At 64.7% G+C, this 57,201-nt stretch carries 50 protein-coding genes (2 of these 50 only partly in view); 36 read left to right on the forward strand and 14 right to left on the reverse strand.

Going from position 1 to position 57,201, the window contains the following annotated elements; all coding sequences use genetic code 11:
• From nuoG to CEY05_RS29770, 12 genes are all read left to right on the forward strand, one after another.
• Window positions 1-1,225 carry the 3' portion of an NADH-quinone oxidoreductase subunit NuoG gene (gene nuoG, locus CEY05_RS29715; RefSeq protein WP_088600884.1) on the forward strand. Its footprint begins 1,103 nt before the window's first position, so the window shows 1,225 of its 2,328 coding nt (coding positions 1,104-2,328); its start codon lies beyond the left edge, outside the window; the stop codon is at window positions 1,223-1,225.
• A complete protein-coding gene (nuoH, locus tag CEY05_RS29720; RefSeq protein ID WP_088600885.1) occupies window positions 1,225-2,298 on the forward strand; it encodes an NADH-quinone oxidoreductase subunit NuoH in 1,074 nt (357 codons plus the stop codon). The genes nuoG and nuoH overlap by 1 nt, the downstream gene beginning before the upstream one ends.
• Before the next feature lie 21 nt (window positions 2,299-2,319).
• Complete coding sequence (gene nuoI, locus CEY05_RS29725) at window positions 2,320-2,808, forward strand: NADH-quinone oxidoreductase subunit NuoI (RefSeq protein WP_057649724.1); 489 nt, start codon at window positions 2,320-2,322, stop codon at window positions 2,806-2,808.
• Window positions 2,809-2,824: 16 nt separating this feature from the next.
• On the forward strand, window positions 2,825-3,472 hold the full coding sequence (locus CEY05_RS29730; RefSeq protein WP_088600886.1) for an NADH-quinone oxidoreductase subunit J: 648 nt from the start codon (window positions 2,825-2,827) through the stop codon (window positions 3,470-3,472).
• Window positions 3,469-3,777, forward strand: coding sequence for an NADH-quinone oxidoreductase subunit NuoK (gene nuoK, locus CEY05_RS29735; protein ID WP_088600887.1), 309 nt, complete (start codon window positions 3,469-3,471; stop codon window positions 3,775-3,777). The genes CEY05_RS29730 and nuoK overlap by 4 nt, the downstream gene beginning before the upstream one ends.
• Window positions 3,778-3,794: 17 nt before the next feature.
• Complete coding sequence (gene nuoL, locus CEY05_RS29740) at window positions 3,795-5,867, forward strand: NADH-quinone oxidoreductase subunit L (RefSeq protein ID WP_088600888.1); 2,073 nt, start codon at window positions 3,795-3,797, stop codon at window positions 5,865-5,867.
• Window positions 5,864-7,366 carry an NADH-quinone oxidoreductase subunit M gene (locus CEY05_RS29745; protein ID WP_088600889.1) on the forward strand — a complete coding sequence of 501 codons (1,503 nt, stop codon included), beginning with the start codon at window positions 5,864-5,866 and terminating at the stop codon, window positions 7,364-7,366. The genes nuoL and CEY05_RS29745 overlap by 4 nt, the downstream gene beginning before the upstream one ends.
• 13 nt (window positions 7,367-7,379) lie before the next feature.
• Complete coding sequence (nuoN, locus tag CEY05_RS29750; protein ID WP_088600890.1) at window positions 7,380-8,858, forward strand: NADH-quinone oxidoreductase subunit NuoN; 1,479 nt, start codon at window positions 7,380-7,382, stop codon at window positions 8,856-8,858.
• 28 nt (window positions 8,859-8,886) lie between these two features.
• Entirely contained in the window at window positions 8,887-9,222 is a 336-nt protein-coding gene (locus CEY05_RS29755) for a DUF2818 family protein (protein WP_088600891.1), read from the forward strand.
• A 276-nt stretch (window positions 9,223-9,498) separates the two neighbouring features.
• The gene (locus CEY05_RS29760; protein WP_088600892.1) at window positions 9,499-11,835 is read left to right on the forward strand and encodes a catecholate siderophore receptor Fiu; all 2,337 of its coding nucleotides are present in this window, start codon (window positions 9,499-9,501) and stop codon (window positions 11,833-11,835) included.
• A gap of 150 nt (window positions 11,836-11,985) precedes the next feature.
• Window positions 11,986-12,666: a Fe2+-dependent dioxygenase gene (locus tag CEY05_RS29765; protein ID WP_088600893.1), complete on the forward strand. Its 681-nt coding sequence runs from the start codon at window positions 11,986-11,988 to the stop codon at window positions 12,664-12,666.
• A 238-nt stretch (window positions 12,667-12,904) separates the two neighbouring features.
• Complete coding sequence (locus CEY05_RS29770; RefSeq protein ID WP_143220710.1) at window positions 12,905-13,639, forward strand: hypothetical protein; 735 nt, start codon at window positions 12,905-12,907, stop codon at window positions 13,637-13,639.
• 2 nt (window positions 13,640-13,641) lie between these two features.
• Here CEY05_RS29770 and serB read toward each other — a convergent pair whose 3' ends face one another.
• Window positions 13,642-14,499, reverse strand: a complete 858-nt coding sequence (gene serB, locus CEY05_RS29775; protein ID WP_088600895.1) for a phosphoserine phosphatase SerB — start codon at window positions 14,497-14,499, stop codon at window positions 13,642-13,644.
• A gap of 31 nt (window positions 14,500-14,530) precedes the next feature.
• Window positions 14,531-18,004, reverse strand: a complete 3,474-nt coding sequence (gene mfd, locus CEY05_RS29780) for a transcription-repair coupling factor (RefSeq protein WP_369826016.1) — start codon at window positions 18,002-18,004, stop codon at window positions 14,531-14,533.
• Between the two features lie 203 nt (window positions 18,005-18,207).
• Between mfd and CEY05_RS29785 the strand changes: the two genes are divergently transcribed.
• Both CEY05_RS29785 and ispF read left to right on the forward strand, forming a co-directional pair.
• Window positions 18,208-18,954: a 2-C-methyl-D-erythritol 4-phosphate cytidylyltransferase gene (locus tag CEY05_RS29785; protein WP_088600950.1), complete on the forward strand. Its 747-nt coding sequence runs from the start codon at window positions 18,208-18,210 to the stop codon at window positions 18,952-18,954.
• The gene (ispF, locus tag CEY05_RS29790; protein WP_088600897.1) at window positions 18,951-19,436 is read left to right on the forward strand and encodes a 2-C-methyl-D-erythritol 2,4-cyclodiphosphate synthase; all 486 of its coding nucleotides are present in this window, start codon (window positions 18,951-18,953) and stop codon (window positions 19,434-19,436) included. Before CEY05_RS29785 ends, ispF begins: the two co-directional genes overlap by 4 nt.
• A gap of 67 nt (window positions 19,437-19,503) precedes the next feature.
• Here the strand turns inward: ispF and CEY05_RS29795 are convergent, their stop codons facing one another.
• The 4 genes from CEY05_RS29795 to ompR all read right to left on the reverse strand — a co-directional run bounded on the left by CEY05_RS29795 (window position 19,504) and on the right by ompR (window position 22,888).
• Entirely contained in the window at window positions 19,504-20,022 is a 519-nt protein-coding gene (locus CEY05_RS29795) for a carboxymuconolactone decarboxylase family protein (protein ID WP_088600898.1), read from the reverse strand.
• Window positions 20,023-20,117: 95 nt separating this feature from the next.
• Entirely contained in the window at window positions 20,118-20,666 is a 549-nt protein-coding gene (locus tag CEY05_RS29800; protein WP_088600899.1) for a peroxiredoxin, read from the reverse strand.
• A 54-nt stretch (window positions 20,667-20,720) separates the two neighbouring features.
• Window positions 20,721-22,085, reverse strand: a complete 1,365-nt coding sequence (locus CEY05_RS29805; protein WP_088600900.1) for an ATP-binding protein — start codon at window positions 22,083-22,085, stop codon at window positions 20,721-20,723.
• A gap of 68 nt (window positions 22,086-22,153) precedes the next feature.
• Window positions 22,154-22,888, reverse strand: coding sequence for a two-component system response regulator OmpR (gene ompR / locus CEY05_RS29810; protein WP_088600901.1), 735 nt, complete (start codon window positions 22,886-22,888; stop codon window positions 22,154-22,156).
• A 129-nt stretch (window positions 22,889-23,017) separates the two neighbouring features.
• On the opposite strand from ompR, the gene tsaB reads away from it, so the two are divergent.
• Together tsaB and CEY05_RS32040 are read left to right on the forward strand one after the other, a co-directional pair.
• Window positions 23,018-24,325, forward strand: coding sequence for a tRNA (adenosine(37)-N6)-threonylcarbamoyltransferase complex dimerization subunit type 1 TsaB (tsaB, locus tag CEY05_RS29815; RefSeq protein ID WP_088600902.1), 1,308 nt, complete (start codon window positions 23,018-23,020; stop codon window positions 24,323-24,325).
• Complete coding sequence (locus CEY05_RS32040) at window positions 24,318-25,499, forward strand: uracil-DNA glycosylase (RefSeq protein WP_369826017.1); 1,182 nt, start codon at window positions 24,318-24,320, stop codon at window positions 25,497-25,499. The genes tsaB and CEY05_RS32040 overlap by 8 nt, the downstream gene beginning before the upstream one ends.
• Window positions 25,500-25,631: 132 nt before the next feature.
• Here the strand turns inward: CEY05_RS32040 and lplT are convergent, their stop codons facing one another.
• Window positions 25,632-26,948, reverse strand: coding sequence for a lysophospholipid transporter LplT (lplT, locus tag CEY05_RS29825; protein WP_088600903.1), 1,317 nt, complete (start codon window positions 26,946-26,948; stop codon window positions 25,632-25,634).
• 444 nt (window positions 26,949-27,392) lie between these two features.
• Between lplT and smc the strand changes: the two genes are divergently transcribed.
• The 5 genes from smc to CEY05_RS29850 all read left to right on the forward strand — a co-directional run bounded on the left by smc (window position 27,393) and on the right by CEY05_RS29850 (window position 36,615).
• A complete protein-coding gene (smc, locus tag CEY05_RS29830; RefSeq protein ID WP_088600904.1) occupies window positions 27,393-30,923 on the forward strand; it encodes a chromosome segregation protein SMC in 3,531 nt (1,176 codons plus the stop codon).
• Window positions 30,924-30,971: 48 nt separating this feature from the next.
• Window positions 30,972-32,120, forward strand: a complete 1,149-nt coding sequence (locus CEY05_RS29835; protein WP_088600905.1) for a cell division protein ZipA C-terminal FtsZ-binding domain-containing protein — start codon at window positions 30,972-30,974, stop codon at window positions 32,118-32,120.
• An 11-nt stretch (window positions 32,121-32,131) separates the two neighbouring features.
• A complete protein-coding gene (gene ligA / locus CEY05_RS29840) occupies window positions 32,132-34,255 on the forward strand; it encodes an NAD-dependent DNA ligase LigA (protein ID WP_198952954.1) in 2,124 nt (707 codons plus the stop codon).
• A gap of 417 nt (window positions 34,256-34,672) precedes the next feature.
• A complete protein-coding gene (locus tag CEY05_RS29845) occupies window positions 34,673-35,101 on the forward strand; it encodes a tripartite tricarboxylate transporter TctB family protein (RefSeq protein ID WP_088600906.1) in 429 nt (142 codons plus the stop codon).
• Window positions 35,101-36,615: a tripartite tricarboxylate transporter permease gene (locus tag CEY05_RS29850; RefSeq protein WP_088600953.1), complete on the forward strand. Its 1,515-nt coding sequence runs from the start codon at window positions 35,101-35,103 to the stop codon at window positions 36,613-36,615. Before CEY05_RS29845 ends, CEY05_RS29850 begins: the two co-directional genes overlap by 1 nt.
• Before the next feature lie 151 nt (window positions 36,616-36,766).
• Here the strand turns inward: CEY05_RS29850 and CEY05_RS29855 are convergent, their stop codons facing one another.
• Genes CEY05_RS29855 through CEY05_RS29865 form a run of 3 tightly spaced genes read right to left on the reverse strand, consistent with a single transcriptional unit; the run spans window position 36,767 to window position 38,459 of the window.
• Window positions 36,767-37,543, reverse strand: coding sequence for a peptidylprolyl isomerase (locus CEY05_RS29855; protein WP_088600907.1), 777 nt, complete (start codon window positions 37,541-37,543; stop codon window positions 36,767-36,769).
• Between the two features lie 23 nt (window positions 37,544-37,566).
• Window positions 37,567-37,851 (reverse strand): BolA family transcriptional regulator, encoded by a 285-nt coding sequence (locus tag CEY05_RS29860; RefSeq protein ID WP_088600908.1) that lies wholly within the window; start codon window positions 37,849-37,851, stop codon window positions 37,567-37,569.
• The gene (locus CEY05_RS29865; protein WP_088600954.1) at window positions 37,851-38,459 is read right to left on the reverse strand and encodes a septation protein A; all 609 of its coding nucleotides are present in this window, start codon (window positions 38,457-38,459) and stop codon (window positions 37,851-37,853) included. The genes CEY05_RS29860 and CEY05_RS29865 overlap by 1 nt, the downstream gene beginning before the upstream one ends.
• Before the next feature lie 263 nt (window positions 38,460-38,722).
• On the opposite strand from CEY05_RS29865, the gene CEY05_RS29870 reads away from it, so the two are divergent.
• From CEY05_RS29870 to CEY05_RS29925, 12 genes are all read left to right on the forward strand, one after another.
• A complete protein-coding gene (locus tag CEY05_RS29870) occupies window positions 38,723-39,400 on the forward strand; it encodes an energy-coupling factor ABC transporter ATP-binding protein (RefSeq protein ID WP_088600909.1) in 678 nt (225 codons plus the stop codon).
• A gap of 69 nt (window positions 39,401-39,469) precedes the next feature.
• On the forward strand, window positions 39,470-40,066 hold the full coding sequence (locus CEY05_RS29875) for an energy-coupling factor transporter transmembrane protein EcfT (protein ID WP_088600910.1): 597 nt from the start codon (window positions 39,470-39,472) through the stop codon (window positions 40,064-40,066).
• 94 nt (window positions 40,067-40,160) lie between these two features.
• Entirely contained in the window at window positions 40,161-40,715 is a 555-nt protein-coding gene (locus CEY05_RS29880; RefSeq protein ID WP_088600911.1) for a biotin transporter BioY, read from the forward strand.
• 227 nt (window positions 40,716-40,942) lie between these two features.
• Window positions 40,943-42,109 carry an ABC transporter substrate-binding protein gene (locus tag CEY05_RS29885; protein WP_088600912.1) on the forward strand — a complete coding sequence of 389 codons (1,167 nt, stop codon included), beginning with the start codon at window positions 40,943-40,945 and terminating at the stop codon, window positions 42,107-42,109.
• Window positions 42,110-42,269: 160 nt separating this feature from the next.
• A complete protein-coding gene (locus CEY05_RS29890; RefSeq protein WP_088600913.1) occupies window positions 42,270-43,307 on the forward strand; it encodes a branched-chain amino acid ABC transporter permease in 1,038 nt (345 codons plus the stop codon).
• Window positions 43,294-45,195, forward strand: coding sequence for an ATP-binding cassette domain-containing protein (locus CEY05_RS29895; protein WP_233161775.1), 1,902 nt, complete (start codon window positions 43,294-43,296; stop codon window positions 45,193-45,195). The genes CEY05_RS29890 and CEY05_RS29895 overlap by 14 nt, the downstream gene beginning before the upstream one ends.
• On the forward strand, window positions 45,192-45,944 hold the full coding sequence (locus tag CEY05_RS29900; RefSeq protein WP_088600915.1) for an ABC transporter ATP-binding protein: 753 nt from the start codon (window positions 45,192-45,194) through the stop codon (window positions 45,942-45,944). Before CEY05_RS29895 ends, CEY05_RS29900 begins: the two co-directional genes overlap by 4 nt.
• A gap of 151 nt (window positions 45,945-46,095) precedes the next feature.
• Window positions 46,096-46,761, forward strand: a complete 666-nt coding sequence (locus CEY05_RS29905) for a GntR family transcriptional regulator (protein WP_088600916.1) — start codon at window positions 46,096-46,098, stop codon at window positions 46,759-46,761.
• Window positions 46,762-46,829: 68 nt separating this feature from the next.
• Window positions 46,830-47,573 carry a haloacid dehalogenase type II gene (locus CEY05_RS29910; protein WP_088600917.1) on the forward strand — a complete coding sequence of 248 codons (744 nt, stop codon included), beginning with the start codon at window positions 46,830-46,832 and terminating at the stop codon, window positions 47,571-47,573.
• A gap of 310 nt (window positions 47,574-47,883) precedes the next feature.
• Entirely contained in the window at window positions 47,884-48,672 is a 789-nt protein-coding gene (locus CEY05_RS29915) for a class II aldolase/adducin family protein (RefSeq protein ID WP_088600919.1), read from the forward strand.
• Between the two features lie 100 nt (window positions 48,673-48,772).
• Entirely contained in the window at window positions 48,773-49,777 is a 1,005-nt protein-coding gene (locus CEY05_RS29920; protein WP_158219460.1) for a tripartite tricarboxylate transporter substrate binding protein, read from the forward strand.
• A gap of 82 nt (window positions 49,778-49,859) precedes the next feature.
• Window positions 49,860-50,753, forward strand: coding sequence for an amidohydrolase (locus CEY05_RS29925; protein WP_088600921.1), 894 nt, complete (start codon window positions 49,860-49,862; stop codon window positions 50,751-50,753).
• A gap of 63 nt (window positions 50,754-50,816) precedes the next feature.
• On the opposite strand, the gene CEY05_RS29930 is transcribed toward CEY05_RS29925, so the two are convergent.
• Together CEY05_RS29930 and CEY05_RS29935 are read right to left on the reverse strand one after the other, a co-directional pair.
• Window positions 50,817-51,743, reverse strand: coding sequence for a LysR family transcriptional regulator (locus CEY05_RS29930; RefSeq protein WP_369826018.1), 927 nt, complete (start codon window positions 51,741-51,743; stop codon window positions 50,817-50,819).
• Between the two features lie 33 nt (window positions 51,744-51,776).
• Complete coding sequence (locus CEY05_RS29935; RefSeq protein WP_198952949.1) at window positions 51,777-52,445, reverse strand: helix-turn-helix domain-containing protein; 669 nt, start codon at window positions 52,443-52,445, stop codon at window positions 51,777-51,779.
• 220 nt (window positions 52,446-52,665) lie between these two features.
• Here CEY05_RS29935 and CEY05_RS29940 point away from each other — a divergent pair, with 220 nt between their 5' ends.
• From CEY05_RS29940 to CEY05_RS29950, 3 genes are all read left to right on the forward strand, one after another.
• On the forward strand, window positions 52,666-53,100 hold the full coding sequence (locus tag CEY05_RS29940; protein WP_088600923.1) for a cupin domain-containing protein: 435 nt from the start codon (window positions 52,666-52,668) through the stop codon (window positions 53,098-53,100).
• A gap of 84 nt (window positions 53,101-53,184) precedes the next feature.
• On the forward strand, window positions 53,185-53,385 hold the full coding sequence (locus tag CEY05_RS29945) for a DUF3311 domain-containing protein (protein WP_088600924.1): 201 nt from the start codon (window positions 53,185-53,187) through the stop codon (window positions 53,383-53,385).
• Window positions 53,386-53,430: 45 nt separating this feature from the next.
• Complete coding sequence (locus CEY05_RS29950) at window positions 53,431-54,819, forward strand: sodium:solute symporter (protein ID WP_088600956.1); 1,389 nt, start codon at window positions 53,431-53,433, stop codon at window positions 54,817-54,819.
• Window positions 54,820-54,877: 58 nt separating this feature from the next.
• Here the strand turns inward: CEY05_RS29950 and CEY05_RS29955 are convergent, their stop codons facing one another.
• Together CEY05_RS29955 and CEY05_RS29960 are read right to left on the reverse strand one after the other, a co-directional pair.
• Window positions 54,878-56,392 carry a M81 family metallopeptidase gene (locus CEY05_RS29955; protein ID WP_088600925.1) on the reverse strand — a complete coding sequence of 505 codons (1,515 nt, stop codon included), beginning with the start codon at window positions 56,390-56,392 and terminating at the stop codon, window positions 54,878-54,880.
• Between the two features lie 115 nt (window positions 56,393-56,507).
• Window positions 56,508-57,201 carry the final stretch of an ABC transporter ATP-binding protein gene (locus CEY05_RS29960; RefSeq protein WP_088600926.1) on the reverse strand. Its footprint extends 995 nt past the window's final position, so only the last 694 of its 1,689 coding nucleotides appear in the window; the start codon falls outside the window, past its right edge; it ends in the stop codon at window positions 56,508-56,510.

The following is a 57,201-nucleotide window of genomic DNA, read 5'->3' on the forward strand; positions in this document are numbered from 1 at the left end:
CGACCTGGATACGCTGGACCGCGTGCTGGTCGTCGGATCCTTCCTGCGCAAGGATCACCCGCTGTTCGCGCAACGCCTGCGCCAGGCCGCCAAGCGCGGCACCCAGGTGCTGCTGCTCGACAGCGTGGCCGACGATCCGCTGCTGCCGGTGGCCGCGCGCCTGACCGTGGCACCGTCCGAGCTGCCGCGCGCCCTGGCCGAAGTGGCCGTGGCGCTGGCCCAGTTGAAGGGCCAGGCCGTGCCGGCTGAATTCGCGTCCGTGACGCCTGGCGAAAACGCCAAGCTGATCGCCGCCAGCCTGACCTCCGGCGCCAATGCCGGCGTGTTCATGGGCAATATGGCCGTGGCTTCGGGCGAGGCTTCGACCCTGGCCGCCAACGCCCAGGCCGTCGCGGAACTGGCGGGTGCCCGCTTCGGGTTCCTGACCTCGGGCGGCAACACCGTCGGCGGCTACCTGGCCGGCGCCGTGCCGGGCAAGGGTGGCAAGAACGCCGCCGCCATGCTGGCCGACCCGCTCAAGGCCTACGTCGTGCTGCACGCCGAGCCGCTGCTGGATGCCGACAACGGCCCGCAAGCCGTGGCTGCCTTGCGCGATGCGCAGTTTGCGGTGGCGCTGACTTCCTACCGTTCGGCCGCGGCCGACTGGGCCGACGTCATGCTGCCGGTGGCGCCGTTCACGGAAACCTCGGGCACCTACGTCAACGCCCAAGGCCTGGCGCAGAGCTTCAAGGGCACCGTGGCGCCGCACGGCGAAAGCCGTCCGGGCTGGAAGGTGCTGCGCGTGCTGGGCAACGTGCTGCACCTGCCCGGCTTCGACGACGAGACCTCGGAATCGGTGCGCGACGCGGCCTTGTCCGGCGGCATCGAAGGCCGTCTGTCGAACCGCATCAACGCCGCTGTCGGCGTGGGCCAGGCGCTGTCGGGCCTGGAACGCGTCGCCGATGTGCCGATCTACCGTACCGACGCCATCGTGCGCCGCTCCGAGGCGCTGCAGGCCGCGCCCGCTTCGCGCGCGCCGACTGCCCGCATGAACGGCCGCACCCTGGCCGGCCTGGGGCTGACCGCCGGTGTGAAGGTGAAGATCGCCGGCGCTACCGGCAGCATCGAACTGGAAACCGTGCAGGACGATGCGGTTGCCGATCGCGCCGTGCGTGTCGCGGCCGCCTTCGAGAAAACCGCCGGTCTGGGTGGTGCCTTTGGTCAAATTAGCGTGGAGCGTGCCTGATGGAATGGCTCAACACCCTGGAAGCGCAGGGCACGGCCTTGTTGGGCGCGACGCCCTGGCTGATCATCTGGACGATCATCAAGATCGTCGTCATCGCGGTGCCCATCATTCTTTGCGTGGCTTATCTCACCTTGTGGGAACGCAAGATGATCGGTTTCATGCACGTGCGCCTCGGCCCCAACCGTGTCGGTATCAAGGGCCTGGCGCAGCCGTTCGCGGACGTGTTCAAGCTGCTGACCAAGGAAGTGATTCTTCCGACCGAGTCCAACCGCGTCCTGTTCATCCTGGCCCCCGTGGTCACGCTGATGCCGGCGCTGGCGGCCTGGGCGGTGGTGCCTTTCGGTCCGCAGGTAGTGCTGGCCAACGTCAACGCCGGCCTGCTGTACATCATGGCCATCACCTCGGTGGGTGTGTACGGCGTGATCGTGGCCGGCTGGGCGTCGAACTCCAAGTACGCGTTCCTGGGCGCCCTGCGCGCCGCCGCGCAGATGGTGTCGTATGAACTGGCCATCGGTTTCGTGCTGGTGACGGTGCTGCTGGTGTCGGGCAGCCTGAACATGAACGAGATCGTGATGGGGCAGGGCAAGGGCTGGTTCGCCTCGCACGGCATTACCTTCCTGTCATGGAACTGGTTGCCGCTGCTGCCGCTGTTCGTGATCTACGTGGTTTCGGCCGTGGCCGAAACCAACCGCCACCCCTTCGACGTGGTGGAAGGTGAATCGGAAATCGTGGCCGGCCACATGGTCGAGTACTCGGGTATGGCCTTCGCCCTGTTCTTCCTGGGTGAGTACGCCAACATGATCCTGCTGTCGGCCCTGGCATCGATCATGTTCCTGGGTGGCTGGATGTCGCCCATCGACATCGCGCCGCTGACCTGGATCCCCGGCTGGATCTGGCTGGGCTTGAAGACGTTTGTCGTGGTTTCGATGTTCGTGTGGTTCCGCGCATCGTTCCCGCGTTACCGCTATGACCAGATCATGCGTCTGGGCTGGAAAATTTTCATCCCGCTGACCGGTGTGTGGCTGCTGGTGGTGGCGATCTGGATGCAGACGCCCTGGAATATTTGGCGCTGAGCGACAGGAAAAGGCTGGATTATGGAAGCGATCAAGGATTTCTTCGGCAGTCTGTTGCTGACCGAACTGCTCAAGGGCATGCGCCTGACGGGCAAGTATTTCTTCAAGCGTAAGGTGACCCTGCGTTACCCCTACGAAAAAACGCCGGCTTCGCCGCGTTTCCGTGGCCTGCACGCGTTGCGCCGCTATCCCAACGGGGAAGAGCGCTGCATCGCCTGCAAGCTGTGCGAAGCGGTGTGCCCGGCGCTTGCCATCACCATCGAGTCGGAAGTGCGTGACGACGGTTCGCGCCGCACCTCGCGCTACGACATCGACCTGACCAAGTGCATCTTCTGCGGATTCTGCGAAGAAAGCTGTCCGGTGGATTCCATCGTGGAAACGCACATCCACGAATACCACGGCGAAAAGCGCGGCGATCTGTACTTCACCAAAGACATGCTGTTGGCGGTGGGTGACCAGTTCGAAACCGAAATCGCCCGTCGTCGCACCGAAGACGCGCCATACCGTTGATGCCTGGTACGACTCCATGACTTTCACGACTGTACTTTTCTATCTGCTGGCCATCGTCCTGGTGGTGGCCGCCTTCCGTGTGATCACGGCACGCAGCCCGGTTACCGCCGTGCTGCACCTGATCCTCGTCTTCTTCAACGCTGCCTTGTTGTGGATGCTGCTGGGCGCCGAATTCCTGGCGCTGCTGCTGGTCCTGGTCTATGTGGGCGCGGTGATGGTGCTGTTCCTGTTCGTGGTGATGATGCTGGACATCCGCATGGGTGACCTGCGCGCGGGCCTGAAGAAGTACCTGCCCATCGGCCTGGTGGTCGGCTTGGTGCTGGTGCTGGAAATGGCCTTCGTGCTGGGTACCACCTGGAACCAGCCGGGTGGCCCGGCCGCCATGGCCGCGGACTACAACAACGCCCGCGCCCTGGGTACCGCCATGTACACCCAGTACACCTACGCCGTCGAAATCGGTGCGGCGATCCTGCTGGTGGGCATGGTCTCGGCCATCGCGCTGACCCTGCGCCGCCGCCGCGACGTCAAGTACTTCAGTCCCGGCGATGCCGTCAAGGTACGCGCCCAGGACCGCTTCCGCATCGTCAAGATGCCGGCGCAGAGCGAACGCGCGCAAGCCGCCGCCCAGGCCGCTGCCGCCCCCGCCCAAGGAGAACAACAATGACGCTGACGCTGGCCCATTACCTGATACTGGGGGCGATTCTTTTCGCCATCGGCATCTTCGGCATCTTCCTGAACCGCCGCAACCTGATCATTCTGCTGATGTCCGTGGAGCTGATGCTCCTGGCCGTCAATATGAACTTCGTGGCGTTCTCGACCTGGAGCGGCGACCTCGCCGGTCAGGTCTTCGTGTTCTTCATCCTCACGGTCGCAGCCGCGGAAGCGGCCATCGGCCTGGCGATTCTGGTACTGCTGTTCCGTAACCTGAACACGATCAACGTTGACGAACTCGATCGCCTGAAGGGCTGACGGAGTCCGGGAAAAAAATGTCTAGCTCACCCAATCTGTACCTGCTCATCGCGCTGGCGCCGCTGGCAGGCGCCATCCTGGCCGGCCTGTTCGGCACCGGCTTCCTGGGCCGTCCCATCGGGCGGCGCGGCGCGCACATGATCACCATCCTCGGTGTGTTGATCTCCACCGTCGGCTCTTTCATGGTGCTGGGCGATGTGCTCAACGGCCATCGCTTCGACGGCCTGGTCTACACGTGGAGCCTGATCGGCAACACCCCGCTGAACATCGGCTTCCTGATCGACCCGCTGTCGGCCATGATGATGGTGGTGGTGACCTCGGTGTCGCTGATGGTGCACATCTACACCATCGGCTACATGGCCGACGATCCCGGCTACCAGCGCTTCTTCGCCTACATCTCGCTGTTCACCTTCTCCATGCTGATGCTGGTGATGTCGAACAACATGGTGCAGCTGTTCTTCGGCTGGGAAGCCGTGGGCCTGGTGTCCTACCTGCTGATCGGCTTCTGGTACACCCGCAAGACCGCCATCTTCGCCAACATGAAGGCCTTCCTGATCAACCGGGTCGGCGACTTCGGTTTCGTGCTGGGCATCGGCCTGCTGTTCCACTACGCGGGTTCCATGCAGTACGGCGACGTGTTCTCGCAAGCCGACAAGCTGGCCGGCATGACCTTCCCCGGCACCGACTGGATGATGATCACGGTGGCGTGTATCTGCCTGTTCATCGGCGCCATGGGTAAATCGGCGCAGGTACCCCTGCATGCCTGGCTGCCCGACTCGATGGAAGGCCCGACCCCGATCTCGGCGCTGATCCACGCGGCGACGATGGTGACGGCCGGCATCTTCATGGTGGCGCGTTTCTCGCCCCTGTTCGAGCACTCCGATACCGCGCTGTCCTTCATCATCGTGATCGGCGCCATCGGCGCGCTGTTCCTGGGCATCCTGGGCATCATCCAGACCGACATCAAGCGCGTGGTGGCGTACTCCACGCTGTCGCAGCTGGGCTACATGACGGTTGCCCTGGGCGCGTCGGCCTACTCGGTGGCTATCTTCCACCTGATGACCCACGCGTTCTTCAAGGCGCTGCTGTTCCTGGGCGCGGGCTCGGTGATCATCGGCATGCACCACGACCAGGACATCCGCAACATGGGTGGCCTGCGCAAGTACATGCCCATCACCTGGATCACGTTCCTGATCGGTACGCTGGCACTGGTCGGCACGCCGTTCTTCTCGGGCTTCTACTCGAAGGAACACATCATCGAGGCCGCCGGCGCCGCCGACGTGTGGGGCGCGGGCTTTGCCCACTACGCCACCCTGATCGGCGTGTTCGTCACCTCGCTGTATTCCTTCCGGGTGTACTTCCTGGTGTTCCACGGCAAGCCGCGTTTCGATACGCACGAACATGATCACGGCCACGGCCACGACGATCACGCTCACGGCCACGATGCCCATGGCCACGATGCGCACGCCCATGACGACCATGGTCACGACGACCACGGCCATCACAGCGGTCCGCCGCATGAATCGCCCTGGGTCGTTACGCTGCCCTTGATCCTGCTGGCCATTCCGTCGGTCGTCATCGGCGCGCTGGTGGTCGATCCGATGCTGTTCGGCAAGTACTTCAACGGCGTCATCAGCGTGCTGCCGCAACACCCGGCCATGCACGAGCTGTCCGAGGAATGGCACGGCTGGGTCGAGTTCGGCACGCACGCCTTCACCACGCTGCCGTTCTGGCTGGTGGTCGCCGGCGCCGTGGTTGCCTGGTACTGCTACCTGATCAACCCGAAGGTTCCGGCCAAGATCTACAGCAGCCTGTCCGGCATCAACCGCATCCTCGAGAACAAGTACTTCGTCGACTGGTTCAACGAGCAGGTGATCGCACGCGGCGCGCGCTGCCTGGGCCGTGGCCTGTGGCAGGCGGGTGACCGCGGCCTCATCGATGGCGTGATCATCAACGGCAGCGCCAAGCTGGTGGGCTGGGTGGCGAGTGTCAGCCGCCTCCTGCAGTCCGGCTACATCTATCACTACGCCTTCGCCATGATCATCGGCATCCTGGCCCTGGTGACCTTCTTCGTACTGATTCCCCAATGATGGCTAGCGAGATGGCATCCCAAACTTTCCCCTGGCTTACGCTCGCGGTCTTTGTGCCCATCGTCTTCGGCCTGCTGGTGCTGGCCCTGGGCGGTGACAACAAACGCGGCCTGACGCTCGGACTGTCGCTGATCGGCGCGATCGCCGGTTTCCTGGTGACGATTCCGCTGTATACCGGCTTCGAGACGTCGTCCGCGGCCATGCAGTTCGTCGAGAAGGCCTCCTGGATTTCCTCCTTCAACGTCAACTACCACCTTGGTATCGACGGTATTTCGCTGTGGTTCGTGCTGCTGACCGCCTTCATCACCATCATCGTGGTGCTGGCCGGCTGGGAAGTGATCACCAGCCGCGTGGCGCAGTACATGGGGGCGTTCCTGATCCTGTCCGGCCTGATGATCGGCGTGTTCGTGGCGATGGACGGCCTGCTGTTCTACGTCTTCTTCGAAGCCACGCTGATCCCGATGTACATCATCGTCGGCGTGTGGGGCGGTCCCAACCGCGTCTACGCGGCCTTCAAGTTCTTCCTGTACACGCTGCTCGGTTCGCTGCTGACGCTGATTGCCTTCATCTACCTGTGGAATACGTCGGGCGGTTCGTTCGACATCGCCACCTGGCAGAACCTGAAGTTGGGCATGACCCCGCAGATCCTGATCTTCGTGGCCCTGCTGGCGGCCTTCGCCGTCAAGGTGCCGATGTGGCCGGTGCATACCTGGCTGCCGGATGCCCACGTGGAAGCGCCTACCGGCGGTTCCATCGTGCTGGCCGCCATCATGCTGAAGCTGGGCGCCTACGGTTTCCTGCGGTTCTCGCTGCCCATCGCTCCCGATGCCTCGCATAGCCTGGCCGGCATGATGATCACGCTGTCGCTGATCGCCGTGATCTACATCGGCCTGGTGGCGATCGTCCAGGAAGACATGAAGAAGCTGGTGGCGTACTCGTCCGTGGCGCACATGGGCTTTGTCACCCTGGGCTTCTTCGTGTTCAACACCGCCGGTATCGAAGGCGCCATCGTGCAGATGATTTCGCACGGCTTCGTGTCGGGTGCGATGTTCATGTGTATCGGCGTGCTGTACGACCGCGTGCACAGCCGCCGCATCGCCGACTACGGCGGTGTGGTCAACACGATGCCGCGCTTCGTCACCTTCTTCGTGCTGTTCTCCATGGCCAACAGCGGCCTGCCGGCCACCAGCGGCTTCGTTGGTGAATTCATGGTGATCATGGGCGCGGTGGAGCACAACTTCTGGATCGGCCTGCTGGCCGCCACCGCCCTGATCCTGGGCGCGTCGTACTCGCTGTGGATGGTCAAGCGCGTGGCCTTCGGCGAAATCGCCAACGATCATGTGCGTGCCCTGACCGATATCAACCGCCGCGAATTCCTGATTCTGGGCGTGATGGCTATCGCCGTGTTGTACATGGGTATCTATCCCAAGCCCTTTACCGACGTCATGCACGCTTCGGTTCAGGCCCTGATGCAACACGTTGCCGTGTCGAAACTGTAAGACTTAGACCCCTATGCAAACCTCATTCGACTTTGCCTTGGCGGCACCCGAGATCATCCTGTTGGTGATGGGTGCGGTGGTTCTGCTGATCGATGCGGTCAGTGGCCACCCGACGCGCTTCCTCACCTACGTGGTGTCCCTGTTGACGCTGGTGATACTGACCATCGTGTCGGCAGTGCAATGGAGCAACGGCGTTACCGGCCGGACCTTCGACGGCCTGTTCGTCACCGATGGCCTGAGCCATCTGCTGAAGATCGCGTCATATATCGCTGTTGGCGTCACGCTGGTGTACGGCCGCATCTACTCGCAAAGCCGCGACATGCTGCGTGGCGGCGAGCTCTATGTGCTGGCGCTGTTTGCCCTGCTGGGCCAGATGGTGATGATCTCCTCGGGTAACCTGCTGTCGATCTACCTGGGGCTGGAACTGATGTCGCTGGCGCTGTACGCGCTGATCGCCCTGCGTCGCGACGACGCCACGGCCACCGAGGCCGCGATGAAGTACTTCGTGCTGGGCGCGCTGGCGTCGGGTTTCCTGCTGTACGGCATGTCCATGATCTACGGCGCGACTGGCCACCTGGACCTGCAACAAGTGGGCGAGGTCATCGCCGCGGGCAAGGCGCAGAAGCTGGCGCTGGTGTTCGGTGTGGTGTTCATCGTCGCCGGCCTGGCGTTCAAGCTGGGCGCCGCGCCGTTCCATATGTGGGTGCCCGACGTTTACGACGGTTCGCCCACGGCGGTGACGCTGTTGCTGGGTGCCGCGCCCAAGCTGGCCGCGTTTGCCATGACCCTGCGGGTGCTGGTCGAAGCGCTGCATGGCCTGGCCACGGACTGGCAGCCCATGCTGCTGATCCTGGCGGTGCTTTCGCTGGCCATCGGCAACATCACGGCCATCGCCCAGAGCAACTTCAAGCGCATGCTGGCTTATTCGACCATTTCGCACATGGGCTTCGTGCTGCTGGGCTTGAGCGCGGGTGTGGTGGCGGGGCGTGAAGGTTCGGCCAATGCCTACGGCGCGGCGTTGTTCTACATGATCACCTATGTGCTGACCACGCTGGGCAGCTTCGGTATGGTGCTGCTGCTGTCGCGCGATGGTTTCGAGTGCGACAACATCGACGACCTGAAGGGTTTGAACCGCCGCAGCCCGTGGCACGCGTTCATCGTGCTGCTGCTGATGGTGTCGTTGACCGGCTTGCCGCCCACGGTTGGTTTCTATGCCAAGCTGGCGGTGTTGCAGCCCTTGATCCAGGCGGGTCACGTGACGATCGCCGTCATTGCGGTGATGTTCTCGCTGATCGGTGCGTTCTACTACCTGCGCGTGGTCAAGGTCGTGTACTTCGACGAGCCGGTCGGTGAAGCGCAGCCGCTGCGTGCGACGGTTGCCCAACGTGGCCTGATGTCCGTCAATGGCGCCTTGCTGCTGGTCCTGGGCCTGTTGCCGGGTGGGCTGATGGCGGCGTGCATCCACGCCATCCAGACGTCGCTGGGTCTGTGAACGGCGCTGCCGTTGTCGTCGGTCATCGATGAACCAGACTCTTGCTGTATGGCTGCTGATCGCGCTTGCCGCGGTCAGCGCCAATCTTCCCTTTCTCAATGAACGCGTGTTTGCGTTGTTTGCATGGCGCAAGGGCGGAGCACCGGCCGTCAAGCCGTTCTGGCTGCGGATGTTCGAGGTGCTGGTGTTTTATGTCGTGGTGGGCCTGATCGGCTTCGCCTTCGAGTCGGCGCTTGGAAATCCGTTTCCGCAGGGATGGCAGTTCTATGCCATCGGCCTGTGCCTGTTCCTGGTGCTTGGATATCCCGGCTTCGTGATTCGGTATCTGCACAGACGGCACAAGCGCGGCGCCCCTGACGCGTAGTTTCCCGGATTTCATGATCGCTCATCGACTTCGCCTTCCTCACGGAAGGCGAAGTTTTTTGTTTCTGGATTTTGAAGCGCAGCCAACCTCTGGCACCCAAAAACTTAAAATATCCTGACAGTTCAACAGCTTGCACAAATTGTGGCGCTTTGGCGACGAAGCTTCCTCTTTTTGAAAAAACGCGCTTTGTGGAGATTGTGTGAGGAGCTTCGTCTATGTATGATTCAGGACGCAAACAAATAAGAATCATTGTCGTTATCATTTTAAGAAAGCCTCATGACCTACATCACGAACCGCAAGGGGGCGCCGGCAAGGGCGCTGGTTAACAGCAGCGCCATGGGTACGGCCGCTGCATCCGTTCTGGCCACCGTCATGCTGGGACACGCCGCCCCGGCCGTCGCGCAAACCGCCACGCCGCCGAGCACCGCCACCACCATGGCGCCCGTCAAGACCACCGCCGATACCGGCAACGAATACAAGGCCAACAAGCTTGAGTCGCCCAAGTTCACCCAGCCCTTGGTCGACACCACGCAGACCGTGCAAGTGATCACGCAGCAGACCATGCGCGACCAGCAAGCCACGACCTTGACCGATGCCATGCGTAACGTGGCCGGAGCCGGCACCTTCTTCGCCGGTGAGAACGGTTCGACTAGCACGGGCGACACCATCTACCTGCGCGGTTTCGATACCTCGAACAGCATCTATATCGACGGCATCCGCGACACGGCCTCGGTCAAGCGCGACATGTTCAACACCGAATCAGTGGAAGTCATCAAAGGCCCTTCCGGTTCGGACTATGGCCGCAGCGCGCCCAGTGGCTCGATCAACCTGAACACCAAGCAGGCCAAGCTGGAAGACAGCTTCGACCTGAGCACCGGCATTGGCAGCGCCCGCTACAAGCGCGGCACGCTGGACTGGAACCGCCAGCTGGGCGATACCTCGGCCTTCCGCCTGAACGTCATGGGCCTGGATTCCGACCAGGCCGGCCGCAACCAGATCGAAAATAACCGCTGGGGCATCGCCCCGTCGCTGGCCTGGGGCCTGGGTACCGACAACCGCGTGTACCTGAACTTCATGCATGTGCGCCAGACCAACGTACCGGACGGCGGCATTCCGACGATCGGCCTGCCGGGCTACAGCGCGCCCAGCGCTGCCTTGGGCTGGATGAACAACGCGCCCAGGGTCGACACCAATAATTTCTACGGCACGACGTCCGACCACGACTACGTGGACACGGACATGGCGACGATACGCTTCGAGCACGACTTCAACGCCGAAACCACCTTGCGCAATACCACCCGCTGGGCGCGCACCAAGGAAAACTACCTGCTGACGTCGTTCCTGGTTTCGGCGCCTACCGCGCCCTACACCTCGGGTATCCAGCCGGGTTACCGGGCCGGCGATCCGTACAGCTTGTACGTCGCCCGCACCCCGACGCTGAAGAATGTCAGCAACCGGATCCTGACCAACCAGACCAACCTGACGACCAAGTTCAATACCGGCTCGCTCAAGCATGACGTCAGCGCCGGCTTCGAGTTGACCCGCGAGACCCAATACAACTACGGCCTGTCCGCCGCGACGGAAGCACCGGTCAACCTTTACGACCCGGACAGCAGCGTCAGCGCCATGGGCATCCATCCCAACGGTGCCGATGCGCATGCCAAGACCGATACGGTCGCGGCCTACATCTTCGACACGGTCGAAATGAACGACTGGTGGCAGGTCAACGGCGGCATTCGCCTGGATCACTACCGCACCACCTACGACAGCGCCACCGCTTGCGGCGGCACCGGTCGCAACGTGGTGTCTTGCAACGGCGCGCCTACCGGTTCGCCGGTCGGCACCATCGACACCAAGGCGTCGGGCAATCTGGTCGACTGGAAGCTGGGCACCTTGTTCCGCGTCGCGGCCAACGGCAATGTCTACGCCAACTATGGCGTGTCGCAGCAGCCGCCGGGCGGTTCCACCTTCACGTTGGCGGCCGACGGTGCCAACGCCAACAGCCCCGACTTCAAGCCGCAGAAGGCCAAGACGGCGGAACTGGGTACCAAGTGGGAATTGTTCGACCGCAATCTGCTGGCCTCTGCTGCCTTGTTCCGCACCGAGGTGGAAAACGACGTGCAGACCGAATCGGACGGCACCATCTCGCAGACCGCGAAGAAGAAGGTGCAGGGCCTGGAACTGGGGCTGGCGGGCCAGTTCACGGAGAACTGGTCGGCCACCGCCGGCTACACGATCCAGAACGCCACCGTGGATAACGGTCCGTCGGTGACGCAAAATGGCGGCAACAACCTGAGCTACACGCCCAAGCATGCGTTCTCGGCGTGGACTACCTATAAGTTGCCGTATGGTTTCCGCCTCGGCGGCGGCGCGCGCTACGTAGGCAGCATGGACCGCGGCACGGACGGCGCGGTCGGCACGCCGGACCACGTGCAGTCGTATTGGGTGTTCGATGCCATGGCCGGCTACCAGGCCACCAAGAACCTGGACTTCCAGTTCAACGTCTACAACCTGTTCAACAAGGACTATGTGGCGGCGATCAACAAGAGCGGATATCGTTACTTCCCGGGCGCGCCGCGCACCGTGCTGCTGACGGCGAACATCCACTTCTGATCGTTCGGACATAAAGCTGGGCAGGCCGCCGGAGGCAGGACATGGGGATACCCCATGGGCCGCTTCCGGCGGTGCCGTTCTGGCGTGCGCCTGGCCCATACCTGAGCCAGAGACGTTTTCCGGACACGCTATCTTTACGAGGCCATTGCCATGATGCTGCACATACCCCAGATCCTGCAGCCCGACGAAGTGCGGGAGCTGCGCAAGCGCATGGATGCCGCCCCCTGGGTCGACGGCCGGGCCACCGTGGGGACGCAAGGCGCGGGCGTCAAGCGCAACCGGCAGCTGGACGACAACGCGGAGTTGACGCAGTCGCTGGCGGACGTGGTGCTGCGCGCGCTGGCGCGCAATGCCACGTATTTTTCCGCGGCCTTGCCCCTTCGAACCGTGCGTCCGCTTTTCAACAAGTACGCGTCCGCCGAGACCTATGGCTTTCACGTGGACGGCGCCGTGCGGGCGTTTCCCGGCGCGCCGGGCTGGCTGCGCACCGATCTTTCGGCCACGCTGTTCCTGTGCGATCCCGATGACTACGAGGGCGGCGAACTGACCGTGCGGGACACCTACGGCGAGCATGCCGTGAAGTTGCCCGCCGGTGACCTGGTGCTGTATCCCGCCAGCAGCCTGCATTGCGTCACGCCCGTCACCCGGGGCGAGCGTACTGGCTGTTTTTTCTGGATCCAGAGCATGGTGCGCGAACACGGCCGGCGCCAGATGCTGTTCGAACTGGACCAGACCATCCAGGCGCTGCGTGCGCAGCACGGCGAGAGCGAGCACATCCTGGCGCTGACCAACCACTACCACAACCTGCTGCGGGAGTGGACGGAGGTCTGACAGTCAGAAAAGCGTGAATGCGCGCCTGGCCCGTGCTTGCCGCCGGTGTGCAACTCACCGTCGCCCGTCGTCACCTATAGCAGACTTGCGTCGCATAGGAGGGTATATGTTGAGGGGAATCACCACGGGATCGCGCTGCGTCCAAGGCGGTCCGGTTCATGACGAAGGGGCCGTCGGCGGCGGTGTGCAGCCATTCCATTGCGGTCCAGCCCCGGCGCCGCGTGCGCGATTGAGCGGTATGTCGTCGGCAAGCGATAGGGCTGTCCCGACCGGCAGTCCCGGCGATCGGCCCTCGCTGAACTGGCATGACACCAAGGCGTTCAGGGCATCGTGGACCCGTCCCAGGGATATCGATGACCTGCCGCCGGCCACACGGATCGAATTCCGAACGATGCACTCTCCGGATGGCGTGCTGCGTGTACACGACGGCACCCGCCTATTCAGGCTCGCGCCCCCGGATGCGCTGATGGCGGATGGCAAGGCCATCGTCGCGGCGGAGGATGGCCAGACCGAAATACTGAATCACTTGCAATGGGTGGCGCGCGATCGCGTACTTGAGAGCGTGGTCAGCATACATGCGATGGAGCAGTATGTCGGCGTCGCCGTTTCCCCTGACGATGGCGTCAATGAGCTGGCCTCGCTGAAACAAAGCGCATGGCTCAAGCCGCCGCGGATGATGGCAGGGGACATTTCAGCCAACTGCCTGAAGGTCTCGCACACGCGCCCCAGCTGGGGGGAGGCCGTCGAGCATCCTGATTTCGTGCAGGTCGAGACCACCCTGGGGGAATTACGCGCACAGGGCGCGCAGTTCTTCCTGCTCAGCGTGCCCGAACCTCACGGACGGGCCAAGGCCAAGAAGGCGTTCAACCGTCTGCGGGGGAAACCGCCGGCGCGCCATGACAAGAGGCAGTTGATGGTCGTCCTGCCCGAAGGCATGGGCTCCGTGACGATGGAGAAGTCCGGGAGCGGATAATCTCAGCCCTCGAACCAGTTCAGCACGCCGTCCAGCCCGGACACATTCAGCGCGTAACGCGTCTGTTCACGGACGATGGGCTTGGCGTGATAGGCCACGGACCAGCCGGCGGCGCCCAGCATCTTCAAGTCGTTGGCGCCGTCGCCCATGGCAATGATCTGTTCCGGCGCCGCGCCATGCTGGCGCGCGAATTCACGCAAGCGCACGGCCTTGCCCTGGGCGTCGATGATGTCGCCGCGCACCTTGCCCGTCAGCACCCCGTTGTCGATTTCCAGGTCGTTGGCCTGGGCGCTGTCCAGCTTCAGGCGTTCGCGCAGGCGATCGGTGAAGAACGTGAAACCGCCCGACACCAGCATGACCTTGATGCCGGCCGCCTGCGCGCTTTCGATCAGGCGTTCCGCGCCGGGATTCAGCCGCAGGCGTTCCGCATACACCTGCTCCAGCGCGCGAGCCGGCAGGCCGGCCAGCAGGGCGACACGGCGGCGCAGGCTTTCGGAAAAGTCGGTGATCTCGCCGCGCATCGCCGCCTCGGTGATCTCCGCCACCTTGGGCTTGACGCCCGCGATGTCGGCGATCTCATCGATGCATTCGATATTGATCAGCGTCGAGTCCATGTCCATGACCAGCACCTTGCAATCGGCCAGGCGGCTGCCCTTCGGCACGAAGGCCTGGTCCAGGCCATGCTGTTCACACCAGGCGCGCACTTCGGCACGGGTGGCGGCGTCGTCCTGCACGTCGAGCAGACGCGCGGCGGTGGCGCTGATGCGTTGCAGGCCTTGGGCCTGCGCCAGGGCGGCGACTTGTTCGGTCTGTTCGGCCGAGAGGGAAAGCGATTGCAGGACCAGGTGATGGATCGTCATGTTCAGGTATGAAGGGTTCGTTCAGGGGGGCTCAGGCCAGGGCGCGCAGCACGGTGCGTACGGCATCGACGCGTGCCGGAATCTGCTGGCCCTTGATTTCGATGCGCAGCTTGTCCTGGCCGGCCAGTTTGATGTGCCGCTGTTTCTGCACCAGGTCGATGATGCGCAGCGGCTCCACCGACGGCTTGGGGCCGAACTGGATCAGCGCCTGGCTTTCGCTGGCGTCGATCTTGACGATGCCCAACGCCACGGCACCCAGGCGCAAGCGATGGGTGGCCAGCAGCGTGGTGGCAGCTTCCGGCAACTTGCCGAAACGGTCTATCAGTTCTTCCTGGATGCGGATCAGTTCGTCTTCGTCGTCGGCGTGTGACAGGCGCTTGTAGACCGCCAGGCGCGCATGGACGTCGGCGCAATAGTCCGAGGGCAACAGGGCGGGCGCGTGCAGGTTGACTTCGCAGGCGGAGTTGAAGGGCGCGTCCAGGTCCGGTTCTTCTCCTGCCTTCAGCGCGCGCACGGCCTCGTTGAGCATTTCCGTGTACATGGAAAAACCCACTTCCTGGATATTGCCGGACTGCGAATCCCCCAGCACTTCGCCGGTGCCGCGGATTTCCAGGTCGTGCATGGCCAGGTAGAAGCCCGAACCCAGTTCTTCCATCGCCTGGATGGCCTCCAGCCGCTTCTTGGCGTTGCTGGTGATGGCATCCTCGCCCGGCGTCAGCAGATAGGCATAGGCCTGGTGATGCGAACGGCCGACCCGGCCGCGCAACTGGTGCAACTGGGCCAGGCCGAAGCGGTCGGAGCGGTGGATGACGATGGTGTTGGCGCTGGGCACATCGATGCCGGTCTCGATGATGGTGGTGCACAACAGCACGTTGTAGCGCTGCTGATAGAAGCCCTTCATCACCTGTTCCAGTTCGCGTTCGGCCATCTGGCCGTGCGCCACCGCGATGCGTGCCTCGGGCACCAGTTCTTCCAGGCGTGCGCGGCGGTTGTGGATGGTCTCCACTTCGTTATGCAGGAAGTAGGCCTGGCCGCCGCGCTTGAGTTCGCGCAACAAGGCTTCGCGGATGGTGCTGCCGTCCTCGCGCCGCACGAAGGTCTTGATTGCCAGGCGCTTCTGCGGCGCGGTGGCGATGACGGAGAAATCGCGTATGCCTTCCAGCGACATGCCCAGCGTGCGGGGGATGGGCGTGGCCGTCAGGGTCAGCACGTCGACTTCGGCGCGCAGGGATTTCAGCGCTTCCTTCTGGCGCACGCCAAAGCGGTGTTCCTCGTCGATGATGACCAGGCCCAGCTGCTTGAATTGCACGTCCTTGGACAGGATCTTGTGCGTGCCGATGACGATGTCCACGCCGCCGCTGTTGATGCCCTGGATGGCGGTGGCGATTTCCTTGGCCGAGCGGAAGCGCGACAGCTCCACCACGCGCACGGGCCAGTCGGCGAAGCGGTCGCTGAAGGTCTGCGCGTGTTGTTCGGCCAGCAGGGTGGTGGGGCACAGCAAGGCGACCTGCTTGCCGTTGGCCACCGCCAGGAAGGCCGCGCGCAGCGCCACTTCGGTCTTGCCGAAGCCGACGTCGCCGCACACCAGGCGGTCCATGGGCTTGCCCGAGGTCATGTCCAGGATCACGGCCTGGATGGCGGCCGATTGGTCGGCGGTTTCCTCGAAGCCGAAGCCTTCGGCGAAGGCCTCGTAATCGTTCAAAGGCAGCTTGAAGGAATAACCTTCGCGCGCGGCGCGCTTGGCGTACAGGTCCAGCAACTCGGCGGCAGTGTCGCGCACCTGCTTGGCCGCCTTGCGGCGAGCCTTGTCCCATTGGCCGGAGCCCAGCTGGTGCAGGGGCGCCGCGTCGGGATCGGCGCCGCTATAGCGCGCGATCACGTGCAATTGCGACACCGGCACATACAGCGTGCTGCCGCTGGCGTATTCGAGATGCAGGAACTCCATCTCGCCTTCGCCCATGTCCATGTTGACCAGGCCGTGATAGCGGCCGATGCCGTGCTGGGCATGCACCACCGGATCGCCCGCGCGCAGCTCCGACAGGTCGCGCACCATGGCTTCGACGTTGCTGGCGCGTTCCTGGGCACGGTGGCCGCGCCGGGCGGTGGCGCCCTGGCCGGGGTAGAGGTCGTTCTCGGTGATGAAGGCGATGCGTTCGCCGGGCAGGCTGAAGCCGGTGGTCAGCGGCGCGGCCAGCAGGGCCAGTTCGCTGTGGGACGCGCGGAAGTCCTCGATGGACGCGGGCTCGGCGTCCGGCTGCAGGTTGTATTCGGCCAGCATCTGGCTGAGCGTTTCACGGCGGCCGGCCGAGTCCGCGCACAGCAGCACGCGCCATGCGCCGCTGTCGACCACGGCGCGCAGGCGGCTGACGGGGTCGTCGGCGCGGCGCAGGACGGCCACGTCGGGGGCCGCGCCGATGTCCGGATGCTTGGCGTCGGCCGTCAGCGCCAGGCGCTCGAACTGCTTGAGATGGCCGAACAGGCCTTCACCGTCCAGGAACAGGCTGGCGGGCGGCAGCACGGGGCGTTCACGATCGCTCTTGAGGAATTCGTAGCGGCTGCCCGTGTCCTGGCTGAAGCGGCGCATGGCTTCGTCGATGTCGCCCAGCGTGACCGTGATGGTGCCGGCGGACAGGTAGTCGAACAGGGTGGCGACTTCCTCGAAAAACAGCGGCAGGTAGTACTCCACGCCGGCGAACGCGATGCCGGTGCCGATGTCGCGGTAGGGCGTGGCGCGCGAGGGATCGCCTTCGAAGACTTCGCGGAAACGTGCCCGGAAGCGGTTGCGCGCGTCCTCGTCCATGGGGAATTCGCGGCCCGGCAGCAGCTGCACCTGATTCACCGGGTACAGGCTGCGCTGGGTGTCGACGTCGAAAGCGCGGATCGATTCGATCTCGTCGTCGAACAGGTCGATGCGGTACGGCACCACCGATCCCATGGGGAACAGGTCGATCAGGCCGCCGCGCAGACAGAATTCGCCGGGCGCGGTGACCTGGGTGACGTGGGTGTAATTGGCCAGGGTCAGTTGGGCGCGCAAGCCCGCTTCGTCCAGCTTGTCGCGTTGCTTGAACGAAAACGTGTAGGCCGCCATGAAGCTGGGCGGCGGCAGCCGGTACAAGGCGGTGGTGATCGGCACCGTCAGCACGTCGACCGCGCGATGCATCAGGGCATCCAGGGTCTGCAGGCGCTGGGAAATCAGGTCGTGGTGCGGCGAGAAGGCGTCGTACGGCAGGGTTTCCCAATCGGGCAACTGGCGTACGCGCAAGCTCGGCGCGAACAGGCGGATTTCCTCGGCCAGGCGCTGCGCTTCCAGGGGATCCGCGGTGAGGATGACCAGTGGGCGGCCCGCCTGCAAGGCGAGATCGGCCAGTAGCCAGGCATCGCCGGAACCGGGTGGGCGGGGGTGGGCATAGCGGGCGCCAGGCTTGAGTGCGGCCAGCAAAGAAGCGGTCGCCGGAACCAGGGGAGCCGTCGCGGCCGTGGGCATGGAGGTGGATTCAGCTGACATGAGTGGAAGGATTATAAAATCACCGGCCTATGTCCGTATCTCTTCTTGCTCTCGTTCCTGCCGCCGGTATCGGCAGTCGCGCTCAACGGCTTGACGCCGGGGGGACTTTGGCCGGTGGCATGGCCGCCGGCTCGTCCCGCAGCCTGCCTGCGGGCGCGTCCCTTGGCCTGCCCGCGGGCGAGTCCGCTGTCTCGGCCGGTGCAATGGGCGTGCCCACCCCTGCTGGCGCGGCGCCGCTCCCCAAGCAATACCGGCTGTTGCGCGGCCAGCCCATGCTGCGCCTTGCCGTCGCCGCGCTGCTGGCGGACCCGCGTATCCGCGAGGTGCGGGTGGCCGTGGCGCCCGACGATCCCTGGGCCGCGCAGGCGCTGGCGGGGCTGCCCCGCACGGTGCTGCGCTATTGCGGAGCGTCGACGCGCGCCGGGACGGTGGCCAATGCGCTGGCCGACAGCGGCGCGGGGGCGGATGACTGGGTGCTGGTGCATGATGCGGCGCGTCCTGGTTTGCCGGCCGATGCGCTGGCGCGTTTGATCGATGCCTGCCTGGGCGATGAGGTAGGCGGACTGCTGGCCTTGCCGGTGGCCGATACGGTCAAAGGTGCCCGGACCCCTGGTTCGGGTTCGGGCTCGGACTCGGGCTCGGGCTCGGGCTCGGGTCCTGGGTCGGCCTCCCGCCCGGCCGCGGCCCCCACCTCGAACCCGGACCCGGCTTGTCGCGTGGCCCGTACCGTGGACCGCGATGGGCTTTGGTTGGCGCAGACGCCGCAGATGTTCCGCGCGGGAATGCTGGCCGCTGCGCTGCATGCGGCTGCGCGCGATGGTGTGCCGGTCACCGACGAGGCCTCGGCCCTGGAAGCGGCCGGCCACGCTCCTTTGCTGGTTCCAGGCGCCTTGCGCAACTTCAAGGTGACCTGGCCCGATGATTTCGACTTGATGGAAAAATGGCTATGACTATCCCGTTCCGTGTGGGACAAGGCTTCGACGTGCACGCCATGGTGGAGGGCCGGCCGCTGATCATCGGCGGGGTGACGATTCCGCACAGCCACGGTTTGCTGGGGCATTCGGATGCCGACGTGCTGCTGCATGCGGTGACCGACGCGGTGCTCGGTGGCGCCGGGCTGGGCGACATCGGCCGGCATTTTCCGGATACGGACGCGGCATACAAGGGCGCCGATAGCCGGGTGCTGCTGCGGGCGGCCATGGGCAAGGTGGCGGCGGCCGGATGGCAGGTGGTCAACGTCGATGCGACGGTGCATGCGCAAGCACCGAAGATCGGGCCGCACGCGCCGGCCATGGTCGCCAATATCGCCGCGGACCTGGGGGTGGCGGCCGATGCGGTGAACGTCAAGGCCAAGACCAACGAGGGCCTGGGCTATCTGGGGCGCAAGGAAGGCATCTCCGCCACGGTGGTGGCGTTGCTGGCGCGGACGTAGGCAGTACCGCGGAAAAAAGGCCGACGGAATTCATTCCGTCGGCCTTTCTCTTGAACCGCAACCAGCGTTATTTACCTTGCGCGGTCAGCACTTGCGCGGTGGCGTTGACCACGGCGGCAATGCGGCCGACGTCGCGCAGCTGTTCGGTGCTGTAGCCTTCCTGCTTCAGCAGGGCATAGTGCGACTGCACGCAGAAATGGCACTTGCCGACGATGGACGCGGTCAGCGCGAATAGTTCGAAGCGCTTCTTTTCCACGCCGCCACTGGTCGAGTAGGCGTTCATCCGCAGCTGCGCGGGCATGCCCTTCAACTGGGCGTCGCCGGACATCTCCACGTAGGGATACCAGACGTTGTTCATGCCCATCAGCGAGGCAGCGGTCAGCGCGGCATTGGCGTCGGTTTCGGACAAGCCGGTCTTGAAGGCTTCGACCAGGACGGGGCTGCGCGCGGCGAAGGCGGCAGCCAGGGCAGCGCCGACGGCATCTTCAGGCGTCAAGGTGGAACGGCCGATCACCGAATCCAGATTCAGGCGGATGTCCTTGGCCCAGTCAGGCACTTGTTCCTTGATAGCTTGGAGGAATTCCATAGTTTTTACCTATCATCTGAGGCTGTTAAAGCCCGGCGAGCCGGGCTTGGACAGGCCTGAAGACTCCATCGGAGCGTCAGGCCCGCGCATCGTGCTTACAGCGTGCTGCCGCCAACCGTGCGGTTGCAGGCGCACAGTTCGTCGGTTTGCAGGCCGTCCAGCAGACGCAGCACTTCTTCCGGGTTGCGGCCGACGTTCAGGTTGTTCACCGAAACGTGCTGGATGACATTGTCGGGATCGACGATGAAGGTGGCGCGCAGCGCAACGCCGGCCGACTTCTCGCGGATGCCCAGTTGGTCAACCAGGGCGCCGGTGGTATCGCCGAACTGGTAGTGGCCCAGCTTGCTCAGGTCCGGATGCTCACGGCGCCAGGCCAGCTTGACGAATTCGTTGTCGGTCGAACCGCCCAGCAGGACGGCGTCACGGTCTTCGAAATCCTTGGCCAGCTTGTTGAAGCCGACGATTTCGGTCGGGCACACGAAGGTGAAGTCCTTCGGGTAGAAGTAGATCACCTTCCACTTGCCGGGGAACGAGCTCTCGGTGATGTCTTCAAAGGCCGACACGCCGTTTTCTTCGTGCTGGTTGAAGCCGGGCTTGACGCCAGCAACCTTGAAGGGCTCGAGTTTATCGCCAACTGTTTTCATGCAAACTCCAGAGTTTGTTGGTGGTGAAAATTCTTACAAGCGTTAAATTCTACGCTATTGATTTTCACTGTCTAATTGATAATTCCTAACCTTCGTTTTGGGTAATTCTATCCGCGCGGTCAGGCCACCACCTTGTCGGGGCAGCATTTTCAGCGAGCCGCCGACGTGCTTGAGTAACCGTTCGACGATAGCCAATCCCAATCCCGCGCCGCTGACACCCGTGCGCGCCGCCTCGCCTCGAGAAAAGGGACGTAGCAGGCGTTCGACGTCGTCGCTGGCGATGCCCGGGCCGCGGTCGGAAACCTCGATGGCGATCATATTGCCTTCGGGTTGCACGGCCATGACCAGATGCGCCTGGCCGTCACCGGAGCGGCCGTAGCGGCGTGCGTTCTCGATCAGGTTGCTGACGATGCGCTTGAGGTCCAGCGCGGTGATGCGGGCTCGCAGGCCGGGCGTGATGAAGGCCTCCAGCTCGCCGCCCGTCGAGGCGGTGTGGCTGCGTTCCCGCTCCAGCAGTTCGGTCAGCACCAGGGAAATATCGGTGGCCATCTGCGGCAAGGTACCGGCGGGGCGCGCGTACTCCATCAACTGGCCGATACTGTGGTCGATCTGCGCCAGGTCCTCGTCGATGGCCTGGCGCGCGTCTTCCGACACGCCGCTCATCTCGATTTCCAGGCGCATGCGTGCAAGCGGTGTGCGCAGGTCGTGCGAAATGCCGGCCAGCATCAATTCCCGGTCGGCTTCGGTCTGGCGGATGTCCTTCGCCATGCGGTTGAACGAGGCATTCAGGTCGCGGATCTCGGCCGGACCGTTTTCCGGCAGGGGCGAAGGGGTCTCGCCCCGCGACAGGATCTGCGCCGCCCTGGCCAGGCGCGACAGCGGCCGGTTGACGAAGCCCACGCTGACGGCAGCACCTACGAGGGAAAGGAGTAGCGCGGTGGCGCCCCAGCCCAGCCACTCGATGCCGCCGGTCAAGCCTATCTGCTCCCGCTCGAACACCAGCCAGTAAAGGTCGTGATCGATCTGGAAACTGACCCAGAAACCGGGAACCTGGTTCACGCCCCATGAAATCTGCGTTTCCGGGCCGAAGCGCGAGCGGATATGGTCGGCAACGCGCTGCCAGTAATCGTCGTGGGGGAGGGGTTCTGCGAAGTCGGTGACCTCACGGGGATAGACCTGGATACCTTCATTGGTGGCCAGGTCGAGCAGCAGCTTGCTGCGTTCATCGGCCTGGGAATACACCAAGGCCGTACGAGTGATATTGACGGCCGTAATCACCCGCTGCGCCATTTGATTGGCGCGCGGTCCCAGCTCCATACTGAAAAACACCTGCAACCAAGCGCCGAGACTGACCAGCATCAAGGCGGCGAGCAGGAGAAAAGTACGGCCGAACAGCCCTAGACGTATACGCGACGCCATGCTTTATGAAGATCCTGCACGGGCAGGGCAGGGACGTCGCCCCTCATGCCCCCGCCCGTGGGAATGGATCAGCTACCGCCGTCCGGGACGAAGACGTAGCCGAGTCCCCAGACGGTCTGGATGAATACCGGCTTCGACGGATTGGGTTCGATCAGCTTGCGCAAGCGCGAGATCTGAACGTCCAAGCTGCGGTCGAAGGCTTCGTACTCGCGGCCGCGCGCCAATTCCATCAATTTGTCGCGCGACAGCGGGATTTTCGGGTGGCGTGCAAACACCTTCAGCACGGAGAATTCACCCGTCGTGATCGGCACCTGCTCGTTGTTGCGGGTCAGGGTGCGGGTCGAAAGGTTCAGGACGTACGGTCCGAAATTGATGGATTCGTTTTCCTGGCTGGGCGCGCCGGGGTGTTCCTCGGTACCACGGCGGCGCAGGATCGCATTGATCCGGGCCAGCAATTCCCGGGGGTTGAAAGGTTTGGACAGGTAGTCATCCGCACCCATTTCCAGGCCGACGATGCGGTCGATTTCTTCCGCCTTGGCCGTCAGCATGATGATGGGGGTGTTGTCATGGCCCCCACGCAGCCGGCGACAGATGGATAATCCGTCTTCGCCGGGAAGCATAAGGTCCAGCACCAGCAGGTCGAAGTGTTCTCGCTGCCAGAGCTTGCCCATCTCCTTGGCGTCCTCCGCTACGAATACGTTGAATCCCTGTTCAGACAGGTATCGCCGCAGCAAGTCGCGCAAGCGGGGATCGTCGTCGACGACCAGGACCTTTCGGGTGGGGGTAGTGTTTTGCGTGTTCATGGCGGCAAATGTAACAGCGCGGATTTTGGACCGCTAGTGGGCGTTCACAAGATATTACACATTGGGAATATCAGTAGAAATCCCCCTTACAAACTAGGCAGATACGGGTTTTCCGTACAATCTTTCTCCATGAATCTGACCCTTCTCGCTCTGGAAACGTCTTCTTCGCGCTGTGGCGTGGCCCTACTCCATGGCGATCCGAAAAATCCGCAGGTCCTCATCCAGGAGCATGAGGGCGCCCAGGAGCACGCCGAGCGTTTATTACCCATGGCGCGTGAATTGTTAGCGCAGGCGGGGCTGGACGTGGCCGACCTGGATGCGGTCGCCTTCGGCCAGGGCCCCGGTGGCTTCACCGGATTGCGGGTCGCTTGCGGGGTGGCCCAGGGCATTGCACTGGCGCGCGACATCCCCGTTTTGCCGGTGGTGTCGCACCAGGCGGTGGCCGCTTTGGTGCCGGCACGGCCGGACCAGGCGCTGGTGGTGGCCCTGGATGCGCGGATGGACGAGGTCTACCTGGCGGTCTATCGCCGGGTCGATGGCGCGGCGGACGACACCCGTTGGCAAGTGCTGCAGGCGCCCATGCTGATCGCGGCGGCCGAGGCCGTACCCTGGGTGGAAGCCCAGGTGGGACGCTGGAGCGAACAGGCCGCGCTGCCCTTGTCCGTGGTGATTGCCGGCGATGCCTGGGACAGCCTGGGGGCACATATGGCGCCGCCGGCGGATTGGCCCCGGTTTGACGCCACCCGGCCCGAGGCGCGCCAGGTGGCGCGGCTGGCCGCGCAGGCCTGGCGCCGGGGCGAAGCCATGGCGGCCGAGCTGGCGGCGCCGCTCTACGTGCGCGACAAGGTGGCGTTCACGACGGCGGAGCGGATGCAGGGGCAGGGGGGCAATCCCAAGGCCCAGCCGGCCGCGCCGTCGTCGCAGATCCTGCCGCCCACGCCTGCGCCGCGGGTGGTGGGATTAAGGGGCGCCGAGCTGGGACCGCTGCATGGCGATGATCTGGACGAGATGGCCCGCATCGAAGCCGCGGTGCAGGCCTTTCCCTGGACGCGTGGCAACTTCGCTGACGCGCTGGCGTCCGGCTACGACACGTGCGGGGTTCGGCGCGAGGGCCGGCTGCTGGGCTTCTGCATCCTGATGCACGCTCCGGATGTGTCCCATCTGCTGGTGATCGCGGTGGAAAAGACCCTGCACGGTCAAGGGCTTGGCGGCCATTTGATGGAATGGTGCGAGGCTCGCACGGTGGGGCGCGGAATCAGCGGGCTGCTGCTGGAGGTGCGTCCGTCCAATACGCGTGCCCTGGCGTTTTACGAAAGGCACGGTTTTCTGCGGATAGGCGTGCGGCGCGGTTATTATCCGGCCGGCAAAGGACAACGCGAGGACGCCGTGGTGATGCAGAAGCGCTTGTCGCAAGACGAGGGAGCAGGGAATGACTGAGGCGGGAGCCCCGGCGCCGTTGCGCGTCAGTGGCCTGCAACGGGCATGGCTGCGCGAGCTTGGCATCGAGAAAGTATGGGCGCGGCAGGAAGCCGCCGAGCCGGACACCGGCGCGGTGGCGCGCGCAGGCGCGGATGGCCGCGCTGACGCGATCCAGTTGCCCGCCGCGGGGGGCGCCGCCGCTGCGCTTGCTGCTGCACGGGGCTTGGCCGCGCCGGGATCGCCGCAGGCCGGCAACGCGGGCAACGCAGCCGCTGGGGCCGGGCGGGCCGCCGCGAACACCGCCGCTGCGCGTACCACGATGGATGGCGCCGCTCGTGGCGCAACCGGCGCCATGGCCGCTGCAATCGAAGCCGGTGACGAAGCGGATACTGGCGCCAGTCACGTTGCCGGTCCCGATCTCGGTGCCGATCTCGGTGCCGATCTCGGTCCCGATGCAGCGGATGGCTCCGCTGCGCGGGCCGGCAATCCGCCGGACGCGGGCGCCGCTACGGCGGCGGCTGCCCTGGCCGCCGCGCGCGGGCAGGGCGCGCGGCCGTCATCCGCCCCGCAAGCCAGGTCGGCCGGGTCGGCCAAGGGCGAACAGGCCCCGACGGCGCCCATGCCGGACGTCAACACCCTGGATTTCGAACAATTGCGCGAGCAGGTCACCGCCTGCACCGCCTGTGGCCTGTGCAATGGCCGCCGCCAGGCCGTGTTCGGCGACGGCGCGCAGTCGGCACGCTGGATGGTGGTGGGCGAGGCGCCGGGTGAGCAGGAAGACCGCCAGGGCCTGCCCTTCGTGGGCCGCTCCGGGCAATTGCTGGACGCCATGCTGGCGTCGGTCGGCATGACCCGGCAGGACGATGTCTTCATCGCCAACGTCATCAAGTGCCGGCCCCCCGGCAACCGTAATCCCAAGCCCGAGGAAATCGCCGCCTGCAGTCCGTATCTGCTGCGCCAGATCGCCTTGCTCAAGCCGGAACGGATCCTGGTGCTGGGACGTTTCGCCGCCCAGACCCTGCTGGGTACCGACGCGGCCGTGGGCAGCCTGCGCGGCCGCGTGCATACCTTGCGTACCGACGGCCGCGAAATTCCCGTGGTGGTCAGCTATCACCCGGCATATCTGCTGCGCAGTCCGAACGAGAAAGCGCGCAGCTGGAAGGATCTGCAACTCGCCGTCACCGGAGAGTAGATTCCTGCCCACGGCAGGGGGCGCCCCAGGGCAGGCGCGGGTCCGAGGCGGCCCGCCGGCCCGGGGCCCGAGGTCCCAGTCCCAGGTCCCAGGTCCCAGTCCCAGGTCCAGGTCGTGGCCCTGGTCCCCGGCTCAGTGGCGCCCGTGCTCCAGCGCCTGGCCGTGCCCTTCCTGGCCGATCTGGTCCAGCAATTCCGGCGTCTTGCGCAGGTTGCTGTAGCTCCAGCGGATGAAAACCACCATCAGCAGGGCCACGGCCGAGCCGAAGATGAAGATCACGGTACCGATGGGCAGGTTCAGGTACAGCAGCACCGTGTAGATCGCCACCATCAGCAGGATGTTCAACTGCTCGTTGAAGTTCTGTACCGCGATGGAATGGCCGGCCGACAGCAGTACGTGCCCCCGGTGCTGCAGCAGCGCGTTCATCGGCACCACGAAGAAGCCGGCCAGGCCGCCGATCAGCAGCAGCAGGGCATACACGCTCCAGGTAGCGTGCACGAAGGGCATCAGCAGGACCACCACGCCCATCAGGGCGCCGACGGGCAGCACGTCCAGGGCGCGGCGCAGGGGCACGCGGCCGGCCAGCACCGACCCGATCACGGTACCCACCGCCGCCACCAGCATCAGGATCGAGGCCTGGCTCAGCTTGTAGCCCAGCTGGGTTCGTCCCCATTCGATCACGATCAGCTGCAGGGTCGCGCCCGCGCCCCAGAACAGCGTGGTGACCGCCAGCGAAATCTGGCCCAGGCGATCCTTCCACAAGATGCGGACATAGCCGCCGAAGGTCGAGATCAGCTTGATCGGGTTTTTCTGCTGCGGCGGATAGCGCACGTGGGTATTGGGAATCAGCAGGTTGCACACCGCTGCCACCAGATACACGACGGCGATCACCAGGATGGCGGCCTCGGCGGGGGTGTGGGCCAGGCGGCGCACCAGCGGCCAGTGCAGCAAGGTATGGGAGACCCAGGGGGAAATCAGCGCGCTGCCCAGGGCCGTACCCAGGATGATGGAAAACACCGTCAGGCCTTCGATCCAGCTATTGCCCTTGATCAGCATGCTGGGCGGCAGCATTTCCGTGACGATGCCGTACTTGGCGGGCGAATACGCGGCGGCTCCCACGCCCACCAGGGCATAGGCGGCGCTGACCAGGTACACCTGGTGGCCGTGGCTGATGCCCAGGCTGGCATAGGAGAACATCAGCAGGCAGCCGGCCACCTTCAGGGCGTTGGTCACGAACATGACGCGGCCCTTGGGGTAGGAGTCCGCGAAGGCGCCGACGAAGGCCGCCAGCAGCACATAGGCCAGCGCGAAGGACCACTTCATGACCGGCGTCATCCAGTCCGGACCGCGCAATTCCTCGATCAGGGCGATGGCCGCGATGAACAGCGCATTGTCTGCCAATGACGAGAGGGCCTGTGCGGCCATGACCAGGAAAAAGCCTCGTTTCAAAAGTGTCCCCGCGCGACGTTGCCGTCCAGTTACCGGCGTTCGCCGTCTTCCAAATAGGCTGCGCCGGGTCTCCCACGCTCGCGGACTGGCCACTTCATGGCCCACCAGCGCCGCTTTTGGGCATGAGATGGCCCGGCAAGAAAAAAAAAGTGTCAGCGAGTATAGCGTCCGGCGCCCCCTGGGCGGGGCTGCACGGAAATTCAAAATATCAGAAGATGCGGCATCGCCGAGGTAATCAAGTGCATCGTTGGCATACCTATCGTGCGTATGGCCCGCCTTTGGCGTACCAGCTTGGGGTTTCACCTGGGGTATCATAGGGCCCGAATTGATTCCACGCGGCCCCTGGGTCGTGTGTCTGCGTCGGCCCCCAGGGGCCGATTTGCTATCTGTCCGGCAGGTCCGTTCAACGCCTCGTTCAACCCTCCCGTCCGACCCTGATCTATTGTGCGTCTCACCCAGCTAAAACTCGCCGGCTTCAAATCGTTCGTCGACCCGACCGTCATCCCCGTCCCCAGCCAGCTGGTGGGCGTGGTCGGTCCCAACGGTTGCGGCAAGTCGAACATCATCGATGCGGTGCGCTGGGTGCTGGGCGAGGCCAAGGCGTCCGAACTGCGTGGCGAATCCATGCAGGACGTGATCTTCAACGGCTCCGGCAACCGCAAGCCGGCCGCCCGCGCGTCGGTCGAAATGGTGTTCGACAACAGCGAAGGACGTGCGGCGGGCCAATGGAGCACCTACGGCGAAATCGCCGTGCGCCGCGTGCTGACCCGTGACGGCACCAGCAGCTACTACGTCAACAACCAGCAGGTGCGGCGCCGCGACATCCACGACATCTTCCTGGGTACCGGCCTGGGCGCGCGTGGCTACGCCATCATCGGGCAGGGGATGATCAACCGCCTGATCGAGGCGCGCCCCGAGGAATTGCGGGTCTATCTGGAAGAAGCCGCCGGCGTGTCGCGCTACAAGGAGCGCCGCCGGGAGACGGAAAACCGCCTGTCCGATACGCGTGAAAACCTGACCCGCGTGGAAGACATCCTGCGTGAACTGGGCAGCCAGCTGGACAAGCTGGAAGCCCAGGCCGAGGTGGCGCGCCAGTACCGCGAGCTGCAAAGCGACGGCGAGCAGAAGCAGCATGCCTTGTGGTTCCTGAAGGAAACCGGCGCCCGCGACGAACGGCAAAGAAAGTCGGCCGACATTGAAAAAGCCCAGGCCGAGCTGGAAGGGGCGATGGCTGGACTGCGCGCCGGCGAGGCCGCGCTGGAAGCGCGCCGGCAGGCGCATTACGAAGCCAGCGACCGGGTCCACACCGCCCAGGGCGGCCTGTACGAGGCCAACGGCCAGGTCAGCCGCCTGGAAGCGGAGATCCGCCACGTCGTCGATTCGCGCAACCGGGTGCAGGCCCGGCGCGACCAGTTGCAGGCGCAGATCGCCGAATGGGACGCCCAGCAGGCCCACTGCACCGAGCAGATCGCCCAGTCCGAGGAAGACCTGGCGATGGCCGGCGAACGCGCCGCCGAAGCCCGCGCCCGCGCCGAGGATGCCCAGGCGGCACTGCCGTCGGTCGAGGCCCGCGTGCGTGACGCCGCGGCCTCGCGCGATGACATGCGGGGCGCCCTGGCGCGCGTGGAGCAGAACCTGGCGCTGGTGGCACAAACCCAGCGCGATGCCGATCGCCAGTTGCAGACCCTGGAGCAGCGCCGCGAGCGTGTGCAGCAGGAAATGCGCGAATTGCATACGCCGGACCCGGCCCATCTGGAACAGCTGGCGGGCGACCGTGCCGCCGGCGAAGAGCAGCTGGAAGAGGCCCAGGGGCAGCTGGCCGAACTGGAAGAGCGCGTGCCGGTGGCCGACGCCGAACGCAGCAAGGCCCAGGAGACCGCGCAGCGCGAAGCGCAGACCCTGGGACGCCTGGAAGCGCGCCTCTCGGCCCTGGTCAAGTTGCAGGAAGATGTGCAGAAGCAGGGCGCCCTGGAGCCCTGGCTGGCCAAGCACGAACTGGCTGGCCTGGGGCGCCTGTGGCAGAAGCTGAATGTCGAGGCCGGTTGGGAAACCGCGCTGGAAGCCGTGTTGCGCGAACGCATGGCGGCGCTGGAATTGCGCAATCTGGACTTCGCCAAGGCCTTCGTCGACGACGCGCCGCCCGCGCGGCTGGCCTTCTTCCAGGCGCCCGCGCCCGGACCCGCGCCGGCCGCCAGCGCAGGCTTGACGCCCTTGACCACCATGCTGCACCTGACCGATCCTGGTCTGCGCAGCCTGATGGGCGACTGGCTGCGCGACGTCTACGTGGCCGACGACATGACCCAGGCCCTGGCCGGCCGGGCCGCGCTGCCGGCGAACGCCGTTTACGTGGTCAAGAGCGGCCATCTGGTCGATGCCCACAGCGTGCGCTTCTACGCGCCGGATTCCGAGCAGGCCGGCCTGTTGGCCCGGCAGACGGAAATCGCCAATCTGCAGCGCGAGGTCAAGGCCCAGCAATTGATCGCCGACCAGGCGCGCGCCGCCGTGGCACGTGCCGAGACGGCCTGGCAGCAGGTTTCGCAGTCGCTGGGCCCGGCGCGCCAGCGCGTGGCCGAAGTGACGCGCCGGGTGCACGACATCCAGCTGGAGCATTCGCGCCTGCAGCAGCAGGCTGAACAATCCGGCGAGCGCGGCAAGCGCCTGCGCGAAGACCTGGCCGAGATCACCTCGCACGAGGAGGACCTGCGCGCCACCCGCGAGGACGCCGAGGTCCGCTTCGAGACCCTGGACCAGGAACTGGCCGAGCACCAGTCGCGCTTCGCCGATGCCGAGATCGACGGCGAGGCGCTGGCGGAAAAGGCCGACGCCGCGCGGACCGCGCTGCGTGACCTGGAACGCGCCGTGCACGAAGCCGAATTCGCGCAGCGTGGCATCGAGGCCCGCATCCTGGACCTGCAGCGCAACCAGCAACTGGCGGTGGACCAGAGCCGGCGCGCCAGCGGCGAACTGGAACAGCTGCAGGGCGAATTGTTCGAGCTGGATGCCAGCGCCGCCCAGGCCGGGCTGCAGGAAGCCCTGGAGCTGCGCGCCGAACGCGAAGAAGCGCTGCAGCGCGCCCGTATCGAAATGGACGACCTGGCGGCGCAACTGCGCGGCGCCGACGAAGACCGCGTGCGCCAGGAACAGACCCTGGAGCCGCGCCGCGCCCGCATCACGGAATTGCAGTTGCAGGAACAGGCCGCGCGCCTGGCCGAGGAGCAGTTCACCGAACAGCTCAACGCGCACGAAGTGGACCGGGCCGCGCTGGCCGCATCCCTGGCGGACCGCCCCGACGAATGGCGCCGCGCCAACTGGCTGCAATCCGAGGTGACGCGGATCTCGCGCCAGATCGATAGCCTGGGCTCGGTCAACCTGGCCGCCCTGGACGAATTGAACAGCTCGCGCGAGCGCAGGGATTACCTGGATTCGCAGCAGAAAGACTTGATGACGGCCATCGAGACCCTGGAAGACGCCATCCGCAAGATCGACCGCGAAACCCGCGAGTTGCTGCAGGACACCTTCAACACGGTCAATGGCCACTTCGGTGAACTGTTCCCGCGCCTGTTCGGCGGCGGTGAAGCCAAGCTGTCGATCACCGGCGACGAGATTCTGGACGCCGGGGTACAGGTGATGGCGCAGCCGCCGGGCAAGCGCAACAGCACCATCCACCTGCTGTCGGGCGGCGAGAAAGCCCTGACCGCCACGGCGCTGGTGTTCGCGCTGTTCAAACTGAATCCGGCGCCGTTCTGCCTGCTCGACGAAGTCGATGCGCCGCTGGACGACGCCAACACCGAACGCTACGCCAACCTGGTCAGCAGCATGAGCGAGCAGACCCAGTTCCTCTTCATCTCGCACAACAAGATCGCCATGCAAATGGCAAAGCAACTGGTTGGCGTTACCATGCAGGAACAAGGCGTATCCCGTATCGTGGCCGTGGATATCGATGCCGCCGTGCAAATGGCCACCGAGACCGCTTGATCTAGAAAAACCTACCGGGACGCTGCCCTCGGGGCGCGGTATAGACACATGAGTGATTTGCAGATCAGCCTGATCGTTGTGGGTGCCCTGCTGATATTGATGGTGCTGGGATTCAACTGGTGGCAGGACCGCCGGGTGCGCCGCAAGATGCAGGCGCATTTCCCCACCAATGAACACGATCCGCTGCTGGGTGGCGGCGAGCAGCCTGCTGCCCGTGGCAACGCGAAGCATGAAGACGCCGCTTGGGATACCCCCGCGGCGGCGCGGCGCGAGCCCGGGCTGGGCAAGCGCGAACCGTCGGTCGCCGAGAACGGCGGCCGGTCGGCACCGATGGCGAGCACGGTGGCCGCGCCTGGCGCGGCGGCGGGCGCGGGCGCCACGGCCGAAGGCGACGACACCGAGGAAGCCGATCCCGCCACCGAAGTCGTCATCGAAGTGGCATTCGCCGAACCGGTGCGGGGCACCGATCTGCAGCAGGGCCTGCAAGGCTTGCGCAGCGCGGGCCGCAAGCCCATCCGTATTTTTGGCGTGACGGATCGCGCGCGCCACCGGGCGCGCCTGCATGCCGACGAGTCGTATAGCGCGCTGCAGATTGCCGTGCTGCTGGCCAACCGTACCGGCCCGCTGACCGCCATTGAATGGTCGCAGGCCTGGGCCCGCGTGCAGGATCTGAGCGAACGTTTCGAAGCTACCATCGAAGGTCCCGATCAGCAGGCCGTGCTGGAACGCGCGGCTCGCCTGGACGACACCTGCGCCGCCCTGGATACCCAGGTTGGCCTGACCTTGTTGCTGGGGAGCGCCCAGCCCGCGGCCGAAGTGCTGGCGGTGGCGCGCGATCTGGGCTTTGTGCACGACGGCCCGCGCCTGGCCTGGGTGTCCGATGAAGGCCAGGCCCGCTTCACCTTGACGCGCGGCGATGGCGCGGCCTTCGATGCCGGCATGGGCGGTGTCGAGCGCCTGAACCTGCTGCTGGATGTGCCGTGCAGCCCGGCGGACGAACATGCTTTCGGCCGCATGGTGGATGTGGGTCATCAACTGGCCCAGCGCCTGCGCGCCGAGTTGGTGGATGACCAGGGCAAGCCTTTGGCCGAAGGGTCGGCGCAGGTCATCGACGAGCGCCTGCAAGTCCTGTTTACGCAGCTGGAGCAGGCTGGCCTGCGCGCCGGCAGCGAGCGCGCGTTGCGGGTATTTGCGTGAGCCAGGCCAAGGTGGACGGATCGAAGAAGGGGGCGGTGCCTCCCGCGCAGGAGGCCATAGCACGCCTGCGGACCGAGATCGAGCAGCACAATTTCCGTTATTACGTCCAGGACGAGCCCTCGGTTGCCGATGCCGAGTACGACGCCCTGATGCGCGAATTGGTCGAGCTGGAGACGGCGCATCCCGAGCTGGTCACCGCCGAATCGCCCACCCAGCGGGTGGGGGCGGCACCGCTGGCCGCCTTCGGCAGCGTCACGCACGCGGTGCCCATGCTGTCGCTGGGCAATGCCTTCGAAGCCGAGGACGTGCAGGATTTCGACAAGCGTGTCACCGACACCTTGCGCAGCGCCGGCCTGCTGGGGGCGGACGCCGAGACCGATTATTTCTGTGAACTCAAGCTGGATGGCCTGGCCATCAGCCTGCGCTATGAAAAAGGCGTGCTGGTGCAGGCCGCCACGCGCGGCGACGGGCAGACCGGCGAAGACGTCACCTCCAATATCCGCACCATCAAGTCGATTCCGCTGAAGCTCAAGGGCGCCGCGCCCGACGTGCTGGAAGTGCGGGGCGAAGTGCTGATGTTTCGCGCCGACTTCGATCGCCTGAACCAGGCGCAGGGCGAACGCGGCGAGAAGATTTTCGTCAATCCGCGCAATGCCGCCGCCGGCAGCCTGCGCCAGCTCGACCCGCGCATCACGGCGCAACGGTCGCTGCGCTTCTTTGCCTACAGCTGGGGCGAGGTGCACGGCCTGCCGCGTTCGCAGCACGGGGAGTACGAGGAACCGGCGCCGGGGACGCGGCAGACTTCGACGTTGCCGCGCGATACGCATGGCGGCATGCTGGCGTGGCTGGGCGAATTGGGCTTGCCCATCAACGTCAAGCACAACACGCAGGTGCGGGGCGCGGCCGGTTTGCTCGACTTTTATGAAAAGGTCGGCAAGCTGCGGGCGGGCTTGCCCTACGATATCGACGGCGTGGTCTACAAGGTGGATTCCTTGCCCGCGCAGAAGGTGCTGGGCTTCGTGGCGCGCGCGCCGCGCTTCGCCCTGGCGCACAAGTTTCCGGCCGAGGAAGCGACCACGGAGTTGCTGGACATCGAAGTGCAGGTCGGCCGCACCGGTGCGATCACGCCGGTGGCGCGGCTCAAGCCGGTGTTCGTGGGCGGGGTGACGGTGACCAATGCCACGCTGCACAACGAAGGCGAGATCCGCCGCAAGGATGTGCGCAAGGGCGATACGGTGATCGTGCGCCGCGCTGGCGACGTCATTCCGGAGGTGGTCGGGCCGGTGCTGGCCAAGCGGCCTGCCGAGGTGGCGGCGAGCGATATCGCGTGGACCTATCCCACGTCCTGCCCGGTGTGCGGGTCCGCTATCGAGCGTCCCGAAGGGGAGGCGATCGCGCGCTGTACTGGCGGCTTGTTCTGCGCGGCGCAGCGCAAGCAGACCCTGTCGCACGCGGCTGGCCGCAAGGCCCTGGATATCGAAGGCCTGGGTGAGAAGCTGGTCGAGCAGCTGGTAGACAAGGAACGCGTGAAGTCGCTGGCGGATATCTATGGCCTGACGGTCGAGGAATTGGCCGAGTACGACCGCATGGGGGCCAAGTCCGCGGAAAACCTGGTGGCGGCGATCGACAAGGCGCGCCAGCCGTCCCTGGGGCGGCTGCTGTTCGCCCTGGGCATCCGCCATGTGGGCGAGAGCACGGCGCGCGACGTGGCGCGGCATTTTGGCGACATGGACGCCATCATGGATGCCAGCGAGGATCAGTTGCTGGCGGTGACCGATGTCGGTCCGGCGGTGGCGGCGTCGATTCATCGTTTCTTTGCCGAGCACCACAACCGCGAAATCGTCGATGCCTTGCGCAAGCATGGCGTGCATCCGGTGGCGGAAGCCGCGGCGCGCGGCGGCGTCCTGACGGGCAAGACCGTGGTGCTGACGGGCACCATGCCCAACTGGACCCGCGACGATGCCACCCGCTACATCCTTGCTGCCGGCGGCAAGGTCAGCGGATCGGTCAGCAAGAAGACGGCTTACCTGGTGGCTGGTGAAGAGGCTGGCAGCAAGCTCACCAAGGCCCGTGAATTGGGTGTCCCCATTCTGGATGAGGACGGCCTGAAGGCGCTGCTCGCCGTGGACGAGTAGAAAGCCGCCCGCAAGCTCGCATTCATTCAGTAAACAAGATGGCCCGGAGTCGCCGGAAAGGCGCTCCGGGCTTTTTTGCGCTCATCCTCGGCTACCCCTCCAGGCGGTTCAACTGATCGACAGCATTAATTCAAACAGACGACAGTTTTTATTCAGTAATTTGACATATCAGGTTCAGCTAACAGTTGGCTTTCGTTCAGCAAGTTGTTGCTTTCCCACCCTAGGTGAATACGCTAAGCCGTAAAAACCGACAGCAAGCTGAAAGCACCTCTGCCTAGTATCGCGTCCAGCGCCTCTCGCATTGCATTGACCCAAAGCAATCCGTGACACGCGAATAACAGCAAATCCGATCTCGGAGGCAGAGCAACCCATGAACAGATATCCCCGCCAGGCGGCCCGTCAACGGAGTCACCGACTATGAACTTCAGTAATCGCAACTTCGTCAGGGGCCTGTTCCTGATCGTCTTCGCCCTGGTATTCGGCATCGCGGCGGCACGTTACCCCCTGGGTACCTTCGCCCGTTCCGGCCCAGGCATGTTCCCCTTCCTGATCAGCTGCTGCCTGCTGTTGGTCGGCATCGCCACCGTCCTGCGCTCGCGCCTGGTCGCACCGGTCCCGCTGAACTACAACTTCAAGAACATCCTGATCATCATGGTCAGCCTGTGCGGCTTCGTCATCGTCTCGCACTTCCTGAACATGCTGATCGGCATCGTGTTCCTGGTGTTCTGCTCGACGCTGGCCGGTACCTCCTACTCGTGGGTCCGCAACGTCAAGATCTCCCTGGGCCTGATCGCCGTGGCCTTCGCTTTCAAACACCTGCTAGGCCTGAGCCTCCCGATCCTATGATGGACATCCTCAACAACCTCGCGCTGGGCTTCGACCACGCCTTGACGCTCGAGAACCTGATGTATTGCGCCCTGGGGTGCACGGTGGGGACCTTGATCGGTCTGCTGCCCGGCCTGGGTCCCTTGTCCACCATCAGCCTGCTGCTGCCCATCACCTACAGCATTCCGGCCAGCGGCGCGCTGATCATGCTGGCGGGTATCTACTACGGTGCCCAATACGGCGATAGTGTCAGCGCCATCACCATGAAGATCCCGCATGCCAGCAGTATCGTGGCCTGCATCGACGGCTATGCCATGAATCTCAAGGGCAAGACCGGCCTGGCCTTGTTCACGGCAGGCATGTCGAGCTTCATCGGCGGCACCGTGGCCATCGTGGTGCTGTCGACCATGGCGCCGGCGCTGGGCGAAGTTGGCCTGTTGTTCGGCCCGGCCGACTACTGCGCGTTGATGATGCTGGGCTTCTTCTGCGTCAGCTTCGTCAGCAGCGGCAGCCTGCTCAATGGCCTGGCCATGGCCATGATCGGCATCCTGCTGGGCGTCATCGGTACCGACGTCAATAGCGGCATGATGCGCTACACCATGGACCTGGTCTTCCTGCAGGACGGCGTGGGCCTGATCAGTATCGCCCTGGGCTGCTTCGGCATCGCCGAGATCGTCAAGAACCTGGACGCCAAGAACACGCTGACGCCTTTCAACGGCAAGATCAAGCTGATCCCCACCTGGGGCGAGTTCAAGCGCATCATCCCCAGCGCCTTGCGCGGCAGCGTCATCGGTTCGATCCTGGGCATCCTGCCCGGCGGCGGCCCCACCATCGCGCAATTCGCCGCGTACGCCGCCGACAAGCGGTTCAGCAAGTACCGCGATGAAATCGGTACCGGCGCCATCGAAGGCGTGGCCGGCCAGGCCGCGGCTGACGAAGCCGCTGCCCGCACCAGCTTCATTCCGCTGATGGCCATCGGTATTCCCGAAAACGCGGTGATGGCGCTGATGCTGGCGGCTTTCATCGTCAAGGGCATCCAGCCCGGCCCCAACATGATCGGCACCCACCCGGACCTGTTCTGGGGCCTGGTGGCGAGCATGTGGGTGGGCAACTGCTTCCTGTTGATCCTGAACGTGCCGCTGGTGCGCTACTGGTTGTCGGTATTCAAGATTCCATACACCGTGCTGTTCCCGTGCATCCTGTTCTTCTGCTGCATCGGCACCTTCAGTATCAACAACAGCCTGGACGATATTCTGGTCACCGCGGTGTTCGGCGTGATCGGCTACGTGTTCCTGCGTTTGGGCATGGAAGCGGCGCCGCTGATGCTGGGCTTCATCCTGGGACCGATGCTGGAAGAAAACTTCCGTCGCGCCATGCTGCTGTCGCGGGGTGACTTCAGCACGTTCCTGTCGCGGCCCATCAGCGGTACGCTGTTCGCGGTCATCGGCGCCATCGTGGCCTGGCAGTTGTATTCGTTCATGCGCAAGGGCCGCAAAAAGGAACCCGCGCTGGAAGTGCAGTCGCAGCACGATTGATGCGCCTGGTCTGGGCGTGGTGAGTAGTCCGCGCTCAGAATCTTGCAATAAGGACGCGCTATGACAGTTGCATGAGATCAGCGCATACAGGCAGCAAAAAAAACGCGCCGCAAATTTTGCGGCGCGTTTTTTATTAACTCAAACCGAGGATTTACTGAACCTTGGCTTGGTCGCGCAGCGACTTCTGGTAGTCGGCCAGGGTTTGCTGGCGCAGCATTTCTTCCAGTTGCGGACGCACTTGATCCAGCGGCGGGAACTCGACCGGGCGGGTGTCCTCGACCTGGATGATGTGCCAGCCGTATTGCGTTTGCACCGGCTTGTCGGCCACGTCACCCTTCTTCAGGGCGGTCACGGCCTGGGCGAACGGCGGCACATAGTTGGTGGCCGGGGCCCAGCCCAGCTCGCCACCCTTGTCGGCGCTGCCGGGGTCCTTCGAGTTCTTCTTGGCCAGGTCTTCGAACTTGGCTTTGTTGCCCTTGATCTGCGCGAGCAGGTCGTTGGCGGTCTTTTCGTCGGCGACCAGGATGTGGCGCACCTTGTATTCCAGCTTGCCGGCCTGTTCCTGCTTGACCTTGTTGTACTCGGTCTGGACCTGCTGGTCGCTGACCTTGTGCTTCTGCAGGTAATCGGCCATCAGCGCGCGCACCAGGATGCCTTGGCGGGCCAGTTCGAGTTCGGTCTGGACGTCATCCTGCTTGGCGATACCGGCCTTTTCAGCGGCCTGGACGAAAACCTGACGGTTGATCATTTCCTGCTTGACCTGTTCGCGCAGTTGCGGCGAATCGGTCGCGCCCTGGCTTACCAAAAGCTTGACGAACTGGTCCAGATTCTTTTGCGGGATGGCCTTGCCATTGACGGTCGCCACATTCTGGGCAAAAGCCGGAACGGCGATCGCGCAGGCCGCTGCCAACAGGATGATGCGTTTCATGTAAGTCCTTTAGCCTTCTGAGTTCAGGGAGTCTTGGTATCCAGCGCCAACGCATGGATGGGATGAGGTATTAAATCTTGCAGCCGATCATACACCAGGCGATGCCGCGCAACTGGGGAAAGTCCGTGGAAACGGAGGGTGACAATACGTACCGTGAGATGTGATGCGCCGCCATGCGCGCCCGCGTGACCGGCATGCAAATGCGAGTCGTCGATAATATCCAGCGAGACCGGATCAAGTTCATTCAAACGGTTGCGAATAATATCGGCAACTTCGTCGAAGCTGGTGGGGATAATGTTTTCCGACATTAATTTTTCTCCGACGCCGCGTCATTTTTCGCCGCGGGGTGCTGGATGCCTGCTTCGGCAGGGTCATCAGCGGGGTGTTCGATATATCGGCCCAGCCAAAGGGATTGCGCCACCACGAAGGCCAGCATCAATACCGTCAGCCCGAAAGCCTTGAACGATACCCATTGGGCTTCGGTGAAGTGACCGGAAAATGCGACATAAAGATTCAGGCCGCCGGCCAGCAGGAAAAACAGGCCCCAGGCCAGATTGAGACGGTCCCAGATAGGGGCGGGCAACTGGATCTGCTTGCCCAGCATGCGCTGGACCAGGTTGCGGCCGAAAATGAAGCGGCCGGCCAGCAAGGCGATGCCGAACAGCCAGTACAGCACCGTGGGCTTCCATTTGATGAAGGCATCGTTATGCAGGATCAGCGTGGCCCCGCCGAAAACGACGATGACCACCAGATTGACCCAGTGCATGCCCTCGATGCGCTGGCCACGCATGCGCAGCCAGATGATCTGGCCGATCGAAGCGATGATCGAGGCGCCCGTCGCCACGTAAATGCCCGCGAAATAATAGGCGATGAAAAACAGCAGCAGCGGGAATAGATCGAACAGGAATTTTTTCATGCGGCCGGGCTCGGCATTCAACAAGGAAGTTGGTTATGGGCACACCACCAGGGAACCTTTTCGTCCCCGTTACGCCAGGGTGCTTGCTCGTACAGCGGCGGGTGCATTCCGGCGGCGAGTGTAGCGCGCGTTGCCAGCGCCTGGACGGCGTTGACAGCGGGGTGGGCAACCGGGTTTGTCATCCATACCGGACTGGGACACCACGCCTGCGTAAAAGGTTCGCGCAAAGAGGTTCGTGCAAAGGTGGGGCATAATCGCGCCCCATGTTAATCGAGTTTGAACACACCGTCGTCAAGAACGCCAGAACTACGGTCCTGCATGGCCTGGATCTGACCTTGTCGGAAGCGCGGATTGCCGTGGTAGGCCCGAACGGGGCTGGCAAGAGCACCTTCGCGCGCCTGCTCAACGGTCTGGTCCTGCCCAGCGAGGGCAGGGTGCGCGTGGGCGGCATCGATACCCGCGAGGACGTACGGGCGGTGCGCCGACGGGTCGGCTTCGTGTTCCAGAACCCGGAAAACCAGATCGTCTTTCCCATCGTCAGCGAGGACATGGATTTCGGCTTGAAGCGGCGCGTGCCGGACAAGCAGGAACGGCGCAAGCGCATCGATGCCCAACTGGACGCGTTGGGCATAGGCCACCTGGCCGATCGCGCCAGCCACCTGCTGTCGGGGGGCGAGCGGCAACTGGCGGCCTTGGCCGCGGTGCTGGTGACGCATCCCGACCTGGTGGTGTTCGATGAGCCGACCACCCAGCTCGACCTGCGTAATCGCAATCGGGTGCGCGATGCCATTGCCGGGCTGGACCGGCAGGCGGTGGTGGTCAGCCATGACCTGGATCTGCTGGTGGACTTCGATCGCGTGCTGGTGGTGGTGGACGGGCGCATCGCGGTCGACGATGCGCCGGCGCCGGCCTTGCGCTGGTATCGGGAGCATTGCGGATGATGGCGCCGCTGTATCGGGATCGGGAGCGCGAATGATGGCGCCGCTGTACCACGATCGGGAGCATTGCCGATGATGGAGCCGCTTTACCAGGACGGCGCGAGCCGCCTGCATCGCCTGCCGGCCTGGCTCAAGCTGGGCGGGCTGGTGGTGGCGGGTTCCCTGCTGTTCCTGGTGCATCGCCTGGACATCCTGGGCGCGGCTTGCCTGGCCGCCGTGCTGCTGCTGGCATCGACCGGCGTGGGGATGGCCACGGTGTGGCGCCATGTGCGGGGGATGGTGTTGATCCTGGCGGTGCTGGCGGCTTTCACCACGTATTTCAATGGTCATGGGGCGGCGCTGGAGATGGTGCTGCGGGTGGTCGCGCTGGTCGCTTTGGCGCTGGCGGTAACGATGAGCACGCGGACGGCGGATCTGATCGAGGTGTGCGAGCAGGTGCTGCGGCCCTTGGAGAAGCTGGGCTGGATCGATGCTGGCCGCGTAGCGCTGGCGCTGGGCTTGGCCTTGCGCTTCGTGCCGGAGATCTGGCGCAATTACCAGGAGATCCGCGAGGCCCAGGCGGCGCGGGGCCTGGGCAGCCATCCCCTGGCGGTGGTGGTGCCCTTGCTGGTACGCACCCTCAAGCGCGCCGAAGAAGTCGCCGACGCCATCGATGCCCGTGATGGGTAGGAAGGAAAGTGTCGAGGGGCGGAGCCGCTCGACACTCACGCCGACGCTATGACATATACGCAGTAAACCGCTTTTATCAATACTGGGAGTTCTCATGCGCACCCGTAATACCGTGTCCGTCGCCCTGTTCGCGGCCCTGCTGGTGGTTCTCAGCCTGGTGCCCCCCGTTCCCATGCCGGGCGTACCCGTGCCCGTGACGCTGCAGTTGCTGGGCGTGATCCTGGCCGGCTGCATGCTGGGTCCCGTGCGCGGCCCGCTGGCGGTGCTGCTGTACTTGGTGCTGGCCGCCATCGGCCTGCCCGTGCTGCCGGGCGGACGTGGCGGCCTGGGCGTGTTCGCCGGTCCCACCGGGGGCTTCCTGGTCGGCATGCTGGTGGGCTCGGCCGTCTGCGGCGGCCTGGCGCGCCTGCTGGCACCGCGCACCGACAATCCCTTCGTCAGCGTGGTCGGCAATTTCGTCGGCGCCATGGCTTGCGTCGCGGTGGTCTATGCCATCGGCACCCCCTGGCTGGCAGCGGTGACCGGCATCGACAACGGCAAGGCGATGATGGGAATGCTGCCTTTCGTACCGGTCGATGTCGCCAAGGCCGGCGTCGGCGCGCTGGTCGCATACCGGGTCCAGAGAGTCTGGCCCATGAATGGACGCTGAGACCCGGCCGCTGAGACCCGGCCGCTGAGCCCGGCCGCTGAGCCCGGCCGCTGAGCCCGGCCACTGAGCCCGAACGCTGACCCAGCCCTTGCCTGGAAACGTCCACCCGGCCGCCCCCGGCCGCGCCTTATCCCTATAATGCGTTTTTTCCTCAGGCATTGCATTGCATTACGGGGCGCCCGGCCTATGAAGCCGACGCTCGCCCGTTCTAGCGGAGACAACAAAAGATGATCCGGATCAAGCACGTGCGCCAAGCTACGCTGGTGGCGCTTTTCGCGGCCTTGCCGTTGGCCGCGCAGGCCCAGATAAAAGTAGGTGTCACGGTGTCCAGCACCGGCCCGGCGGCTTCGTTGGGCATCCCCGAACGCAACACCGTGGATCTGCTGCCCAAGGAAGTGGCGGGGCAGAAGATAGAGTGGATCGTCCTGGACGACGCCACCGACCTGACCCAGGCGGTGAAGAACATGCGCAAGCTGGTCAGCGAGGACAAGGCCGATGTCGTCATCGGCAGTTCCGCCACCCCCGGCTCCATCGCCATGGTCGACGTCGCCGCGGAAACCGGCACGCCCATGATCAGCGTGGCCGCCAGCGTGAAGATCGTCGATCCGGTGGACGACAAGCGCAAGTGGGCCTACAAGACGCCGCAGAACGATGCCTTGATGGCCGGCGCGCTGGCCGACGCCATGGTCAAGGCCAAGGTCAAGACCCTGGGTTTCATCGGTTTTGCCGACGCCTACGGCGAAAGCTGGCTGGACGAGACGAAGAAAGCCGCCGAGGCCAAGGGCATCAAGCTGGTCGGCGCTGAAAAATACGGCCGCACCGACACCAGCGTCACCGGCCAGATCCTGAAGCTGATGGGCGCCCGCCCCGACGCCATCCTGATCGCGGGCTCCGGCACGCCGGCGGCCCTGCCGCAAAAGGAACTGCGCGCCCGCAACTACGGCGGCATCATCTACCAGACCCACGGCGTGGCCAACGGCGACTTCCTGCGCGTGTGCGGCAAGGACTGCGAAGGCATGATCCTGCCGGCCGGTCCGCTGCTGGTCGCCGCGCAATTGCCCGATGACAATCAGGTGAAGAAGTCGGCCCTGACCTATATCGACGCTTACGAGAAAGTCCACGGCGCCGGTTCGGTCAGCACCTTCGGCGGCCATATGTGGGATGCAGGCCAGCTGGTCGTGGCCGCCATTCCGGTCGCGCTCAAGACCGGCGCGCAACCGGGCACTCCGGCCTTCCGCAAGGCCTTGCGCGATGCGTTGGAAAACGTCAAGGAACTGGCGGTCTCGCAAGGCGTGTTCAACATGAGCCCCACGGACCACGCCGGCTTCGACCAGCGCGCCCGGGTCATGGTGAAAGTGCAGGGCGGCAAGTGGGTCTACCAGCCCGGCCTCTGATTCCGTTTTTCACTCGAATGTCGTTCCCGCGGCGGGCCCTCACCAAACAGGGCCCGCTGCCGCACCGGCCTATGGGCCGGTGAGCTTTTGTCGGGGCCCGCGCGCGGTCTCCGGCATAGCGGGTTTATCGGTCCGCCGCTACGGCGAAGGTTTTACGTCGATGGATTCCTCCATAGCGCTGATCCTGTTGCAGGATGGCCTGGTCAATGGCGCCATCTATGCCCTGCTGGGCATGGCGCTGGTGCTGGTGTTCGCGGTCACGCGCGTCATCTTCATTCCGCAGGGCGAATTCGTGACGTTCGGCGCGCTGACCCTGGCCATGCTGGTGGATGGCAAAGTGCCCGGCACGGTCTATCTGCTGCTTCTGCTGGGCGGCCTGGTGCTGCTGCAGGAACTGCTGCGCGCCGTGCGCAGCGGCCAGTGGCGCGCCTTGCCGCGCACCCTGCTGGCTTGCGTCGTGCTGCCGGTCGCGCTGTTCTGGCTGACGCGCCGCCTGGCCAGCCCGGACACCTCATTGTGGGTGGACATGCTGTTGACCCTGCTGCTGATCGTGCCCATGGGCGGCATGATCCATCGGGTCGTCTACCGTCCGCTGGCCGAGGCCAGCGTGCTGGTGCTGCTGATCACGTCAGTGGCGGTGCACTTCGTGCTGGTCGGACTGGGCCTGGTGTTCTTCGGCGCCGAGGGCTGGCGCACGCCGTCCTTCATCGATGGCCAGATCGACCTGGGCCTGACGTCCTGGTCGGCGCAGAGCCTGTTCGTCATCGGCACCGCGGCCGTATTGATCGCGGCGCTCTGGCTGTTCTTCGGCAAGACCCTGTATGGCCGCGCCTTGCGCGCCACCGCCGTGAACCGGCGCGGCGCGCGCCTGGTGGGCATCAGCAGCGATATGTCGGGCGGCTTGACGTTCACGCTGGCGGCCCTGCTGGGCGCGGTGTCGGGCATCCTGATCGCGCCGCTTACCACCATCTACTACGACACCGGTTTCCTCATCGGCCTGAAGGGTTTCGTCGGCGCCATCATCGGCGCGCTGGCCAGCTATCCCTCCGCGGCTGCCGGTGCCATCCTGGTGGGCCTGCTGGAAAGCTTCTCGTCTTTCTGGGCCAGCGCCTACAAGGAAGTCATCGTGTTCACGCTGATCATTCCGGTGCTGCTGTGGCTGTCCCTGCGCGCGGGTCCCGCGCATGACGAAGAGTGAGCCGGGCCACGCCATGAAAAACCGTATTCCCCTCATCGCCTTCCTGCTGGTCCTGGCCGTGCTGCCCTTGCTGCCGCCGACCCCCGAATTCTGGATCACGCAACTCAACTACATCGGCCTGGCCAGCCTGGTCGTGCTGGGCCTGGTGCTGTTGACCGGCGTGGCCGGCCTGACGTCCTTTGGCCAGGCTGCCTTCGTCGGCATCGGCGCGTATGCCACCGCCTGGCTGAGCACCGCCATGGGATGGTCGCCCTGGCTGACCCTGCCCGCCGCCCTGGCCGCGACCGCGCTGATCGCCTACGTCCTGGGCGCGATCACCTTGCGCCTGTCGGGGCACTATCTGCCCTTGGGCACGATCGCCTGGTGCCTGGCCTTGTTCTATCTGTACGGCAACGTCGATATGCTGGGTCGTTATGACGGCATCGCCGGCGTGCCGGCGCTGGACTTCCTGGGGCTGTCGCTGTCCAGCGGCCGCCATATGTACTACCTGATCTGGCTGCTGGTGCTGCTGGCCGTGTGGGGCACGCGCAATCTGCTCGATTCGCGGCCGGGGCGCGCGATCCGCGCGCTGCGCAGCGGTGCCGGCATGGCCGAGTCGATGGGCGTCAACACCAACGCGTACAAGGTGGCGGTGTTCGTCTACGCCGCGCTGCTGGCCTGCGTGTCGGGCTGGTTGTACGCGCACATGCAGCGCGCCGTCAGTCCCAGCCCCTTCGGCCTGAACTACGGTATCGAATACCTGTTCATGGCGGTGGTGGGCGGTGCGGCGCACGTGTGGGGCGCGGTGCTGGGCTCGGGCATCATCCTGGTGCTCAAGGACCAGATCCAGAACTGGCTGCCGCGCCTGCTGAACACCACGGGCAATTTCGAGCTGATCGTCTTCGGCGTGCTGCTGATCCTGATGCTGCAATACGCGCGCGACGGCGTCTGGCCCATCCTGGCAAATGCCTGGGCGCGCCTGGGCCGCGACACTGGGAGACGCCGTCTTGCGCCGCCGGCCGCGGCGGCGCTGCTGGGCAACCGCGAAAAGGCGGGCGCCGGCGAGCTGGTGCTGGAAGTGGATGCCATCCGCAAGGAGTTCGGCGGCCTGGTGGCGGTGAACGATATCTCCTTCAAGGTACGCGCCGGTGAAATCGTCGGCCTGATCGGCCCCAATGGCGCCGGCAAGAGCACCACCTTCAACCTGATCACCGGTGTGCTGCGGCCTACCAGCGGCAAGGTCGGTTTCATGGGCGAGCGGGTGGACACCTTGTCCGCGCGCGACATCGCCCGGCGCGGTGTTGGCCGCAGCTTCCAGCATGTGCAACTGCTGGCGGGCATGACGGTGCTGGAAAACGTGGCGCTGGGCGCCCATCTGCGCGTCGCTGGCGGCATCTGGTCGGGCGTGTTTCGCACCGATCGCGCCAGCGAGGCGCAATTGCTGCACGAAGCCGCGCGGCAACTGCAACGCGTGGGCCTGGGCGATTACCTGTACGAGCAGGCCGGCAACCTGGCCCTGGGCCAGCAACGTATCGTGGAAATCGCACGAGCGTTGGCCGGCGATCCTACGTTGCTGCTGCTGGACGAACCGGCCGCCGGGCTGCGCTACAAGGAAAAGCAGGCGCTGGCCGAGGTGTTGGAACAACTGCGCGCCGAAGGCATGAGCATCCTGCTGGTTGAACACGACATGGACTTTGTCATGCGGCTGACCAACCATCTGGTGGTGATGGATTTCGGTACCAAGCTGGCCGAAGGGCCGCCCGCCGAAGTGCGCGCCAATCCGGCGGTGCTGGAAGCCTATCTGGGCGGCGTGGACGAAGAACTGGACCTGGCCAGCGGCGCGCCTGGTAATACGACACCCGCAGCGGCGACACCCTCAGCGCCCATGACCCACGGAGAGCCATCATGAACGCCGATGAATTGCTGCGCATCGACGGCCTGAGCGCGCGTTACGGCAAGGTGGCCGCGCTGGGCACGACATCGCTTTCGGTGACGGCCGGCAGCATCGTCACGGTGATCGGCGCCAACGGCGCCGGTAAATCCACCCTGCTCAACGCCATCATGGGCGCCTTGCCCAGCAGCGGACAGGCCAGCGGGTCGGTGCACTACGCCGGCGAGGACGTGTCGAGCTGGCCGGTCGAGCGGCGCGTCGGTGCGGGCATGTCGCTGGTGCCGGAAAAGCGTGAGCTCTTCGCCACGATGTCCGTGGAAGACAATCTGCTGCTGGGCGGTTTTCGCCGCTACCGCGCGCGCGAAGCGGGCTGGCGGGGCACGCTCACCGAAGTCTTCGACCTGTTCCCGCGCCTGTGCGAACGACGTGCGCAGCAGGCCGGTACCTTGTCCGGCGGGGAACGACAGATGCTGGCGGTGGGGCGGGCCCTGATGGCGCGACCGCGCCTGCTGATGCTGGACGAACCCAGCCTGGGCCTGGCGCCCCGCATCGTGCGGGAAATATTCCACATCATTTCGCACTTGCGGCAGAGCGGCGTGGCCATCCTGCTGGTAGAGCAGAACGCCCGCGCCGCCTTGCAGGTGGCGGATCATGGCTACGTGCTGGAAACCGGAGAGGTGGTGCTGGCCGGTCCCGCGCATGAGTTGGCCGACAACCCCCGCGTGGTGGAAAGCTACCTGGGCCTGGGCGGGAACAAGGAAAATTAGTCTGCTGGCCGTTTACTGATGAGCATTCGCGGTTAGTATCAAGCCACGGCAGTACCCGTCTCAGGTTTCACCCCAGGCCCCTGGTTTTGGCCAGGCCGTCCTTTGGGCATGCACCGCCGCCGGGTTCCCGGCGACAAGTCGGAGAATCGCGATGGAAACCCTCGCATCGGCCCGGGCTGGCGTCAAACGTCCTCCCAATCTGCGTGAAAGCGTCTATCAGATGCTGCGTGAACGGATACAGCAGGGTGAGATCGGCCTGGAAGACAGACTGGTCGATCAGGAGATAGCAGGCCGTCTGAACATTTCGCGCATGCCGGTGCGCGAAGCACTGATGCAGCTCAAGAACGAAGGTGCGTTGGAGAGCACGGCGCGCGGCTTCATGCTGCGGCGCTTTACCCCGCGCCAGATGAACGAGGCTTTCGAGGTGCGGCGGCTGGTCGAACCGCCGGCGGCGGTCATGGCCTGCAGGCGTGCCGGCGAGGTCGGCGTACAGAATCTGAAGCAGCAGCTGGAGCTGGCGGAGCAGGCCCATGCGGACCAGGACAATGCGGCATTCCTGCGGCACAAGGCCGGCTTTCGCACTGCCTGGATGGCCATGGTGCCTAATCAGGCGCTGGTGGACACCATCGAACGGTTCTTGGACCATGTGCTCATGGCCCGTCTGCTGACGGTGGCCGACGGCGCCATGCGGGAACAGACCGTGGGATACATGCGCCACATGCACGAAGCCTTCGCGCGCGGCGACGCCGAGGGCGCGCGCGCCAGCGTACTGGCCCAACTGGATGCCATGGCGGAGCGCTACAACGCCACCCTTTGACGTTTGCCGCGGTCAGTTTCTTGTCGGCCGCCCGGCCGTATGCTGAGCACTTCCAAGAGGAGACATGCATGGCACAACAGAACGCGAACGAAGCGCTGGCCGGCAGCGCCCCCATCAAGGCGCTGGTTTTCGACACCTTCGGTACGGTGGTGAACTGGCGCGACACGGTGATCCACGAACTGCGCAATCTTGGCCGCGCCAAAGGCCTGGACGCCGATTGGGTGGCCATGGCCGATGCCTGGCGGGCGGGCTACGCACCGGGCATGGACACGGTGCGTAAAGGCTTGCGGCCCTGGACCAGTGTCGATGTGCTGCATCGCGAACGGCTCGATGTCCTGCTGAAGGAATTCCAGGTGGAGGGGCTGACGGAGGCGGAAAAAGATCATCTGAACCGCGTCTGGCACCGTCTCGATCCCTGGCCCGACAGCGTGGCGGGTCTGCGGCGGCTCAAGAGCAAATACATCATCTCCACCTTTTCCAATGGCAGCGTGCCTTGCCTGGTGAATATGGCCAAGCACGGCGGCCTGCCCTGGGATTGCGTGTTTTCTTCCGACATCGTGCGTCACTACAAGCCGGACGCCGAGATGTACCTTGGCGTGGCCGAATTCCTGGGCCTGCCGACCTCACAGGTGATGGTGGTGGCCGCCCACAATAACGACCTGCGCCATGCGCGCGCCAACGGCTTGCGCACGGGGTATATCCATCGTCCGACCGAATATGGCGTGCACCAGTCCAAGGACTTGCGGGCCGAGGAAGACTGGGACGAGATGGGTGAGGACATCGGCGACTTCGCCACGAAGATGGGAGTTTGACCGGCGCGGCTTTCGGGGCGCGCCAGCGTATGTCCGGGTTTTCCGCTACGCGCACGCAGCGTCTCCCAAAACGGTTTGGAGGGGGCTGCGCTCCCTCTAAACTGCCCCCCAGGGAAGGCGGTGCCTGGCGTAATTGCGTTGAATTCGCGCGACGATTGGAGTTTCCTCAGCCAACTCATTGCGCTGCACCATCGAAGCGGGGGAAACGCCGCTTTCTCGAAAATTCAAAGCCAGGCGCAGGCTGGTGTTTAATCTGTGCGGGTCGGCCGCCAAAGCGCGGCCCGCGTTTTTGCTCTCCGAGAGGTTCGCCATGATGAAGCATGAATTGAAGATTTCCTCGATGCAGGACAAGGTCTCCGAGGCTGAATGGGAAGCCCGGGTCGACCTGGCCGCCTGTTATCGCCTGGTGGCGCACTATGGGATGTCGGACATGGTGGCCAACCATATCTCGCTGCGTGTGCCGGGCGAGGACGGTTCCTTCCTGATCAATGCCTACGGCCTGCTGTATGAGGAAATCACCGCCTCCAGCCTGCTGAAGATCGATCACGACGGCAACATCCTGAGCAAGCCCGATTTCGGCCCGCACCTGTCCTATGGCGTGAACCGTGCCGGCTTCGTCATCCATAGCGCCATTCACGAGGCGCGTCCGGAAGTCGATTGCGTGATCCATACGCATAGCTGGCCGGGCATGGCCCTGTCTTCGCTGGACTGTGGCCTGCTGCCGCTGAACCAGACGTCGATGCGCTTCCTGAAGATCGGTTATCACGATTACGAAGGCGTGGTGCTGGACCTCAGCGAGAAAGAATCGCTGTGCAAGGATCTGGGCAACAACGAGGCGCTGATTCTGCGCAACCACGGCCTGCTGACCGTGGGCCGCACCATAGGCGAAGCCTTCAACTGGATGCACCGCCTGGAACTGTCCTGCCGCGCCCAGTTGGCCGCCATGGCCTGCAACGCGCCGCTGCATTACGTCTCCAAGGAAGTGCAGGAAGCCACCTACAAGCAGTACCAGCCGGGCACCCGCCGGCCCTACGGCCAGATGGAATGGCCGGCCTTGCTGCGCCTGATGGATCGCGTGGATCCTTCCTACCGTACCTGAACGGCATGGCCCGGCGGGGCAGCCCTTGGCACGACGCTGCCAAGGGCGGTTCGCATGACGCACGCCAGATGCGTCGACCATAACAAGCATGGAGTTGACAATGAAGCAGCATGCTCGCGTCCGGCGGACGCTGGCCGGCCTCGTGCCGGCCATCGGTTTCCTTATCGGCGTGGCCGCCATCGCGCCCGCCCACGCCGCCGATAGCTATCCCGACAAGCCGATCCGCCTGGTAGTGCCGTATCCGCCCGGCGGCAACCTGGACATCACCACGCGCGCCATCAGCACGGCCATGGCGCGGATTCTCAAGCAATCCATCGTCGTCGAGAACCTGGGCGGCGCGGGCGGCACGATCGGCGCCAGCAATGTGGCGCGGTCGGCGCCGGACGGCTATACCTTGCTGTCCACCACCATCGTGCCCCTGGTGGTGAATCCGACGCTGGTGCCGGGCACCAAGGTGCGCCTGCAGGATTTCGAGCCGGCGGGCATGCTGGCCGTGGTGCCCTCGGTGCTGGAAGTGCCGGCCCGCGGCAAAAAGAACATCAAGGATTTCGCCGGTTTCATCGCCTATGCCAAGGCGCATCCGCAAGAGCTGTCCGTCAGCCATTCCGGCAATGGCACGACCAATCACATCGCGGCCTTGCTGCTGCAGCGCGACTTTGGCATCAAGCTGACGCTGGTGCCTTATAAGGGCTCGGGCCCGGCCTTGAGCGATCTGTTGGGTGGGCAGGTGGATGCCATGGTCGATCAGTTGACCAGCTCCTTGCCGCAGATACAAAGCGGCAGCCTGAACGCGCTGGCGGTGACGTCGTCGAAGCGGGTGCCGGACCTGCAACAGGTGCCCACGGTGGCCGAGCTGGGCAAGCAGGGCTTCGAGATGGTGACCTATTCCGCCATCGTCGCGCCCAAGGGTACGCCGGTGGCCGTGCGGCAAAAGCTCAACGACGCGCTGGCCCAGGCCGTGGCGGATCCCGCCGTGCAGCATCAGCTGGCGCTGGCCGGCTCGCAGGTGGTGAAGTCCACGCTGGACCAGAGCGTGAAGATCATCGCCGCCGAAGAAGCAAAGCTGCAGCCCTTGATCACGTCGGGTGCGTTGAAGCCCGAGTAACGTTGAAGACCGCGGCCGCGGGCCGCGGCGGCCGCGCCTGCGCGCAGCAACGATTCCAATCTGAAATAAAGCGAGTGAAGACATGACCCGTGCCTGCCTGCCTCCCCATGCCGAGATCACCGCGCCGCGCTTCGTCGCGCCGGCCGGCGCCTGCGACTGCCATGCCCACGTGTTCGGCCCGTACGCGTCCTTTCCGCTGGCGGAAGATCGCAGCTATACGCCGCCGGAAAACGGCGCCGAACGATTCATCGCGCACCTGGACCGGCTGGGCCTGACGCGCGGCGTGCTGGTGACCGCCAGTGCCCAGGGCGACGACAACGGCAATGTGCTGGCGGCCTTGCGCGCCTATCCGGACCGCTTGCGCGCGGTGGCGGTGGTGCGCGCGGAAATCAGCGACGCGGAACTGGACGCCTTGACCGCGGCCGGCGTGCGGGGCGCGCGCTTCAATCTGTACAAACACGAAGGCAAGGCGGTTTATCGCAACGGCGTGGGCCTGGCGGATTTCGAGGCGCTGGCGCCGCGCTTGAAGGCGCGCGGCTGGCATGCGCAGATCTGGGTGCACGCGCCGGACCTGCCTGAACTGTCGCCGGTCCTGTTGAAGCCGGGGATAGACCTGGTGGTCGATCACATGGGCCGCATGAATACCGCGCGAGGCGTGGAGGATTCCGGCTTCCGCTACCTGTGCGAACTGCTGCGCGCCGGGCGGGCCTGGACCAAGATTTCCGGCGCGGACCGCAACACCGCGGGCGGCCCGCCGTATGGGGATATCACGCCCTTTGCCCAGGCGCTGCTGCGGGCCAATCCGCAGCGGGTGGTGTGGGGCACCGATTGGCCGCACATCAATTACTACGAAAACGCCAACATGCCCGATGACGGCGTCTTGCTGAACCTGCTGGGCGAATGGCTGCCCGACGAAGCGTTGCGGCGCCAGGTGCTGGTGGGCAACCCGGCGCGCTTGTATGGATTCAATGAGTGATGTTCGCGCTTGATTTCGGTCGCTGATTTCTTGCGCTGAAATCCATTCCTTGGTTCTTGGAACTCAGGCCGTCGGTCCATCGTCCTGTTTATGCGTGGTCGCCAGGAACTCGAACAGTTCTCCCGCCGCGGGCCGCATTTGCAGGCGGTCGCGTGCGCAGAGGTAGAACTGGCGGGCGGCCCACTCATCCTTCAACGCCACTTTGACCAGGCCCAGCAGGCTCAGGTATGTATCCGCGATGGGCTCGGGCATGATGGCGATGCCCAGGCCTTCGCGCACCATGCGGCAGCGGGCTTCGTAGTTGGCTACCTGGATCTTGACGTTCAGCGGGCCGCTGAGGGTGGGCCCGGCCAGCTCCATGAACGCTTCGAAAGAGTGCCGCGGGAAATAGCCCAGGAAATCGTACGCGCGCGCTTCGTCCAGATACAGTGCCGTGGGGCTGGCTCCTCCTGGCCGCGCCAGCGGATGCCCTTGCGGCAACACCAGCACCACGCGATCCGTGCGATAGGGCAGGGAGAAGACCCCTGGCGCCGGCCCGCTGGCGTGGTAGATGCCCAGGTCGACCTCCTGGTCTGACACCATGCGCGGGATATCGCCGCTATAGGCCTCGACCAGATCGACCCGTGAGCGTGGCACGGCGCACTGGAAGTGGGCGATGTCGCTGGGCAGGAATTCGATGATGGCGGAACGGTTGGCGGCCAGGCGAATCTTGGGAATCCCGTCCGGCGAGAATTCCTCGCACATGTCTTCCAGGGTACGTACGCTCTGCAGGATGGCGCGGGCCTTGTGATACAGCGCGGCCCCGGCAGGCGTGGGCTCGACGCCGCGGTTATGGCGCACCAGCAGCGCCGTGCCCACCTGGCGTTCGAGTTCCGCGATGCGCTTGCTGGCAGCCGATGTCACCAGGTTCTCGCGCTCGCCCGCCTTGGACAGGCTGCGTTCCTCGATGGCGGCGACCAGCATCTGCAGGGCGGATAGATCGATTTTCATGATGCCTTGATGAGAAGGGCAAATACAAAGGGTTCAGGACGAGAGGCCGGTTTGCAGCCTGCGTGCCTGCCCCGGCGTGATGCCGAAATGCGCGCGGAAGGCAGCACCGAATGCAGGTGAACTTTCGAAGCCGGCAATGGCGGCGGCCCGCGTGGGCGAGGTGCCCAAGGTCAAGGCACGCAAGGCCTCGGTCAGGCGCGTCTGTTGGCGCCACTGCCTGAAGCTCAATCCCAACTCCGCACGGAACAGGCGCGCCAGCGTGCGCGGTGACGTGTTCGCGACTTCGCTCCATGCTTCGAGGCTGCGCGTGTCATGCGGTCGCTTGCGCAAGGCCTCGATGACTTTACGCAATCTGGGGTCGCGCGGCAGCGGCAGGCCCAGCGGCAAAGGCGTCGCGCGCGCGATCTCGTCCAGGGCCAGCTCCGCGAGGTGCTTACCGCGGCCCTCGGGCTCCCAGTCCACCGGCTCGGCGCACGCGGCCAGGATCACTTCGCGCAGCAGTCCGGACACGGATATCACTTTGGGCTGGTGGCCCACGCGCCGTGCGGCGTCCTCGGTCAGGAAAAGCTCACGCAGCGCGACGGCCCCATCCATCCCCATCGCGTGCTGTGCGCCCGCGGGCAGGAACAGCGCCGTGGTGGGAGGCACGACATAGCTGGTGTCCAGCGTGTCCAGGCGCATCACGCCTGAAAGGGCATACATCAGCTGTGCTCGCGGATGGCTGTGGAAGCCCGACCAAAGACCCGCTTCGTAATCGCGCGAGAACCCAACCACGGGTCGTGTCGCGGTCTCGAAGGGCTCAATCTCGGCTTGTCTCGTTGGCGACAAAAATTGGCCAGATATCTTCATTGCGCGAGTTTAGAGTAGCCGGACTCCTCCTACAACCAGAGGAGAACTCGATGATTAATAAGGGAAAACACTCATGAGCACAGGACTGTTCACGGAAATCGGCTACGTGAAGGCCGACCAACTGGAAGAGGGGCCGTTAACGCCCGGGCAGGTACGCAAGAAGGCGCTGGAGGCGGGCGAACTCTGGGTCGGCCAGTGTCACGTAACCGCGCTGGATGCCCCCAGCCAGTGGCATCACCACAAGGAGTTCGACAGCGTCATGTTCATGCTGTCCGGCCGGATCCGCGTCGACCATGGCGAACACGGCGAGAAGTCCTTCGAGATCGGCAAGGGCGACTATGCCTATTTCCCGCGCCGGGCGATCCATCGCTGCCAGATTCTCGAAGGTGGCGATGACGTTCATTACGTCTTCGTCCGGGTCGGAGAAGGGGAAACCGTCGTGAATTACGACGGCCCCGGCGCTTACGCTCCGCCCCAGGATGCCTCCGCCCAGGCCAAAGGGGTCTGAACTGTCGGGCCTGAACTGTCGGGCCTGACCGGTAGCACCCCGGTTGTCGCGGCGCCGGGGGAACGAATCGTACAAGGGGAAAAAATGTTCAAGATCCTGCTAGGACTCGTCACGCCATTCGTCGGCGTTCTCGGCGCATTGCCGTGGGTGGTTTCGGTTGGCCGGTCTGTCGGCGGCGTTCCGTTCGCCTATTTCTGGATGTTCACCTGGTTCCTGCTCACCTCTGGTTGCCTCTACCTGTGCTACCGGTGGTTCGACGCGGGTTCGGGCCACGCCGAAGCCTAGTGAGCGCGGCGCGCACAACGCTCAAATCAAGTTAAGGGGATGAATGTGTCAACCGCTATTTTTATCGGCTTCCTGGCGTTTTCGATCGTATTGTCGATGCTGTCCAAGGGCGGCCATGGACGCCAGTCCGCCAAGGATTTTTTCGTCGGCTCCCAGCAGTTCAATGCCGCGCTGGTCTTCTTCCTGTCCGCGGGTGAGATCTACAGCATTACCACCATGGCTGGCCTGCCCGGCGGCATCTACGCCAAGGGGCCGCTATACGGCGTCTGGTTTCTTGGCTATGTGCTGCTGGCGTACCCTGTCGGCTACTTAATGGCTCCCAAAATATGGGAGCTGGGCCGCCGCTACGATGCCACCACGCTACCGGATCTATTTCGAGGCTACTACGACAGCCGTGTCCTGGAGAAAGTGGTGGCAGCGACAGCCATCCTCTTTCTGCTGCCGTGGGGGCAACTGCAATTCACCGGCCTCATGGCCGCGTTGAAGGCATTGGGCTGGCATTTCGATCCGGTTTTTCTGGTCTGCATCGCCGCCGTGCTGGCCTTTCTCTACGTGGCGATCTCCGGCATTCGCGGTTCGGCGTATGTGTCGATATTGAAAGATGTGTTGATGGTCGTGGCCATCGTCGCCGTGGGGGTGGCGGTGGGCCTGGAGGCAGGCGTGCAGCCGGTCTTCGATGCCGCCAGCACGAAGTTCAGCACGACAATGAACACGCAGGACCTGTGCTTCACCATGAGCACGATATTCCTGCAATCGCTGGGGTTCTACGTGCTGCCTTTCAACGTGCAGAACATCTTCACGGCAAAGGGGCCGGATACGCTGCGCCGCAGCCTTATCGGCATGCCGCTGTACATGTTCATGTTTCCCTTCCTGGTGCTGGCTTCGTATTACGCCATCAGCGCCAATCTCAAGCTGACCTCGCCCAATGAAGCCTTCTTCGCCGCCGCGACCAGCGTGCTGCCGAACTGGTCGCTGGGCATCGTCGCCGCTGCCGCTTCGCTATCGGCGCTGGTCGTGCTCGCCGGGGTGTGCCTGTGCATCAGCACCATGTCCACGCGCAACCTGGTGCCCGATCTGCCGGAGTCCAGGCAGAAGGGATGCGCGCGTACGGTGATCATCATCTACCTGCTGTTGTCCATCGTCTTGTCGCTGACGACGTCCAACTTGATGGTGACCTTGCTGAATACCGCCTATAACGGCATCACCCAGTTCTTTCCGGGCGTCATCATCGCGCTGTTTGGCTGGCGCGTCCGCAAGGGCGCCTTGCTGGCGGGGATACTGGCCGGCCAGGGGCTTGCGCTGGTGCTGTATTTCACGCAGCCCCCTTTGCTGGGATTCAGCGCGGGCCTGGTCGCCTTGCTGGCCAACGTCATGGTGCTGCTGTTGGGTGGACGAGTGTCGCAGCAGCGGCTGACCCAAGCCCTTACCCGCTGAAATGGCGGGCGAGCCAGGCTGGGGCCGGCCTGACGCGGCCCGGCCTGGCCAACATCGATTACATGCGCTCGCCGGCCCGTGGCCCGTTGGGTCCGAGTCGCATGTGGGCGGGCAGGTGCTGCCATGGCAATGCGTCGACCGCCATGGGCATGGAGCCCGGTGCGGTCGCCACGATGATCTCCTTGGCGATGGGCGCGAAGTCAGCGCGGAAATGCACCGCGCTCTTCACCACCAATATATCTTGCTCCGTGGGCTCGATACCGACGTAGCGGAACATGGCCTGGTCGGCCATCTGCGCCTTGTTTGTCGCGACCACGACGCGCACATCCTGGATACGCAGGCAGGCCGACGGGCCCAGGTCGAACTTGATGCCGCCATAGAAAGGACCGGTGGCGTCGAACTTGCCGTCGGAAACCTGCTCGATCAGGAATTCTTCTTCCAGCGGGCTGTCGTCGGGCAGGCCGGCATGGCCGCCCAGCGCCAGCTTGATGCGCTGGCCAGCGCCCGCCGCGCAGACCTGGCGCGCCGTTGCGGGATCGACGATCAGCCCGATCGCCGCGCGCTTGGCGCCATTGCGCAGTAGCGCGCGCAGCATGCCCGTGGTGTCCGAGTTACTGCCCGCGCCCGGATTGTCCTGGGCATCGGCGATGACGATGGGACGGCGGGCAGCGCTCCCGGCCGCTTCAGCGGCGCGCATCGCGTACTGCACGGCCTCGTCCGGCTCGTACAACTTGCCGGCGAACCGCGATTCCGATTCGTTTACGGCGCCGGCCAGCTGCTTAACGGCGGCATCGGCGGCTGCCTGCGTGGGCGCATAGGCCCAGACACGTTGGCCGCATTCGGGGAAGTCGGCGGCGGGGAAGCCTTCCACGTAAGAGACATGCGTCGCCACGGATTCCAGTTCGGCCACCTGCCGGTAGAGGCCGCGCGCCGGTTCGATGTCGGTACATTGCCAGCAGATGGGCGTGAGGAAATCGAAGGTCTGGTCGGCCTGGCAGAAGCGCTTGCCGTGCGCCAGCCGCTGGCGCAGGAAGGCGTAGGCGCGGCGGCCGGTTTCCGCCATGTCGACGTGGGGGTAGGTGCGATAGGCCACCAGGCCGTCCGCCATATCCAGCATCTGGCGGGTGACGTTCGCGTGCAGGTCCAGCGAGACCACGACGGGAATGTCGGGGCCGACACAGGCGCGAACGCGGCGCAGCAATTCGCCTTCGCCGTCGTCGAAGCTTTCCACGACCATGGCGCCATGCAGGTCCAGGTATACCGCGTCCACAGGCATCGCGCTGCTGATGCCCGCGACGATCAAGCCGGCGATGCGTTCGAAGGCACCGTCGGTGACGTGGGCCGACGGGCTGGCGGCCGCCCACGTGGTCGGTACCAGGGTAGCGCCGCCGTCCATGGCCGCCTGGGCGAAGCCTGCCGCCGGCAGGTTGGCGCCGGCGATGGCCGGCCACAGCGCCGCCCCCGATGCCAGACTGGGACGGCCCCCGCCCACCACGAAGTCGTTGTACGCGGCCTTGTCGGGCGCAAAAGTATTCGTTTCGTGTTGAAAACCGCCATACGCGATGCGCGTCATGTCACTTTCTCCGCTGGGGTAATGTTGGATATTGCGTTGAAAAGATGCGATAAGGCGTTGCGATGACCATCGCGTCAGCCCATCGTTTCAGAAATGCGCCCCGTCCAGGCCATCGCTAAGCGGCCTGTGCAACGGGTTGAAAGTGTTGGAAATCCCAATGTTTGCCTGGTGCCGCGGAGATCAGGGCCTGCGTATAGGCATGCGATGGCCGTGCCAGGACGTCGCGCGCCGCGCCGGCCTCGACGATGCGGCCGTGTTGCATGACCACCAGCGTGTCGCAGATCTGCGCGGCCACGCGCAGGTCATGCGTGATGAACAGCACGCCGACGCCCACCTTGCGGCGCACGGATTCCAATAGTTCGAGGACCTGCGCCTGCACGGATACGTCCAGGGCCGACACTGCTTCGTCGGCAATCAGCACATCCGGTTCCATTACCAGCGCCCGGGCGATGCAGATGCGCTGGCGTTGGCCGCCGGAAAACTGATGCGGATAGCGCTGCAGTGCGTCGGGCTGCAAGCCGACCAGGTTCAAGGCTTCGGCGGCCTTGGCTATGGCGGCCGCCCGGGGCGTACCGTAGTTCAGCAACCCTTCGATGATGGAGTCGCCGACCCGCCGCCGCGGATTGAGACTGCGATAGGGATCCTGGAACACGATCTGGATGCGCTTGCGCAGGGCGGCCAATGCGCGGCCGTCCAGGTCCGCCAGGTCCTGGCCGTGCAGCTGGATCTTGCCGCTGGACGGCGTGATCAGTTGGGCCACGCAGCGCGCGACGGTCGACTTGCCGGAACCGGACTCGCCCACGACGCCG

The sequence above is a fragment of the Achromobacter sp. HZ34 genome (genome assembly GCF_002209485.1).
Classification (GTDB): Bacteria; Pseudomonadota; Gammaproteobacteria; order Burkholderiales; family Burkholderiaceae_B; genus Bordetella_C.

What these genes read in the sequence shown, in the direction of transcription:
- nuoH (WP_088600885.1), top strand. Translation starts at nt 1,225, where the DNA reads ATGGAATGGCTCAACACCCTGGAAGCGCAGGGCACGGCCTTGTTGGGC.
- nuoI (WP_057649724.1), top strand. Translation starts at nt 2,320, where the DNA reads ATGGAAGCGATCAAGGATTTCTTCGGCAGTCTGTTGCTGACCGAACTG.
- CEY05_RS29730 (WP_088600886.1), top strand. Translation starts at nt 2,825, where the DNA reads ATGACTTTCACGACTGTACTTTTCTATCTGCTGGCCATCGTCCTGGTG.
- nuoK (WP_088600887.1), top strand. Translation starts at nt 3,469, where the DNA reads ATGACGCTGACGCTGGCCCATTACCTGATACTGGGGGCGATTCTTTTC.
- nuoL (WP_088600888.1), top strand. Translation starts at nt 3,795, where the DNA reads ATGTCTAGCTCACCCAATCTGTACCTGCTCATCGCGCTGGCGCCGCTG.
- CEY05_RS29745 (WP_088600889.1), top strand. Translation starts at nt 5,864, where the DNA reads ATGATGGCTAGCGAGATGGCATCCCAAACTTTCCCCTGGCTTACGCTC.
- nuoN (WP_088600890.1), top strand. Translation starts at nt 7,380, where the DNA reads ATGCAAACCTCATTCGACTTTGCCTTGGCGGCACCCGAGATCATCCTG.
- CEY05_RS29755 (WP_088600891.1), top strand. Translation starts at nt 8,887, where the DNA reads ATGAACCAGACTCTTGCTGTATGGCTGCTGATCGCGCTTGCCGCGGTC.
- CEY05_RS29760 (WP_088600892.1), top strand. Translation starts at nt 9,499, where the DNA reads ATGACCTACATCACGAACCGCAAGGGGGCGCCGGCAAGGGCGCTGGTT.
- CEY05_RS29765 (WP_088600893.1), top strand. Translation starts at nt 11,986, where the DNA reads ATGATGCTGCACATACCCCAGATCCTGCAGCCCGACGAAGTGCGGGAG.
- CEY05_RS29770 (WP_143220710.1), top strand. Translation starts at nt 12,905, where the DNA reads ATGTCGTCGGCAAGCGATAGGGCTGTCCCGACCGGCAGTCCCGGCGAT.
- serB (WP_088600895.1), bottom strand. Translation starts at nt 14,499, where the DNA reads ATGACGATCCATCACCTGGTCCTGCAATCGCTTTCCCTCTCGGCCGAA.
- mfd (WP_369826016.1), bottom strand. Translation starts at nt 18,004, where the DNA reads ATGTCAGCTGAATCCACCTCCATGCCCACGGCCGCGACGGCTCCCCTG.
- CEY05_RS29785 (WP_088600950.1), top strand. Translation starts at nt 18,208, where the DNA reads ATGGGCGTGCCCACCCCTGCTGGCGCGGCGCCGCTCCCCAAGCAATAC.
- ispF (WP_088600897.1), top strand. Translation starts at nt 18,951, where the DNA reads ATGACTATCCCGTTCCGTGTGGGACAAGGCTTCGACGTGCACGCCATG.
- CEY05_RS29795 (WP_088600898.1), bottom strand. Translation starts at nt 20,022, where the DNA reads ATGGAATTCCTCCAAGCTATCAAGGAACAAGTGCCTGACTGGGCCAAG.
- CEY05_RS29800 (WP_088600899.1), bottom strand. Translation starts at nt 20,666, where the DNA reads ATGAAAACAGTTGGCGATAAACTCGAGCCCTTCAAGGTTGCTGGCGTC.
- CEY05_RS29805 (WP_088600900.1), bottom strand. Translation starts at nt 22,085, where the DNA reads ATGGCGTCGCGTATACGTCTAGGGCTGTTCGGCCGTACTTTTCTCCTG.
- ompR (WP_088600901.1), bottom strand. Translation starts at nt 22,888, where the DNA reads ATGAACACGCAAAACACTACCCCCACCCGAAAGGTCCTGGTCGTCGAC.
- tsaB (WP_088600902.1), top strand. Translation starts at nt 23,018, where the DNA reads ATGAATCTGACCCTTCTCGCTCTGGAAACGTCTTCTTCGCGCTGTGGC.
- CEY05_RS32040 (WP_369826017.1), top strand. Translation starts at nt 24,318, where the DNA reads ATGACTGAGGCGGGAGCCCCGGCGCCGTTGCGCGTCAGTGGCCTGCAA.
- CEY05_RS29835 (WP_088600905.1), top strand. Translation starts at nt 30,972, where the DNA reads ATGAGTGATTTGCAGATCAGCCTGATCGTTGTGGGTGCCCTGCTGATA.
- CEY05_RS29845 (WP_088600906.1), top strand. Translation starts at nt 34,673, where the DNA reads ATGAACTTCAGTAATCGCAACTTCGTCAGGGGCCTGTTCCTGATCGTC.
- CEY05_RS29850 (WP_088600953.1), top strand. Translation starts at nt 35,101, where the DNA reads ATGGACATCCTCAACAACCTCGCGCTGGGCTTCGACCACGCCTTGACG.
- CEY05_RS29855 (WP_088600907.1), bottom strand. Translation starts at nt 37,543, where the DNA reads ATGAAACGCATCATCCTGTTGGCAGCGGCCTGCGCGATCGCCGTTCCG.
- CEY05_RS29860 (WP_088600908.1), bottom strand. Translation starts at nt 37,851, where the DNA reads ATGTCGGAAAACATTATCCCCACCAGCTTCGACGAAGTTGCCGATATT.
- CEY05_RS29865 (WP_088600954.1), bottom strand. Translation starts at nt 38,459, where the DNA reads ATGAAAAAATTCCTGTTCGATCTATTCCCGCTGCTGCTGTTTTTCATC.
- CEY05_RS29870 (WP_088600909.1), top strand. Translation starts at nt 38,723, where the DNA reads ATGTTAATCGAGTTTGAACACACCGTCGTCAAGAACGCCAGAACTACG.
- CEY05_RS29875 (WP_088600910.1), top strand. Translation starts at nt 39,470, where the DNA reads ATGATGGAGCCGCTTTACCAGGACGGCGCGAGCCGCCTGCATCGCCTG.
- CEY05_RS29880 (WP_088600911.1), top strand. Translation starts at nt 40,161, where the DNA reads ATGCGCACCCGTAATACCGTGTCCGTCGCCCTGTTCGCGGCCCTGCTG.
- CEY05_RS29885 (WP_088600912.1), top strand. Translation starts at nt 40,943, where the DNA reads ATGATCCGGATCAAGCACGTGCGCCAAGCTACGCTGGTGGCGCTTTTC.
- CEY05_RS29890 (WP_088600913.1), top strand. Translation starts at nt 42,270, where the DNA reads ATGGATTCCTCCATAGCGCTGATCCTGTTGCAGGATGGCCTGGTCAAT.
- CEY05_RS29895 (WP_233161775.1), top strand. Translation starts at nt 43,294, where the DNA reads ATGACGAAGAGTGAGCCGGGCCACGCCATGAAAAACCGTATTCCCCTC.
- CEY05_RS29900 (WP_088600915.1), top strand. Translation starts at nt 45,192, where the DNA reads ATGAACGCCGATGAATTGCTGCGCATCGACGGCCTGAGCGCGCGTTAC.
- CEY05_RS29905 (WP_088600916.1), top strand. Translation starts at nt 46,096, where the DNA reads ATGGAAACCCTCGCATCGGCCCGGGCTGGCGTCAAACGTCCTCCCAAT.
- CEY05_RS29910 (WP_088600917.1), top strand. Translation starts at nt 46,830, where the DNA reads ATGGCACAACAGAACGCGAACGAAGCGCTGGCCGGCAGCGCCCCCATC.
- CEY05_RS29915 (WP_088600919.1), top strand. Translation starts at nt 47,884, where the DNA reads ATGATGAAGCATGAATTGAAGATTTCCTCGATGCAGGACAAGGTCTCC.
- CEY05_RS29920 (WP_158219460.1), top strand. Translation starts at nt 48,773, where the DNA reads ATGAAGCAGCATGCTCGCGTCCGGCGGACGCTGGCCGGCCTCGTGCCG.
- CEY05_RS29925 (WP_088600921.1), top strand. Translation starts at nt 49,860, where the DNA reads ATGACCCGTGCCTGCCTGCCTCCCCATGCCGAGATCACCGCGCCGCGC.
- CEY05_RS29930 (WP_369826018.1), bottom strand. Translation starts at nt 51,743, where the DNA reads ATGAAAATCGATCTATCCGCCCTGCAGATGCTGGTCGCCGCCATCGAG.
- CEY05_RS29935 (WP_198952949.1), bottom strand. Translation starts at nt 52,445, where the DNA reads ATGTATGCCCTTTCAGGCGTGATGCGCCTGGACACGCTGGACACCAGC.
- CEY05_RS29940 (WP_088600923.1), top strand. Translation starts at nt 52,666, where the DNA reads ATGAGCACAGGACTGTTCACGGAAATCGGCTACGTGAAGGCCGACCAA.
- CEY05_RS29945 (WP_088600924.1), top strand. Translation starts at nt 53,185, where the DNA reads ATGTTCAAGATCCTGCTAGGACTCGTCACGCCATTCGTCGGCGTTCTC.
- CEY05_RS29955 (WP_088600925.1), bottom strand. Translation starts at nt 56,392, where the DNA reads ATGACGCGCATCGCGTATGGCGGTTTTCAACACGAAACGAATACTTTT.